Source organism: Actinokineospora diospyrosa, from assembly GCF_024171925.1.
Taxonomy (GTDB): domain Bacteria; phylum Actinomycetota; class Actinomycetes; order Mycobacteriales; family Pseudonocardiaceae; genus Actinokineospora; species Actinokineospora diospyrosa.
In genome coordinates, this window is record NZ_JAMTCO010000022.1 from 1 (window position 1) to 57,671 (window position 57,671).

Consider the following 57,671-nt stretch of genomic DNA (forward strand, 5'->3'; position numbering starts at 1 on the left):
TCTGTAGAACTGTAGGCCGAGGACCGCGGAGATGGTTGTCGCGAAGGTGTCGATGGGCCGCCGGTGGTCGGTGTGGAGGATGTGCCAGGTTGTGAGGTTGGCGATGGCGTGTTCGACGATGGCTCGTTTCTTGTTGTGGTGGTAATTGAAGTCCTTCTCCCAGTCGAGCAGGTCGCGGTGTTTGGGTTTCCTGATCGGTGTCAGCATCGCGGTACCGATGTAGCCTTTGTCGCCCATCCAGGCGGTCACATCGTATTCGTCCAGGATCCCCGATGTCCGCAGGCAGTACGAGTCGTGTCGGCTTCCCGAACCGGATCCGACACCCACGCCAAGCGGCCGGACAACGTGCAGGCGACCTGGAGGTTCATGCCGGTGGTGCGATGCTTGCCGGAGTAGAGCTCCTTCTCCCGCACACGCCATGACCAGCAAGGAACCAGCGTCCCGTCGACGATGTAGGTCGAACGGGCATCCAGATCGCCACTCGTGGGAACACACTCCGACAACACCGCGGCAAGCAACGGGGTGACCGCTGTTACAGCCCGGCTGATCGTCGACTGCGACACCCCGAACATCTCCGCGAGTTCCACCTAGGCCCGGTTGCGGCGCAGATAGATCAACGCGACACGCACCGAGCCGAACAAACCCAACTTCGACGGCCACGGACGCCTGACGGACAGCCGGGAATGGCGGATGATCGCACACAAGTCCACGATCTGATCGCGAGTCAGGCCGGTGGTAGAATACATACAGGCAGTCCGTCTGGTGAGGAATCTGGCGTGGTAACCGAATTCTCTCAAACGGACTGCCGCTTACTTGATCAGGGGTAGCACGAATTCAGCCACTCCAACTCCTGAATAACCCTCACAGCCTACCGAGAACCACCGACAAACCGGGACCAGCGATCAACACCCTGTGGACAACCGAACCCGTTGTGGACAAACGCCAACACCGTGTGCCCGCCAACGGCCGCCTCGCCCAGCAAGAGGGATGGTTGCCCGGCCCAAGCCTTCGCCTAGGACCGGGCAACCTGAGGGGTAGCTACAACCGAGCGCTTACCGGCCGATTCCTGTTAGCGCTCGTACTTCCATCTCTCGTGCCTTGGCGGCGTCGGCTTTCTCGCGGCTCAGTACCGTTCCCAGGTACCCGCACACGAACGAGATCGGGATCGAGATGATTCCCGGGTTGGACAAGGGGAACAGGTGGAAGTCCACTCCCGACACGATCGAGGTGGGTGCGCCGGACATCACGGGGGAGAAGAACACGAGGACTAGGCAGGAGCCGAGTCCGCTGTACATCGCCCACAGCGTTCCGTTGGTGTTGAACCGCTTCCAGAACAGGGAGTACAGCAAGGTCGACAAGTTCGCTGAGGCGGCGAAGGCGAAGGCCAGGGCGACCAGGAACGCGACGTTCTGGCCGTTGGCGAAGATGCCGCCTGCGATGGCCAGGATGCCGATGACCAGGGCGGTGAGGCGGGCTACCCGGACCTCGGACACCGGGTCGGCTTTGCCCTTGCGGAGGATGTTCGCGTAGACGTCGTGCGCGAAGGAGGCGGAGGCGGTGATGGTGAGGCCCGCGACGACGGCGAGGATGGTGGCGAAGGCGACCGCGGCGACGATTCCCATGAGGACGGTGCCGCCGATCTCGAAGGCCAGCAGGGGGGCCGCGGCGTTCTCGCGGCCGGTGGCGCTCAGGATGCGTTCGGAGCCGACCAGGGCCGAGGCGCCGTAGCCGATGATGAGGGTGGCGCCGTAGAACACGGTCATGATGCCCACGGTCCACACGACCGAGACGCGGGCCTGGCGGGCGTCGGGGACGGTGTAGAACCGCATCAGCACGTGCGGTAGGCCCGCCGCGCCGAGGATCAGGGCGACGGAGAGGGAGATGAAGTCCAGGGTGGTGATCGGGGTGCGGCCGTACTGCACGCCGGGGTCGAGGATCTTCTCGCCCTTGGTGTTGTTGGCCGCCGCCTGGTCGAGCAGGGCGGTGAGGCTGAAGCCGAACTTGCCGAGCAGGAACACCGTCATCAGGACCACGCACAGCAGCAGCACCACGGCCTTGATGATCTGCACCAGGGTGGTGCCCTTCATCCCGCCGACCAGCACGTAGAAGATCATGATCAGGCCGACCACGCTGATGATCAGCGCCTGGCCGCCCTTGGTGTGCACGTCCAGCAGCAGGGCGACGACAGCGCCCGCCCCGGCCATCTGGGCCAGCATGTAGAACAGCGAGATCACCAGGGTCGAGGTGGCCGCCGCGGCGCGGACCGGGCGCTGGCGCATCCGGAACGCCAGCACGTCGCCCATGGTGAAGCGGCCGGTGTTGCGGACGAGCTCGGCGATCAGCAGCAGGTTGACCAACCACGCCACCAGGTAGCCGATCGAGTACATGAACCCGTCGTAGCCGTGGATGGCGATCGCGCCCGCCACACCGAGGAACGACGCCGCGGAGAGGAAGTCGCCGGAGAGGGCGACGCCGTTCTGCACGCCGGTGAGCCCGCCGCCCGCCGCGTAGTAGTCGGCGGTGGAGCTGCCGCGCGAACCGACGCGGTAGACCAGGTAGAGCGTGATGACCACGAAAGCGCCGAACACCACCGAGTTGAGGACCGGGTCACCGACCTGCCCCTGCGCCAGGACGCTCATCGCCCGCCTCCCGCGGTTTCATGCCCTACAGCCTCGTGCGCCGCGGACTCCTGTCCCACCATGTCGTGCAGCCGGGCCACATCGGGATCGATGCGGCGGCGCGCCCACCGCGCGTAGACGGCCGTGATCAGGATCGTGGTGGCGAACTGCCCGAAGCCCAGCAGCAGGCCGACGCTGACCGACCCGACCACCCTGGTCGACATGAACTCGTGCGCGTAGGCGGCCAGCAGCACGTACGACAGGTACCAGAGCAGGAACAGCGCGGTGAGCGCGAAGACGAACCGGCGGAACCGCGACCGCAGGGCGGTGAACTCGGGGCTGCGGTGGATCGCGTCGAAGTCCGGCCCGCCCCCGCCCGCGGCGCCGACCGGGCGGTCGATGCCGCCGAAGGTCGCCGACTGGCGGGCCGCGCCGCCCGCGGCCGGCGGGGGTGGTGTCGGTGGTGTCGGGGTGGACACCGCCCGGCGTCCGGCGACCTCGGTCATGCTTTTCCTCCGAAATGTGGGGGCGGCGAAATGGTGGGGGCGGCGTCGATCCGGGGCGTGGAATCGCCTCGAGGGTCGGGCATCGGGTGTCGAGCGGCGTTTCCGCGGGCGGCGCCGGGTGATTTCACCGAATGCGCGAGCACCGCGCACCGGCTTGGCGGCGCCATGCTAGCCGGGAGTGGAACCGGCGTGCCAATGGTTGTCCACAGGGGCCGGGATCCGGCCGGGGTGCCGCTGTCGCAATCAGCCGCGGGTCACCGAACGATACCGGTTTCGCGTCGAGTCGGCCGGGTCAATCGGATCACACGTATCAGTGAATTGGTGCCTCTCTGCGTGGTGCCCTCACCTGGACGAACCAGGGCTCACCCGCCCGGCCGATGCTGATCCACAGTGGTCCCACCTGCGTAGTGCCTGGTCGGGGCTGTCCGGAGTGGGCGGTGGCGGAGTTCATCCGGGGAAATACCCGTTCGAGGCATCAAGGCCAATAATCCAACGCAAAGCGTGACCGAATCCCGCTGTGGATCTTTCCGGCCCCCGGTCGGGGCGCCGAGATCACCGGCCGTTCGGCAATTCCCGCAGGTCAGGTCCGCGCCGGGGAAGATCGCCGGATCGGGGTAGCATCGGCACTCAAGTTCTCGCCGAAGTCGCGCCGATGTCGGAAGGGTCATCGAGCGGCGCGGGGAATCGGCGCACCGCTGTTTCGCAGCGCACCGCGCTTTCGCGCGGGGCGGGCTGTGCCATCGGCACCGGTGTCACGGGCATTCGTCGTCGAAGGGAGATCGACGCGGTGAGGGTGTTACTCCTACAGCGGCAACGGGCAGGCACGGGGGCCCGCGAGTGAGCCGCGCCGTGTCGTCCGAAGACACCTCCGACACCTCCGGCAGCAGCACGGGCACCGGTGCCGGTGCTGATGCCCGTGCTGGTGCCGTTGCTGGTGCCTTTACAGAGGGTGGCGCCACCAGGCACAGCGGGTCAGCGACCGCCGGTGGGGAAGCCGGCCGGTCCGCGATGGCCACGCTGACCCGGTGGCGGGACTGGAACATCCCGGTCAAGCTCGCCGCCGTCATCCTGGTCCCGGTGCTGTTCGCGGTCGTGCTCGGCGTGCTGCGCATCAGCGGCCAGGTCGAGCGCGCCGAGTCCTACCAGCGGGTGGACAAGCTCGTCGCGGTCAACGACAGCCTGCGCAAGGCGCTCACCTGGCTGCAGCGCGAGCGCACCAAGGCGGCCGTGCTGCTCACCACCGGTTCCCGCGACATCGCCTCGGAACTGGGCGGCGAGCGGCAGAGCGCCGACTACGCGCGGGAAGAGATGTTCCGCGCGATCGGCAAGGCCACCTTCGACACGGAGGTCACCCGCGCGCGCTTGCGCGATGTGCGGTCCGCGTTCGACACGCTCACCGCCTTGCGCCGCCCGGTGGGCGCGGGCGCGGTGGACAGCGGGACCGCGCTCGGCGGCTACACCCAGGTCATCCGCGCGCTCTTGGACTTCGACCGCGCCACTACCGGCGAGGTCGCCGACCCGGGGTTGGCCAACACCGCCTCCGCCTTGCACGACTTGGAGGCGGCAAAGGAAGAGGTGTACTTCCAGCAGGGGCTGGTCGCGATCGGGATCGCCAGAGGTGGCCTCAACGCCGCCGACCTGGACAGCCTGCGCGCGTCCCAATCCCGGCTGGCCGAGCGCACCGCTGACTTCCGCTCCATCGCGACCCTGCGCCAACAGGCGGGCTACGACGCGCTGCACGACGCACCGGAAGTGCGCACCAGGACCGAGTTGTTGCGGTTGGCCGTCGGCGACGGCACCGACGGCAGCGCCTCGGTCAACGTGCCGCTGCCGATCACCTCGGTGGACTGGAACACCGCCTCCGAGCAGGTCTCCGAGCGGATCAGCGCGGTCAGCGCGCTGCTCGGCACCGAGATCAAGGACCGGTCCTCGGCGCTGCAGGACGAGGCGAGCGACGCGGCGGGCCTCGCCGCGGTCGTGCTGATCCTCGCCCTGGTCGCCGCGGCGGCGGTGATGATCGTGATCGGCAGGCAGCTGCTCGGCTCGCTCGCGCTGCTGCGCCGGGGCGCGCTGGAGGTCGCGACCAACCGGCTGCCCGCCGCGGTCGCCCGCATCCGCGACGGCCGCGACGTGGTGGAACCGGTGGTCGAACCGGTGGCCGTGCTGCCGGACGACGAGGTCGGGCAGGTGGCCAGGGCGTTCGACGCGGTGCACCAGCAGGCGCTGCGGCTGGCCACCGAGCAGGCCGGGCTGCGGGCCAACTACAGCAACGTGTTCGTCAACCTGTCGCGCCGCAGCCAGGGGCTGGTGCAGCGCCAGCTGCAGCTGCTGGAGCGGCTGGAGCGCGACGAGGAGGACGCCGACCAGCTGGCGACCCTGTTCCAGCTCGACCACCTCGCCACCCGGATGCGCCGCAACAACGAGAACCTCATGGTCCTCTCCGGCGCCGACCTGGCCCGGCGCGCGCAGCAACCCACCCAGCTCGGCGACCTGCTGCGCGCCTCGGTGTCGGAGATCGAGCAGTACCAGCGGGTCGTCATCGCCCCGCCCGCCGCGGTCCTGGTCGTCGGCTACGCGGTCGGCGACCTGGTCCGGCTCACCGCGGAACTGCTGGACAACGCGACCGCGTTCTCCGCACCCGCCACCCAGGTCACGATCACCAGCCACGTCACCGACACCGGCGCGGTCCGCATCGAGGTCGTCGACCGCGGCATCGGCCTGAGCGAGCAGGAACTGGCCGACGCCAACACCCGGCTCGCCGACAGCCGCACCGTGGACGCCTCCACCTCCCGCCGGATGGGGCTGTTCGTGGTCGGCAGGCTCGCCGCCCGGCTCAGCGTCGAGGTGCGACTGCGCCCCGGTACCCCTACCGGGATCCGCGCGGTCATCTCGGTACCCGCCGATCTCGTCGCTGGTGACCTCGGACAGGACACGCCCCGGGGAGCGCCCGCACAGCGCACTCCGATCAGTTCCAACGGTGGCGCCAACGGCACCAACGGAACTCACGGCGTCAACGGTGCCAACGGCTCGAACGGGCACAGCAACGGCCACGCCAACGGCTCCAACGGCTCCAACGGGTCGAACGGGTCCCACGGGCAACCCAGCGGGTTCACCGCCGGGTTGGCCCGCAGGCTGGCCAACGGCAAACCCAAGTGGGACCCGACGCACGCCCCCGGCGGCGACGGGGCCGAACTGCCCGAGGCGCTGCCGATCCCCTCGCCGACCCCCAACGGCGACGGGGTCCCGCTGCCGCGCCGCGCGCCGCGGGGCACGGCCCAGCCGGACGTCCCGGCCGAGGTCGAGCAGACCCAGGCGCTGTTCACCCCGACGCCGTTCCCGGAGCAGTTCGACCCGGCCGACCCCGGCGCGGGCGCGCCGGTCGAGCCGGACCCGGACCCGGGGGACAGCACCTGGTGGGACACCACCCTGGTGCACCAGAGCCCGCCCGCAGCGCCGCCGCCCCCGGCGGCCGCGCTGCACGAGACCACGCCGATCTTCGACGAGATGGTCTCCGCCTGGTTCCGCGCGGTCACCGACGACCCGAACTCCACCGCCGCCGACGCCACCCAGGTGCCGGACTGGGACTTCGCCGCCGACCGCGGCTTCCACACCGCCCGCGCGGTGACCGCGGCCGAGCCGGAGGACTTCACCAACTCCGGGCTGCCCCGGCGCACCCCGCGCCGCAACCTGGTGCCGGGTGGGGTCGAGCAGCCCGGCCGCCGCGCCGCCCGCCGCGGTCCCGGCCCCGGCCGCGACCCGGAGGACATGCGCGAGCGGCTGTCGAACTACCAGCGCGGTATCCACCGCGCCCGCGGCGCCCACCACGCGGGCCCCGCGCACGCCTCGCCGGAAGCCGAGGCACCGCAGGGACTCGACCTGCGCGGCGCCCGGTGGCGCTTCGCGCAGGACGCGGGCTGGGAGGCGGCCGAGGCCCTCACCCAGGCGGGCAGCGAACCCCAGCCCGAGGGTGGGCTGCCCAAGCGGACACCGCGCGAGCGGCTGCTGCCCGGCAGCCTCGGCGCCGACTCGCCCGCGGCGCAGCCCGCGCCGGTCGAGCGCGACGCCGACGCGCTGCGCTCGCGGTTGGGCAGCCTGCAGCGCGGGATCGGCAGGGGCCGCAGCAGCATCGCGCAGCGGCACCCGGAACAGCACGGGGACAGCGAGAAAGAAGGCGGGGATGCCTGAGCCAGGTCGCACGCAGTCAACCGAACCGATGCAGCCGCCGTCACCGACGGGAAATGGAGCACGATGACGTCCACGCAGTCCAAACCAAACCAGTTCGGGTGGTTGGTCAACGACTTCGCCGAGCGGGTGTCCGGCGTGGCGCACGCCGTGGTGGTGTCCGCCGACGGGCTGCTGCTCACCTCGTCGGCGCGCCTGCCGACCGACCGCGCCGACCAGCTCGCCGCGGTCGCCTCGGGTCTGGTCAGCCTCACCCAGGGCGCGGCGCGCTGCTTCGAGGCGGGCGCGGTCAAGGAGACCGTGGTCGAGATGGAGCGCGGGATCATGTTGCTGATGGCCATCAGCGACGGGTCGTGTTTAGCGATCCTCGCGGCCCCGACCTGCGACATCGGACAAGTGGCGTATGAGATGACGCTGCTGGTGGACCGGGTGGGCCAGATTCTGACCCCGGAACTGCGCGCGGCCCTGCAGGGGACCGCCGGGAGGATGGTGGGGCAGCCCGCATGAGCACAGCATGAGCGCGAACCTCAACCAGGGCGGCTCGGCCGAGCCGGAGCAGACCTTCGCCGACGTGATGGCGAACCTGGCGCTCGGCGGCGGCCGGGCGCGCAGGCGCCGCAAGTCCGATGTGGACGACCCGGCGCCGCCGGAGCGGTCCGCGGAACCGGACTGGCCCGACGGCGAGGTCGCCGAGCACGTCGACCCCGCCCCCGCCGTCGTCGAACCGGTCCGGTCGGTGGAGGTGTTCGGGTCCGATGAGGACGCCGCCGCCATCGTCCGGCCCTACGCGTGGACCAGGGGGCGCACCAAGTCCAACTTCGAACTGCGCGTGGAGACCATGGTGTCCACCAGCGAACGGGCCGGGGACGCCTCGGCCTTCGCCGAGTCCGAGCACCGCGCCATCGGCGCGCTCTGCCACGATCCGCGGTCGGTCGCCGAGGTGGCCACCCTGCTCGGGGTGCCGCTCGGGGTGGCCAAGGTGCTGCTGGGCGACATGGCCCAGCTGGGCCTGGTCGCCGTGCACAAGACCGCGACCGGCGGCGCCAACAAGGCGCACCTGGTGTTGATGGAAAGGGTGTTGAGTGGACTCCGCAGGCTATGACGACCCTGCACCGGGCGGCGGGCTGACCTCGGTCAAGATCGTGGTGGCTGGCGGGTTCGGCGCGGGCAAGACGACCTTCGTCGGCTCGGTCTCGGAGATCATGCCGCTGACCACGGAGGCGGTGATGACCAGCGCCAGCGCGGGCATCGACGACCTCGCCGCCACCCCGAACAAGTCCACCACCACCGTCGCCATGGACTTCGGCCGCGTCTCGCTCGACTCGGACCTGGTGCTGTACCTGTTCGGCACCCCGGGGCAGCAGCGGTTCTGGTTCATGTGGGACGACCTGGTGCGCGGGGCGATCGGGGCGGTGGTGCTCGCCGACACCCGCCGCCTGGCCGACTCGTTCTCCCCGATCGACTTCTTCGAGGAGCGCAACCTGCCCTACGTGATCGGCCTGAACTGCTTCGACGGTGTGCTCGGGCACAGCATCGACCAGGTCAGGGACGCGTTGGCGATCGGGCAGGAGGTGCCGATCGTCCCGTGCGACGCGCGGGACCGGCAGTCGGTGAAGAGCACGCTGATCACCATGGTCGAGTACGCGATGCGCCGGTGGGTGGCCCTGCACGGCGCGGGCGTCGGCTAGCCGGTGGGGGCGTGGGCGCTCACGCCCCCACCAGCAGCGACACCCCGAGCGCGGCCATCGTCGCGGCGATCACCGCGTCCAGCACCCGCCACGACGCCGCCCTGGCGAACACCGGCGTGAGCAGCCGGGCCCCGAACCCCAGGCCCGCGAACCAGCACACGCTCGCCACCGCCGCGCCGACCGCGAACTCCCAGCGGGCCGTGCCGTGGGCGGCGGCGATGGTGCCGAGCAGCACGACCGTGTCCAGGTAGACGTGCGGGTTGAGCCAGGTCAGGCCGAGGCAGGTCAGCACAGCCGCGCGCGTCGACCCGGCACCGTTGCCCACCGCGGATAGACCTGACGGTCGGAACGCGCGCTTGGCGGCTAGAAGGCTGTAGGCGAGGAGGAACAACCCGCCGATCACAGCGACCACCGTGAGTGTTGTCGGGTACGCGGCCACGAGCGTGCCCATCCCGCCCACGCCCAAGACGATCAGCACCAGGTCGGACACGGCACAGATGGCGACGACAGGTAGCACTGACTGCCGCAGGATGCCTTGCCGCAGCACGAAGGCGTTCTGCGCGCCAATAGCGATGATCAGTGACAGCCCGGTGCCGAACCCGGCGAGAACCGCGATCCCCATGCCCCGACCGTATGGCGTGCTCCAGCGTTGACACCAGCTAAAGATTCTCACGTACCTTTAGCGATCGTGATGGGTGATCTCCCGCTCGACCAGGTCCGCACGCTCCTCGCCGTGGTCGAGGAGGGGACCTTCGACGCCGCCGCTGCCGCGCTCAACGTGACACCGTCCGCGGTGAGCCAGCGGGTGAAGGCGCTGGAGCAGCGCACCGGGCGGGTGCTGCTGCTGCGCACGAAACCGGTCCGCCCCACCGAGTCCGGCACCCAGGTTGTCCGCTTCGCCCGGCAGCTGGCGCAGCTCGACCGGGACCTGCGGGCCGGGCTTGGCGAGCCGGGGGAGTCGGTCCGGCTGCCGATCGCGGTGAACGCCGACTCGCTGGCCACCTGGTTCCTGCCCGCGCTGGGCCGGGTGCCCGACGTCTGCTTCGAGCTGCACCGCGAGGACGAGTCGCACACCGCGGCGCTGCTGCGGGAGGGCCTGGTGATGGCGGCGGTCACCTCCTCGCCCGAACCGGTCCCCGGCTGCTCGGTGCGCCCGCTCGGGCTGATGCGGTACCTGCCGGTCGCCGCGCCCGGGTTCGCCGCGCGCTGGCTGGACGGGCCGCTGCGGCAGCGGATCGGGGCGGCGCCGGTGGTCGTGTTCGACCGGCGCGACGAGCTGCAGGACCACTTCGCCCGCGGGCTGACCAAGGCGCCCGCCAGCGCCCAGCGCCACCACGTGCCCTCGTCGGAGGCGTACCTGGAGGCGATCGTGGCCGGGCTGGGCTGGGGGTTGGCGCCGACGAGCCAGGCGCGGGCCCGGCTGGCCGCCGGTGAGCTGGTGTCGCTGGGTCAGCGGTGGGTGGACGTGCCGCTGTTCTGGCAGCAGTGGGCGCTGGAGTCACCGGCGCTGTCGGCGACCGCGCGGGCGGTGTTCGACGCGGCTAAGGACGGTCTCGTGCGACCCGGGCGTGCAGCGCGATCAGGCCGTGGATGAAGGCGTCCAGGGCGAGTTCGAAGCTGTCGGCGTCGATCTCGTCGGCGTGCTCGCGCAGCCGGTGCGCCTGGTCCAGGTGCGGGTAGCGGTCGACGTAGACCTGCACGTCGTCCTCGAAGCCGCGGGAGAAGGAACTCATCGCCGCGCCCAGGACCAGGTACTTGGTGGAGGCGCCGATCATGGTGGCGTGCCGGGGCGGCCAACCCGCGCCGACCAGGCCGCCGTGCACGGCGTCGGCCAGCAGCAGCGCGGTCGGCCTGCGCGCCGGGCCCGCGGCCAGCACCGGGGCCAGGTTCGGGTGCGCGGCGAGCGCGGCGCGGTAGGAGCGGGCCCAGCCGCGCAGCCCGGCGACCCAGCCGTCGGCGAACCCCGAGGTGTCCACAGTGGACATGACATCCTCGGCGATGTCCTGCAGCAGGTCGTCCTTGGTGCGGTAGTGCGAGTACAGCGACGGCGCCTGCACGCCGAGGTCGGTGGCCAACCTGCGCATGGACAGCCCGGCCAGCCCGTCGCGGTCGACCGCGGCCAGCGCGGCGGCGCGGATGCGCGGGCGGTCCAGCAGGGGGACGCGCGGACGTGGCATGGGCCCACCCTGGTTGCCTCGGTCGTGGTGTCGATCCTATCCTGAGCGAACCTAACACCGTTTGGTTTATGGACGGGAGACCGGCGTGGATCTGGCCCTCAGCGGTGAGCAGCAGGCCCTATGGGACCTGGCCAGGGCGTTCATCGATCGCGAGGTCGTGCCCAACGCCGCCGAGTGGGACCGGCGCGAGCAGGTCGACCGCGCCATCGTCGGCAAGCTCGGCGCCGTGGGCTTCCTCGGCCTGACCCTGCCCGAGGAGTACGGCGGCTCCGGCGGCGACCACCTGTCGTACTGCCTGATGATGGAGGAGCTCGGCCGGGGCGACTCGGCCATCCGCGGCATCGTCTCGGTCTCCCTCGGCCTGGTCGGCAAGTCGATCGCGGCCTACGGCACCCACGAGCAGAAGACGCGCTGGCTGCCCCGCATCTCCTCCGGCGAGTCGCTGGCCTGCTTCGGCCTCACCGAACCCGACACCGGCTCCGACGCGGCCAACCTCGCCACCAGGGCGGTCCGCGACGGCGACGACTACGTGATCACCGGCTCGAAGATGTTCATCACCAACGGCACCTGGGCCGACCTCGCCCTGGTCTTCGCCCGCACCGGCGGTCCCGGCCCGAAGGGGATCAGCGCGTTCCTCGTGCCCACCGCCACGCCCGGGTTCCAGCACCGGGAGATCAAGGGCAAGCTGGGGCTGCGCGGCCAGTCGACCGGCGAGCTGGTGCTCGACGCGGTCCGCGTGCCGGTCGACGCGCGGTTGGGTGACGAGGGCGCCGGTTTCAAGGTGGCGATGTCCGCTTTGGACAAGGGCCGGATGTCGGTCGCTGCCGGGTGCGTCGGTCTGGCCAACAGCGCGTTGCAAGCGAGCGTGAAGTACGCCAAGGAGCGGCTGCAGTTCGGCAAGCCCATCGCGAGCTACCAGTTGGTCCAGGAGATGTTGTCGGACATGGCTGTTAACACTGACGCCGCGAGGTTGTTGGTGTGGCGGGTGGCCGACCTGGTTGACCGGGGCCAGCCCTTCGGTACGGCCGCCTCTATGGCGAAGCTGTTCGCGAGCGAGAACGCCGTTAGTGCTGCCAACCTCGCTATCCAGGTCTTCGGCGGGTACGGCTACCTGGACGAATATCCGGTGGCGAAGATCCTGCGTGACTCCCGTGTCATGACCCTCTATGAGGGCACCAGCCAGGTCCAGAAGCTCCTCATCGGCCGGGCTCTTACGGGCATCAACGCCTTCGTCTAACCCACGGCAGTGTCGAGAGCGTTATAGCGCGCAGCGAGCCCTTCGTCACCACGACCACCCGGTCCGCATCGAGCCACCGCACCCCACCGATTCGCTGCGCCACAACAACCCGCCCAACCCACCGACCATCCGCGTCGAGCCGGATAAACGAGCCATGCCTACCCGCGACAACGAACCCGTCGTCGACGGGGATGACCTCATTGACAACGTCCTGACGGATTCCCGTCCCACGCGTGCAGCCGTCGGGTCCCCGGACGAGGAGGCCACCCGATACCTCGCGCAGCCACAGCCGTCCGCCGACGTACACCGGCGGCGTGTCCGCGAGATCCCGCTCCGCGTGCACGATCACCCGCGCGGTTCCGGTCGATGGCACGACCTCCGCCACGGACCGCGGCCCGCACCGGATGGCGAACCGATCGGCGTCGAGGGCGGTGATCCCGGCGAAGTACCCGTCCTGGGGGATCGGGCACGGCAGCGGCACGTCGCCCAGGTCGCGGCCGTCACCGAGGTCGATCAACTGCACGGACGGGCAGTTGGGCTTGCCGATCAGGAGACCGCTCGCACCCGCCGCGGGCCGCACGATCTTGGTGAGGTCGTCCCGGGCCCACCGGATGTCGCCGGTCGCGATGTCGACCGCGCGCAACGGGGTGTACTGACCGCCGACCAGCACCGTGGTCCCCACGACCACGAGGTGCCCGGTGCTCGAGTGGGTGTTCGCGCTCCACAGGTGCTCACCGGTGCGCACGTCCAGGCACCGCAGTTCGTCGTGGTTCTGCGGCTGGACCAGGCAGCGCCCGTCGCTCACCGTGACGTTCCTGGGGTACAGCACGTCGGGGATGTCCCAGCGCGTGGACCCGTCGTCAGATGAGACGCTGACCAGCCTCGTTCGCCGTTCGTGCACCACCAAGCCGTCAGGTCCGGCAGCGGCCCACGCGGTGTAGGTCCTCTGGTGCAGCGGTCGTTCCCAGTCCACCCGGTCACGGTATGTCGTCGGGTATGGGGGCTCCACCCGAATTAGGCGTCTCCGTCTAGCGCCTCGGGGGGTGCCACGGCAATGTGGCGAGGGTGATCGCGCGCAGCATCCCCTTGGCGGTGACCAGTACCCGGTTCGAGTCGAGGTGTCGGAGGGCGCCGAGACGTTGCGCTACAAAGGCGCGTTCGACTTCGTGGCCGTTGGGGTCCAAGCGGATCAGGGAGCCGTTCACTCCGGCGACGATGAAGCCGTTGTTTGTGGCGACGACGTTGTTGACGAGGTCTTGTCGCAGGCCGGTTCGGTGCGAAGCCCCGTCAGTGTCCAGGATCGTGAGGCCACCGGGGTGCTCGCGGAGCCAAAGTCGACGCTGACCAGCCGCGTTGTGCGTTCGTGGACCACCAGGACACCGTCGCCGTTGGCGATCCACTCGTCGTAGGGCCGCTCGTGCAGCGGTCTTGCCCAGTCCACCCGGTCACGGTATGTCGTCGGACGTGGGGGCTCCAGCCGAATTGCGCCGCCCGTAGCCTGCTCGTGTCGGGATGGTCGGAGGGAGACACATGGTCAGGGCTGCGGTGCTGCGCGCGCAGGGTGAGCCGTTGGTGGTCGCTGACATCGAGCTGCCCGAGCCTGGTCCTGGGCAGGTTCGCGTGCGCGTGGTGGCCGCGGGTGTGTGCCACTCGGACCTGTCGCTGGCCAACGGGACGCTTCGCCAGCCGGTGCCTGCCGTGCTTGGTCATGAAGGGGCCGGGGTTGTCGTCTCGGTCGGGCCGGGCGTGACCAGGGTGGTGCCGGGTGACCATGTGGTGCTCAACTGGGCACCGCCGTGTCGGGAGTGTTGGTTCTGCCTTGAGGGGGAGCCGTATCTGTGTGAGCGGGCCGCTGATGCTGCCGGGGTTCCGCACGCGCAGTTGCCCGATGGCACGCCGCTCTACCCGGGGCTCGGCACGGGGGCATTCGCCGAGGAGACCATCGTGGCCGAGCGCGCTGCGGTGAAGATCCCGGCAGACGTGCCGTTGGAGCAGGCGGCGGTATTGGGTTGCGCTGTTCTTACCGGCGCGGGAGCCGTCTTCAACACCGCACAGGTGAAGGCCGGGCAGTCCGTTGTCGTGGTGGGCCTTGGTGGCGTTGGGTTGTCGGTGCTGCAGGCGGCGCGAATCGCGGGTGCTGGTCCTATCGTCGCTGTGGACGTGCACCCCGAGAAGGAGGCTCTAGCGCGCGCACATGGGGCTACCGACTTCGTCTTGTCCGACGATGCCACCGCTAAGACGGTCCGGAAGCTGACCGGGGGGCGTGGTGCGGACGTCGCCTTCGAGTGTGCAGGCGTCCCAGCTTCCATCCGCACGGCGTGGGCATCCTCCCGGCGCGGCGGGCACGTCGTAGTGGTTGGAGTTGGCTCTGCCAAAGCGATCGTCGAGTTCAGCGCGCTAGAGCTCTACTTCTTCGGCCGCACGCTCACCGGCTGCCTCTTCGGTTCAACTGACCCGGATGTCGACATTCCCCGCTTGTTGGACTTGGTCGCCAGCGGTCAACTCGACGTGGCCGGGTTGGTGACGGCTGAGGTGGGCCTGGACGGCATCGAGACCGCCTTCGACGACATGCGCGCGGGCCGGGGCGGGCGCACCCTCGTCCGCCTCTGACCCGGTGATGGCGGGATCCGCGTGGGAGGAACTCGTCGAGGTCGCGGCCGGGGTAGTCGAGGTCACAACCGCCTGACCCGGGTTGTTGCCAGGGTCTGGCGGTAGCCTCCAGCCCGCAACTAGGCTCGACCCGTTCCGCCCAGTCCCCGCTGGCCCGATCGTCCCGGAGGTGCGCCGATGACCGGCTCGGTCGCCATGCACATGAGTGACGGGTTGCTCAACACGACGACATCGCTGCTGTTCGTCGGGGTCGCGGTGGTCGGGCTCGCGATCGCGGCGGCCCGCGCGCGCAACGACCTCGACGACCGGACCGCGCCGCTGGCGGGCCTCGTCGCCGCGTTCGTCTTCGCCACCCAGATGCTGAACTTCCCGGTGCTGCCCGGGGTCAGCGGCCACCTGCTCGGTGGCGCGTTGGCGGCGATCCTGGTCGGACCGTGGGTCGGGGCGCTGTGCGTGTCGATCGTGCTGGTCGTGCAGGCGCTGGTGTTCGCCGACGGCGGCGTCACCGCGCTGGGCGCCAACATCACCAACATGGCCCTGATCGGCACCGCCGCCGGGTTCGCGGTCGCGACCCTGCTCAAGCGGTTCGCCACCAGCAAGGTGGGGCTGGTTGTAGTCGCCTTCGTCGCCGCGCTGCTGAACACCGTGATCGCGTCGCTCGGGTTCGTCCTCGAGTTCGCCATCGGCGGGGACCCGGCGTTCAACCTCGGCGGGGTCACCGCGACGGTGGTGGGCGTGCACTGCCTCATCGGCATCGGCGAGGGCATCATCACCGCGCTCACCGTTGGCGCTGTCGCCGCTGTCCGGCCTGACTTGGTCTACCTGCTGCGCGGCACCAGCCGCCCCCTGGAAGTGCGTGAAGGGACCACGGCATGACAAGCACGAAGACCCGCAACCTGTCCTTCCTGCTTGGGTTCCTCCTCGCGGCGCTCGTCCTGGCGGGCGCTGTGTCCTACTTGGCCGATTCGAACCCGGACGGACTCGACCACGCCACCCTCAAGGGCTGCGAGGTAGTGGAGACCGCGGACGGCGAGCAGTTGCAGGGCAGCTGCATCGCGCAGAACGCCAAAGACCACCAGCTCGCGGGGAGCCCATTGGCGGACTACGCCGTCGGCGGCGGAGAGGGCACCACCGGGCTGGCGGGTGTCATCGGTGTCGTGCTGACCGTTGTCGTCGCCGGTGGGCTGTTCTGGGTACTGCGCAGGCGCCCGACCAAGTGAGCGCGGGGCACTCCCACCCGCTGTACCGGCCCGGTGACTCGTCGGTCCACCGCCTTCCGCCGCAGGTGAAGATGGTCGCGGCCGTCGCGGGGGCGTTGTGCGTGGTCGCGACACCCCGGGAGCGGTTCTGGGCCTTCGGGCTGTACCTGGTCCTTTTGGCCTGCGTGTGGGTCCTCGCCCGCATCCCGCCCGGATGGCTCGCTAAGCGCGCGCTGATCGAGCTGCCGTTCGTCGTGCTGGCGCTCGTGTTCCCGTTCGTCGCAGGTGGCCCTACCGTCGATGTCTTAGGCCTACAGCTTTCCGAGCACGGCCTACTGTCCGGCTGGAACATCCTGGTCAAAGGCACCCTGGGTGTTCTGATCTCACTCACCCTGGCCGCTACGACTATGCCGGGGGAGCTGATCATCGGTCTGCAGCGCCTAAAGGTGCCGACGATGGTCGTCACCATCGCCACCCTCATGCTGCGCTACCTGGACGTTATCGCCGCTGAGGCCCGCCGCATGCGGATCGCGCGTATCTGCCGCGGTCACGATCCCCGGTTCCTGTGGCAGGTAGGGGCAACAGCGCGCGGGATCGGCACCTTGTTCATCCGCAGCTACGAGCGCGGAGAGCGTGTCCACCTCGCCATGGTCTCGCGTGGGTGGAACGGCGCGATGCCCGACCAAGGACGAGCTGCCGGGAGCGCGACCTGGCTCGTAGGGCTCATCCCGACCGCCCTAGCCGCCGTCGTGCTAGGCATAGCCCTGTGACACCGCCCGCCCTCTTGGTCGAACGCCTCGCCTACGCCTACCCGGACGGCCACCAAGCCCTCTTCGGCGTGAACCTACGAGTCGAGCCAGGGGAGCGGGTCGCGGTCCTTGGCCCCAACGGCGCCGGTAAGACCACCTTGGTACTGCACCTCAATGGCGTGCTATCCGGGCAAGGCACAGTCGAGGTGGCGGGGCTGCCGGTCAATAAACAGAATGCGAAAGAAGTCCGCCGCCGGGTCGGCATCGTCTTTCAGGATCCAGACGACCAACTGTTCATGCCCACGGTTCGCGAAGACGTCGCCTTCGGTCCCGCGAATTTCGGGTTGCGCGGACCTGAACTCGAGGCCCGCGTCACCCGCGCGCTCGACGACGTGGGCATGGCCGAACACGCCGACCGCTCACCCATGCACCTGTCCGGCGGGCAGCGCCGCCGGGTCGCGCTGGCCACCGTGCTCGCCTGTGACCCGGACATCCTCGTGCTCGACGAACCCTCCGCCAACCTGGAGCCCAGGGCTCGTCGCGAACTCGCCGAGGTCCTGCTCGGTCTGGGCCGCACCACGCTGATGGTCACCCACGACCTGCCTTACGCGGCGCAGTTGTGCCCTAGAGCGGTCCTCATCGACGAGGGTGTGATCGTCGCCGACGGCCCCACCCGCGAACTGCTCGCCGACGACGCCCTGCTCGCCCGCCACCGGCTCGAACTTCCTTTCGGGTTCCGCCTCGACTAGTCTCGCGAACACAACCGCATATCGGGCCGCACGAGTGGGACCGGGAGAGCCCTCGATCTTGATCGAGGCACCGAAGGAGCAACTCCCCGTCAATCTCTCAGGTAAAGCTACCGTTCCCACCAGGCCACTCTGGAAAGCAGACGCGATCTCGGCGTCTCACCCACGGTGCAAGCCGCGTTCGCGGCGAAGCTCTCAGGTGCCATGACAGAGGGGGAGTTCCAGCGCCGGATCCGTCCACCCGGCGCGCTGCCCAGGAGCTCCCATGACCCTCGTCCACCGCACCCAATACAGCGAACAGCCCGCGGGTTGTCCACAACCACCACACTCATCCACAGCTCGACCGGTCGCGCTGCACCACGCGCGCCCGGCGTGCCACGCTGCGGACACCACTGTTCCCGGCGCGCCGAAGGAGACCCGACTTCCATGAGCACACCCTCCCCGCTGCACGCGGTGCATGAGGCCCTGGGTGCCTCGTTCACCGACTTCGCGGGCTGGTCGATGCCCCTGCGCTACGGCAGCGAGCTGGCTGAGCACAAGGCGGTCCGCACCGCGTCCGGCCTGTTCGACCTCAGCCACATGGGCGAGATCGAGCTGACCGGCCCCGAGGCGGCCCAGGCGCTGGACTTCGCGCTGGTCGGCAAGCTGTCGGCGGTCAAGCCGGGCAAGGCCCGCTACACGATGATCTGCGACGCCGAGGGCGGCGTCCTCGACGACCTGGTCGTCTACCGGCTGGCCGCGGACAAGTACATGGTCGTGGCCAACGCCTCCAACGCGGTCACCGTCGCCGCCGCCCTGCGCGAGCGCGCCGACGGGTTCGCCGTCGAGGTCAACGACCGCTCCGCCGACCTGGCGCTGATCGCCGTGCAGGGTCCGACGTCGACGGCGATCATCGGCTCGGTCACCGGCGCCGACCTCGACGCGCTGGCCTACTACGCCAGCGTCCCGGCCGCCATCGCGGGCATCGACATCCTGCTCGCCCGCACCGGCTACACCGGTGAGGACGGCTTCGAGGTCTATGTGGACGGTGCCGACGCCCCCCGGGTGTGGGAGGTCCTCACCGAGGCTGGCCAGGAGCACGGCCTGCTGCCCGCCGGGCTCGCCTGCCGCGACACGCTGCGGCTCGAGGCGGGCATGCCGCTCTACGGCAACGAGCTCAGCGCCTCGTTCACCCCCTTCGACGCCGGTCTCGGCCGGGTCGTCAAGTTCGACAAGCCCGGCGGCTTCGTCGGCAAGGAGGCGCTGGAGCGCCGCCGCGACGCCGACGTCGAGGCCAAGGTGCTGGTCGGCCTGGTCGGGTCCGGCAAGCGCGCCCCCCGACACGGGTACGCCGTGCTCGACGGGGACGGCGCCCAGGTCGGTACGGTCACCAGCGGCGCGCTCTCGCCGACGCTCGGCCACCCGATCGCGATGGCCTACGTGCCGGTCGCGGTCAGCGAGCCGGGTACCGCGCTCACCGTGGACATCCGCGGCACCAGCGCGCCGGTCGAGGTCGTCAAGCTGCCCTTCTACCAGCGTCAAGCCTGAACCCAGGAGATCGAGAACCCATGAGCAACCCGGAGAACCTCGGCTACACCACCGACCACGAGTGGGTCGACCTCGCCGATCCGGCCTCGGCCACGGTCGGCGTCACGAAGTACGCCGCCGACGCCCTCGGTGACGTGGTGTACGTGCAGCTGCCCGAGGTGGGCGCCACCCTGACCACGGGTGAGGCGTGCGGGGAGATCGAGTCGACCAAGTCCGTGTCCGACCTGTTCGCCCCCGCCGACGGCGTGGTGGTCGAGATCAACGAGGCCGTCGTGGACACCCCCGAGCTGGTCAACACCGACCCGTTCGGCGACGGCTGGCTCTTCCGCGTCCGCGTCGACGGCGACCCCGAGCTGCTCGACGCCGCCGCGTACGCCGAGCACACCAAGGAGGACTGAATGGCAGGCACACCCACGTTCGGGCAGTCGCTGGCCGAGGTGGACCCGGAGATCGCCGCCGCGGTCGCCGCCGAGCTGCACCGCCAGCAGTCGACGCTGGAGATGATCGCCTCGGAGAACTTCGCCCCGGTCGGGGTGCTCGAGGCGCAGGGCTCGGTGCTGACCAACAAGTACGCCGAGGGCTACCCCGGCCGCCGCTACTACGGCGGCTGCGAGCACGTCGACGTGGTCGAGCAGCTGGCCATCGACCGGGTCAAGGAGCTCTTCGGCGCCGAGCACGCCAACGTGCAGCCGCACTCGGGCGCCTCGGCCAACGCCGCGGCGATGTTCGCCGTGCTCAAGCCCGGTGACACCATCCTCGGGCTGGACCTGGCGCACGGCGGGCACCTGACGCACGGCATGAAGATCAATTTCTCCGGCAAGCTGTACAACGTGGTCGCCTACCACAGCGACCGCGACACCGGCCGGGTCGACATGGCCGAGGTCGAGCGGCTGGCCAAGGAGCACAGCCCGAAGCTGATCGTGGCTGGCTGGTCGGCCTACCCGCGCCACCTCGACTTCGCCGAGTTCCGCCGCATCGCCGACGCGGTCGGCGCGCTGCTCATGGTCGACATGGCGCACTTCGCGGGCCTGGTCGCCGCCGGGCTGCACCCGAACCCGGTGCCGCACGCGCAGCTGGTCACCACCACCACGCACAAGACCCTCGGCGGGCCGCGCGGCGGGGTGGTGCTGTGCACCAAGGAGCTGGCCAAGAAGGTCAACTCGGCGGTGTTCCCCGGCCAGCAGGGCGGTCCGCTCGAGCACGTGATCGCGGCCAAGGCGGTGGCGTTCAAGATCGCCGCTTCCGCCGAGTTCGCCGAGCGGCAGCGCCGGGTGCTCGAGGGCGCCCGGATCCTGGCCGACCGGCTCTCCGCGCCGGACGCCGCCGAGGCGGGCGTGAAGGTGCTCAGCGGTGGCACCGACGTGCACCTGGTGCTGGTCGACCTGGTCGACTCGCAGCTCGACGGCCAGCAGGCCGAGGACCGGCTGCACTCGATCGGGATCACGGTCAACCGCAACGCGGTCCCGTTCGACCCGCGGCCGCCGATGGTCACCTCCGGGCTGCGCATCGGCACCCCGGCGCTGGCCACCCGCGGCTTCGACGCCGAGGACTTCGCCGAGGTCGCCGACGTGATCGCGCTCGCGCTGCGGCCCGAGCTCGACGAGGCGGCCGGGGAGGCGCTGCGCGACCGCGTGGCCGCCCTGGTGCGCCGCCGCCCGCTCTACCCGGAGCTGGGCTAGGGATTGCCCGTTCCCGGTGCCGCGCCGAGACCCGGCGCGGCACCGGGGCCGAACGAGGAGGTTAGTGGTGGCGGTCAGCGTCTTCGACATGTTCAGCGTGGGCATCGGCCCGTCGAGCTCGCACACCGTCGGCCCGATGCGGGCCGCGGTGATGTTCGTCGAGGGCCTGCGCGACGCCGGGCGGCTGCCGGGGGTGGCCAGGGTGCGCGCCGAGCTGTTCGGCTCGCTGGGCGCCACCGGCCACGGCCACGGCAGCGACAAGGCGGTGCTGCTCGGCCTGGAGGGCGAGCGCCCGGAGGAGGTCGACACGGCCTCGGTGCCCACCCGGGTCGCCGCGATCCGCGAGTCCGGCCGCATCCGGCTGCTGGGCGGCCACGAGATCGCCTTCGCCGAGGACGACGACCTCGTCATGCACCGGCGCAAGTCGCTGCCGCTGCACCCCAACGGCATGACCTTCGCCGCCTGGGACGCCGAGGGCGGCGAACTGGCCGTGCGCACCTACTACTCCGTGGGCGGCGGCTTCGTCCTCGACGAGTCCGCGGCCGACGGCCCGGTGATCTCCGCCGACACCACGCCGGTGCCGTACCCGTTCCGCACCGCGGCCGACCTGCTGACCCACTGCGAGGTCACCGGCAAGTCCGTCGCCCAGGTCATGATGGCCAACGAGCTGGTCTGGCGCACCGAGGACGAGGTACGCGCCGGTCTGATGCACATCTGGCAGGTCATGCAGGACTGCGTCACCCGCGGCTGCGAGCAGGACGGCGTGCTGCCCGGCGGCCTCAAGGTCCCGCGCCGCGCCAAGGCCCTGCACGAGAAGCTGCTGTCCGAGAGCGGCGAGGGCGACCCCCTCTACGTCATGGACTGGGTGAGCCTGTTCGCGCTCGCGGTCAACGAGGAGAACGCCTCCGGCGGCCGCGTCGTCACCGCCCCCACCAACGGCGCCGCGGGCATCATCCCCGCCGTGCTGCACTACTACACCCGGTTCCTCTCCGTCGCCAACGACGACGGAGTGATCGAGTTCCTGCTCACCGCCGCCGCGATCGGCGTGGTGCTCAAGGAAACCGGCTCGATCTCCGGCGCCGAGGTCGGCTGCCAGGGCGAGGTCGGCTCGGCCTGCGCGATGGCCGCCGCGGGCCTCACCGCCGTGCTGGGCGGGACGGTCGCGCAGGTGGAGAACGCCGCCGAGATCGGCCTGGAACACCACCTGGGCCTGACCTGCGACCCGGTGGGCGGCCTGGTCCAGATCCCCTGCATCGAGCGCAACGCGGTCGGCTCGACCAAGGCCATCAACGCCTCCAGGATGGCCCTGCGTGGCGACGGCACGCACGTGGTGCACCTGGACAAAGTCATCAAAACGATGCGCGAAACCGGCGCGGACATGCACACGAAGTACAAGGAAACGGCGCGTGGTGGGTTGGCGCTGAACGTGATCGAGTGCTGACCGGGCGATATTGGGTCCACAGTGGATGAAGAGGTGTCTGCTCGGGCGTTCGCTGGAGTTGCTCCGCTGGGGGAGGCGGTCGGCTGAGTCTTGATGGCTGGCTGTGCTTGGTTGTCCACAACGGGTTCGGTTGTCCACAGGGTGTTGGTCGCTGGTCCCGGCTTGTCGGTGGTTCTCGGTAGGCTGTATATCGGGGGCTCTTGATTCAGTTGATCTTGTGGGGCTGGTTGTGCGTGGTTTGGTTGTGCACAACGGTTCTGGTTGTCCACAGGGCGTTGGTTGCTGCTCCCGTTGTGTCGGTGCTGCGCGGTAGGCTGTGTATTTGGGGGCTTTCGATCAGGTTGATCTTGGCGCATGCTGTGGTTGGGGGTGCGTCGCAAGGGATTCGGGCCTTCGCCTTCGGCTCCGGTGGACGGCCTCGTCGCCTGGCGGCGACCTCGGCGTCCGATCCGCGACAATGCGGAAAGCTCGATGGGGCGAACTTGTTTTGCGCGGGGCCCCTACAACACCCGACGCAGAACCGCAAAGCAGGGGCCCAAAAGCAGGCCCTGCCGCGTGGAAACGCTACGGGTGTTGTCCCCCCACGCAAAACAAGTCCGCCCCATCGAGCCGGCTTGGCACCAGCGACTCCGACTGTCCACGCGCTGGGAAGGTGGGCTGAGGCGGACCTGACGGGGCGCAGGCTGGCACCGACGGCCGAGTGTCCAGGTGCTGGGTTGGCAGGGCCGACGAGGGCGGGCTGGGATGGCACCGGATCTTCCGGGTGTCCGGGGCAGGTCGGGTGGGCTTGGGCGAACCTGACGGCAGTTGGGTTGGCACAGCGGGGTTCGAGTGTCCCGGGGGCTGGTCAGGTGGGCTGGGGTGGACCTGACGGGGGGCAGGTTGGCGTCGCCGGGGCCGAGGGTTCGGATGTTGGTTTGGCGCCAGTGGTTTCCTGCAGTTAGGAGTCTCCTGTGGACCGGCTTGAAGAAGGGCACCGTCCACAGGGGAGGGGGCAGCAGGCGAGGGGTCAGGAGGCTCGGCGGGGGGAGGAGGCGGCTGATACGGCTTTCTCCAGCTCCGAGCGGGTCATTTTGGAGCGGCCCTTGATGTCCAGTTCGCGGGCGAGCTTGTCCAGGTCGGCCTTGCTGAGGTTGTCCAGCTCCTCGTCGGGCTGGCGGCGCTTCTTGCGACCTTCGACGCTCTTGGTCAGGGCTTCGAAGAGGTCCACCACCTTGGTGGGGGTGCTGGGTTCCTCGCCCGCCACGACCTCGCGGCCCTGTTTCTTGTCTTCGATGAGCTGTTCGACCCGCTGGGTGTAGGTGTCGTGGTAGTCCTCGGGGTTCCACTGCTCGGTCATCGAGTCGACCAGGGTGATCGCCATGTCCAGTTCTTTGCCGCGCGCGGGGGTGATCTCCGGCAGGGACTTGAGTTCCTTGGCCGGGTCGCGCAGGTCTTCGGCGAACAGGAGGGTGGTCAGCACCAGCAGGTCGTCGTCGCTGGCTCGGACGGCCGTGAGGTATTCCTTGCCGCGCATGACGAAGGTGGCGATGCCCGCGCGGTTGGTCTTGCGCATGGCTTGCAGGAGCAGGCCGTAGGCCTTGGTGTACTCCTCCTTCGACGGCGCCAGCCAGTACGTCTTCTGGAAGTGGATCGGGTCGATCTCCTCCAGGTCGACGAACGAGGAGATGTCGAGGGTGCGGGAGCGGCCGGGGGCGATCTGGTCGAGCTCCTCCGGGTCGATGATCACGTACTCGCCCGCCCCGACCTCGGCGCCCTTGACGATGTCGGCGAAGGCGACCTCCTCGCCGGTGCGCTCGTTGACCCGCTTGTAGCGGATGCGGTCGGTCGTCCCCCGCTCGAACTGGCGGAAGCTGATCGTGTGGTCGTCGGTGGCCGAGTAGAGGTCGACCGGCACCGTCACCAGCCCGAAGTTGATCGCCCCGTGCCAAATCGGTCGCGCCACGTCAGCCTCCCGCCGTGTCCTTGGCCTCCAGTGTGGACCACGAACACCGGAAAAGTCCTGTTCAGCGCTCGTCGGTGACCAAGCCAGCACGCAGCGTTTCCAACGTGCGGGTCAGCAGCCGGGAGACGTGCATCTGCGAGACGCCGATCTTCTCCGCGATCTGGGTCTGGGTCATGTTCCGGAAGAACCGCAGCAGCAGGATCCGCCGCTCGCGCTCGGGCAGCCGCTCGATCAGCGGGCGCAGCGATTCGTGGTCCTCGATGCCCAGCAGCGCCGCGTCGTCCTCGCCGAGGGTGTCGGCGAGCGGGTCGGAGTCGGGGTCACCGGAGGACAGCGCCTCGTCGAGCGAGACCGACTGGTAGACCTGCCCGGCTTCCAAGCCCTCGTAGACCTCTTCGCGGCTCATCCCCAGGTGGGTGGCTATCTCGCTGGGCGTCGGCGCGCGGCCCAGGCGCTGGGAGAGTTCGTTGCCCGCCGCGGTGATGGTCAGGTGCAGTTCCTTGAGCCTGCGCGGCACCCGCACCGACCACGCGGTGTCGCGGAAGTAGCGGCGGACCTCGCCCATGATGGTGGGCACCGCGAAGGACAGGAAGTCGATGCCGCGGGTCGGGTCGAACCGGTCCACCGCGTGGATCAGGCCCACGGTGGCGACCTGGGTCAGGTCGTCGCGGGCCACGCCGCGGTGGGCGAAGCGCATCGCGATGTGCTCGGCGAGCGGCAGGTGCCCGGTGACCAGCTTGTCGCGCACCGCTTCGCGCCGGTCGTCACCGTCGGGCAACTCGCCGAGTTCGCTGAACAGCGGGGCCAGGTGGCTGTACTCGTGCGTGGAACCGGTGGGGGTCTCCGCGCTCACCCGACCTCCCGCGTCCCGACGGGGGCGGGCGACCCGGCCCGCTCGTCCGCGTGCGCGCTCGGTCTCCCACCCGATCCCGGTTTCACACCACCGACACTAACCGCGGTCGCCGCACGTGCCCGCCACCCGGACAGGGTGGTCCCCGCGCGGCCGACACCGAGCGTGTCGCGACCCCGCGAGCCCGGGTGGCCCGCACCCGTCCGTGGTGGTACCCGTCCTGGCCGCTCGGTGGTCTGTTCCCCCGCCGGGGTGCCCACGAGCACGCCGAGGCCGCTGTCGTTGCCGGTCATCGCCGCGAACTCCCCGTCATGTGCACCACGTACCCAGAAACGCCGGTGCGGACACCTGCGCGTTCGGGTGGCTGCCCGCACGCTAGGCGCGCGATCCGTCCGCGATCGGACCGAGCACGTCGTAGGGCGGTACCCAGCCGTGTTCGACCAGTACGCGGTGCAGGTCGCGCACCGCTTGCTCCACCTCGGCCCGCTCCTCGCCCGCCTCGGCCAACGCGCGCGCCGCGGCCAGCAACGCGGCGTCGAGCCCGGCAGGCTCGCCCGCCTCGTCGTCGGGGTCGTCGGCGCCGATGTTGCGGCGCAGGTAGCTGTCCATCGGCTCGACCGACGGCTCGGCGAACATCCCCACCACCAGGTGCGCCACCCGGTGCAACTTGGTGTTGTACTGCTGGGAAAGCCGCACCAGCGCGTCGAACGCCTCCTTCGGCGAGCACCGGCGCAGCACCACCAGCACGCCCATGGCCTGCTCGATGGTGGCCCTGGTGCGCAGCGCGCGCCGCAGACCGTCCAACTCGGACTGCAGTTGGGCCACCCGCGAGGTCGGGTCCTGGCTCACCGGCTGCCCCCGGCTCGCTCCTGCGGTCTTCGCACCGCGGTGCCCATGACGGTCTTCCTCCCGGTCCACGTCCACTCGGCCGACCCCCCGACGTCGGGGGGTCGACGCGTGGGCAGCGTTCGGCGGGGGGACGCGTCGCGGGCAGCGACCACCGCCGGTGACGGGCGGGGTCGGGCAGCACGCAGCCCCTCGCTCCACGCGAGTGCCGGGGGCGGCGACCGAACAGGTGACTGGCCGCCTGCTCGACGACTGTGCCTGGGTGTCGCCCCCCGGCGTGCTGCGGCTGCTTGCTCAACCGCTACCGGAGCACTCTAAAGATCACGCCGAAGCGGGCACAAGGCGGGTCGGGCTGTCGTCCGGCGGGCGGACACAGCCGCCCCTACGGTGGGTACGCGAGCCGCACGACAAGGTGACACGGAAAGGAGCCAGACATGCTGGCGGTGACAGAAGCGGCAGCGGACGCCATCAGCGCGTTGACCGCGCAGGACGGCATCCCGGACAGCGGTGGGCTGCGGTTCACCCTGGTGACCCCGGAGGTGGAGGGCACGCCGCTCGCGGTGGCGCTCGCCCCGGAGCCGACCGAGGGCGACCAGGTGGTGACCGCGGCGACCGGGGCACACGTGTTCCTGGAGCCCGGCGCGGCGGAACTGTTGTCCGACAAGGTGCTCGACGTGCAGGCCGACGCCGAGGGGCAGTTGAACTTCGCGGTGCTGCGCCAGGACGAGGGCGGACAGCCGGTCTGAGCACGACTGTGATCTGCGCTATCGGGTGATTGAAAGCACCTGACCCGGGTAGTCCCGAAAGGGGCGGATCGTACTCGGGAGGCAGGGATGGCACGAGGCAACCGGTTGACGATGCTCGCGGCGGCGCGGGCGCCACTGTGGCGCGGGCTGGACTACGGCCCGGCGGTGGTGGTGCTGAGCCCGTCGGCGACGCGTCCGACCGAATTGCCCGAGGCCTGGAGACCGCTGGAGCAGTCGTACCAGATCGCCTGGTGCGCGGTGCCGCCGCAGGCCGGTGGCGCAGGCTCGCTGGAGCGGGTCGAGGACGTGCTGGAAACCCTCGCCGACCGGGCCACCAGGACCCAGGTCGTGGCGCACACCGCGCTGACCGAAGTGGCCTGCCAGGTCGTGGCCGAGTTCCCGGAGATCGTGCGCGGGCTCGTGCTCGTCGGGCACAGCCGCGCGGTGGAGCCGACCGGGGTGCCGACCACCCGGATCGCCGTACTCGGTGAACCCGTCGGGCCGGGCTCGCTCGCCCGGCCCGACGTGGTCGCCGAGGTGGCCGAAGCGCTGGCCGCCCGCGAGCGGCACCTGCGGCCGTCGCGCCCGCTGGCCGCCCGCCCGCTGTCGGTCGTGGTCACCGGGGTCACCGGGGTGGACACCGTGGGTGGGATCGCCGTCGGGAGCTGAGCCCCGCGCTCGGCGGGTCCCGCGCGCGGGCGAATATCGTGGGACCCATGAGCACACACTTCGACGTCGTGGTCCTCGGCGCGGGGCCTGGCGGGTACGTCGCGGCGATCCGGGCGACCCAGCTCGGACTCAAGACGGCGATCATCGAGGAGCGCTACTGGGGCGGTGTCTGCCTCAACGTCGGCTGCATCCCCTCGAAGGCCCTCCTGCGCAACGCGGAGCTGGCGCACATCCTCCAGCACGAGACCAAGACGTTCGGCATCCGGGTCGACGGCTCGATCAGCCTCGACTACGGCGCCGCCTTCCAGCGCTCCCGCACCGTGGCCGAGGGCCGGGTCAAGGGCGTGCACTACCTGATGAAGAAGAACTCGATCACCCAGTACGCGGGTTGGGGCACCTTCCGCGACGCGGGCACCATCGACGTGGCGCTGACCGATGGCGGCACCGAGACGATCACCTTCGGCAACGCCATCATCGCCGCGGGCGCGACCACCAGGCTGCTGCCGGGCACCGCGCTCTCCGAGCGCGTGGTCACCTACGAGGAGCAGATCCTCTCGGACACGCTGCCGGAGAGCATCGTCATCGCAGGCGCGGGCGCCATCGGCGTCGAGTTCGCCTACGTGCTGCACAACTACGGCGTCAAGGTCACCATCGTCGAGTTCCTCGACCGGATGGTCCCGCTGGAGGACGAAGAGGTCTCCAAGGAACTGCTGCGCCGCTACAAGAAGCTCGGCATCGACGTGCGGGTGGGCACCAAGGTCGAGTCGATCGACGACTCGGGCGCCAAGGTGAAGGTCGAGGTGTCCAAGGGCGACACCCGCGACGTCATCGAGGCCGACAAGGTCCTGCAGGCCATCGGGTTCGCGCCGCGGGTGGAGGGCTACGGCCTGGAGAACACCGGCGTGAAGCTGACCGACCGCAAGGCCATCGAGATCGACGGCTTCTGCCGCACCTCGGTCGACAACATCTACGCCATCGGCGACGTCACCGCGAAGCTGATGCTCGCGCACGCCGCCGAGTCCATGGGCGTCATCGCCGCGGAGACCATCGCGGGCGCGGAGACCATGGAGCTCGACTACGTGATGATCCCGCGCGCGACCTACTGCCAGCCGCAGATCGCCAGCTTCGGCTACACCGAGGCGCAGGCGCGCGAGAGGGGCTACGACGTCCAGGTCGCGAAGTTCCCGTTCACCGCGAACGCCAAGGCGCACGGCCTGGGCGAGGCGGTCGGTTTCGTGAAGCTGATCAGCGACAAGACCCACGGCGAGCTGCTGGGCGGGCACCTGATCGGCCCCGAGGTCACCGAGCTGCTGCCGGAGCTGACCCTGGCGCAGCAGTGGGACCTGACCGTGCACGAGGTGGCGCGCAACGTGCACGCGCACCCGACCCTCGGCGAAGCGGTCAAGGAGGCCGTCCACGGCCTGGCCGGACACATGATCAACATGTGAGCGCGCCCCGGGTGGGTGGCCGCGGGTCACCCACCCGGGCGAACGTCCACTCTGGACCGCTGCGCGCGCGGCCCCCTGGGTACCCCGGTGGGGCTAGCCGTCGATCCGAGAGGTGGACCCCATGTTCGCACCGCGTCGCGTTCTCCTGCCCGTTGTCCTCGCCGGGGCTTGTCTGTGCTCGGCGTCGCCCGCGCAGGCGGCACCACAGCCCCGCCTCTCGGCCGCCTACAGCGTCTCGGCCTCGGCCGTGAACGCGACCAGGGCGTTGGTCTTCACCGTCTACAACTCCGACATCCTCACGACGGTCGGGTTCTCGTTCACGCTGAACCTGCCCGCGGGCATCACCCGCCCGGTCACCGCCCCGTCGAGCACCTGCACGGACACGACGGTCAGCGACACGCCGCCCGATCCCGGGGGAATCATCCCGCCCTTCCGGTCCGCGCAGGCCGACACCCTCTACATCGACGGGATCCTCTCCAACGTCGCGCTGTCCTGCACCATCACGATCCCGGTCACCGCCGCGGCGCAGGGCACTTACACGACGTGCCCCGGTGCCATCGTCGACCTGGTCGGTACGACCACACTGGACAGCTGCGCGCCGATCTACTTCGAGGAACCCTATGCGTACCGGGAGGACTGACCGCGCGGGCACGGGCGGGTGAAAACGACCACCTGTCCGGATGGGACGGCCGGTGTGGACGGCGGTGCGCGGGCGAGGGTGGGTACCACCGCCGGGAACGCCCCGTCGCCCTTCGAGAGGTGAGTTGGATGCCGAACCAGCGCCGTGTCCTGTCCGTCCTGCTCGGTGCGGCCACCGCGGCCGCGCTCGTCGCGACCGCCCAGCCAGCGCACGCGGCACCGCAGCCGGGGCTGAGCGCGGCATACAGCGCCAGGGCCGTCGCGGTCGGCAGCACCTGGTCGCTGGTGTTCACCATCACCAACGCCGACACCCCGACCACCGTCCCGTTCTCGTTCGGGGTGTCGCTGCCCGGCGGCGTGACCAGCCCGGGCGCGCCGACGACGACGTGCACCGCCACCGTCGGGGTGTCCGCGCCGGGCGAGTACGCCGTCGCCGGGGTGCTTGCCGCGGCGCAGCCCTCGTGCACCATCACCGTGCGGGTGACCTCGGCCACCGAGGCCAACTACGCGACCTGCGCCGACGACGTCAGCGACCTCGTCGGCCTCACGGCGCCGCCGCGCTGCGCCTCGATCTCCTTCGTCGCGGCGCAAGCGTCCTGACGGGACCGGGCTCAGCCCTCGGCGCGGTCGCGGACCTCGTAGGCGAGGTCGGCGTAGTCGGGGGCGGGCTCGGTCTCCTTGAGGGTGACCAGGTCCGCCGGGTCCACCCGGGCGGGCAGTTCGCCGAAGCGGGCGTGGCGCAGGAACGCGAACTCTTCTTCGGTGAACCGCTCGCTCATGCCGCCATTGTGCCGCTCAGTGGCCGCGGATGACTCCGTCCGCGTGCTCCGAACTCCGTTCGGCTCAGGCGCGCGATCGCAAACGCTAGTGCAGATGGCGGTGCGTTTTACCCGGATCGGATTCGGGTGAATCCGCACGGCCGTTCGGCTGGAACGTGCGCTGTACGGCTGCGCTTCCGGCATCCGGCGGACGATGATCCTCGTGGCCCAACCCCGGGCCTGATATCGAGGAGTTACACATGCGAAGTGTCTCCCTCCGCCGGACGACGCCCGCCGTGCTCGCCCTGGTGAGCCTCGCCGTGGTCGGGCTGGCCCAGCCCGCCGCCGCCGCGCCCCCGAACTACCGCGCCGACGCCCACGCCTCGGCGGCCGTCGTCGACACGGTGGTGACCGCCCCGGTGACCTTCGGGCGGGCCGACGTCAACTTCACCACCTCTCTGCCCGCCAACGACGCCGCCACCCTGCCCGGTGGCATCTCGGCGCCGGTGCTCGGCACCACCGGCGCGGTGGCCACCACCGCCGCCGCCCAGGACATCGGCAACACCCGGATCGCCACCGCCACGGCGGGCGTCTCCGGCGTCAGCCTGCTGGCGGGCCAGATCTCGGCCGACTACATCGGGTCGGCCGCGGGGGCGAGCATCACGCTCGGCGCACCGGTCGTCGTCACCGGCGGCACCACCACGGTGCAGAACCTGAAGATCGGCAGCCAGACCTTCAACGGCGCGCTCCCGCCCAACACCTCCGTCTCGATCGCGGGCGTGGCGGTCGTGCACCTCAACGAGCAGGTCCCGGTCGCGGGTGGCGACGGCATCAGGGTCACCCCGGTTCGCATCGAGGTGCTCGGCATCCTCGGCGCGCCGGTCGCCGAGGTGGGCATCGCGACCAGTCAGGCCACTGTGACCCCGTGACAACGGCGGCACGCGGTCACGCCTGCCTGCGGGAGGCGGTGACCCGCTGACACGGCACGGCCCCGCGAGCGCCTTTGCTCGCGGGGCCGTTGTCCGGGGGAAGCCGCTAGACCAGGGGGCGGTCGGTCGGCTCGATGGGGCGGGGCAGGACCGCGCGCCGGGTCAGGTAGGCGTCCACCCCGGCGGCGGCCGAGCGGCCCTCGGCGATGGCCCACACGATCAGCGACTGGCCGCGGCCCATGTCGCCCGCGGTGAACACGCCCTCGACCGAGGTCTGGAAGTCGCGCCCGCGCGCCACGTTGCCGCGGTCGTCGAGGTCGACGCCCAGGTCGGTCAGCAGGGCACCCTTCTCCGGGCCGACGAAGCCCATGGCCAGGGTGACCAGGTCGGCCGGGATCTCGCGCTCGGAACCCGCGACCGGGGTGAACCGGCCACCGACCAGTTCCACCTCGGCGAGCCGCAGCGCCCGGACGTTGCCGTCGGTGTCGCCGAGGAACTCCGTGGTGGAGACCGAGTACACGCGTTCGCCGCCCTCCTCGTGCGCCGAGGTCACCCGGTACAGCAGCGGGTAGGTCGGCCACGGGTTGGCCTCCGCCCGCGCCTGGGGCGGCTTGGGCATGATCTCCAACTGGGTCACCGACGCGGCGCCCTGGCGGTGCGCGGTGCCGACGCAGTCCGCGCCGGTGTCGCCGCCGCCGATGACCACCACGTGCTTGCCCGCGGCGTGGATGGGGGAGCGGTCCAGCTGCCCGGCGGCCACCTTGTTCGCGGGCGGCAGGTACTCCATCGCCTGGTGCACCCCGGCCAGCTCGCGCCCGGGGATCGGCAGGTCGCGCCACGCGGTGGCGCCACCGGCCAGCACGACCGCGTCGAACTCGGCGCGCAACCGCTCGGCGGTGATGTCGACACCCACGTCTACGCCGGTGCGGAACTCGGTGCCCTCCGCGCGCATCTGCTCCAGCCGCCGGTCGAGGCGGGCCTTCTCCATCTTGAACTCGGGGATGCCGTAGCGCAGCAACCCGCCGATGGCGTCCGCCCGCTCGAAGACCACCACGTCGTGCCCCGCGCGGCTGAGCTGCTGCGCCGCGGCGAGCCCGGCCGGGCCGGACCCGACCACCGCGACCCGCTTGCCGGTGCGGGTCGCGGGCACCTGCGGGGTGATCCACCCCTCGTCCCACGCGCGGTCGACGATCGACACCTCGACCCGCTTGATCGACACCGGGTCGTCGTTGATGCCGAGCACGCACGCCGACTCGCACGGCGCCGGGCACAGCGTGCCGGTGAACTCGGGGAAGTTGTTGGTCGCGTGCAGCCGCTCGGCCGCCCGCTGCCAGTCCTCCCGCCACACCAGGGTGTTCCACTCCGGGATCAGGTTCCCCAGCGGACAACCCTGGTGGCAGAACGGGATCCCGCAGTCCATGCAGCGCCCGGCCTGCTTCTGCCCTGCTTCTGCCCTGAACTCGGCTGTGTTGGACTCCTCATAAACCTCGCGCCAGTCCTTCAAGCGCAGGAAAACCGGCCGGTGCTGGGCGTTCTCGCGCCGGGTGGTCATAAAGCCCTTGGGGTCAGCCATGTGCGGCCTCCATGATCGCCTGGTCGATGTCGCGGCCCTCGGCCTCGGCGGCCGCGCGCGCGGCGAGCACCCGCTTGTAGTCGGTGGGCATCACCTTGGTGAACCGGCTGACCTCGTTGTCCCAGTCGGCCAGCAGCGCCCGGCCCACCGCGGAGTCGGTCTCGGTGACGTGCCGGGCGACGAACCCGCGCAGCTCGTCGCTGTCCTCGACGGTGAGCGGGTCGAGGTCGACCATCTCCGGGTTGACCCGCGCCGGGTTCAGGTCCAGCACGTAGGCGATCCCGCCGGACATGCCCGCCGCGAAGTTGCGGCCGGTCTGCCCGAGCACGACCACGCGGCCACCGGTCATGTACTCGCAGCCGTGGTCGCCGACGCCCTCGACGACGGCCAGCGCGCCGGAGTTGCGCACCGCGAACCGCTCGCCGACCTTGCCGCGCAGGAACACCTCGCCGGAGGTGGCCCCGTAGGCGATCACGTTGCCCGCGATCACGTGCTGCTCGGCGGCGAACTGCGCGTCCGGGTGCGGCCGCACCGTGATCCGGCCACCGGAGAGGCCCTTGCCGACGTAGTCGTTGCCGTCGCCGACCAGCCGCAGCGTCACACCGCGCGGCAGGAACGCGCCGAACGACTGGCCCGCGGTACCGGTGAAGGTCACGTCGATGGTGTCGTTCGGCAGGCCGTCACCGCCCCAGCGCTTGGTCACCTCGGAGCCGAGCATGGTGCCGACGGTCCGGTTGACGTTGCGCACGGGCAGTTCCAGCCGCACCTTGTCCCCCGAGGACAGCGCCCCCTCGGCGAGCTGGATCAGCGTGTTGTCCAGCGCCCGCGCCAGTCCGTGGTCCTGCGCGACGGCCTGGTGGCGCACCGCGCGCGGCTCGAGCGGCGGCACGAAGAAGATCGGCGTCAGGTCGAGCCCGGCCGCCTTCCAGTGGTCCACCGCGGCGCGGGTGTCGAGCAGCTCCGCGTGCCCGACGGCCTCCTGGATCGAGCGGAAACCCAGCGCCGCCAGGTATTCGCGCACCTCCTGGGCGATGAACTCGAAGAAGTTCACCACGTACTCGGCCTTGCCACTGAACCTGGCCCGCAGCAACGGGTTCTGCGTCGCGACGCCCACCGGGCAGGTGTCCAGGTGGCACACGCGCATCATCACGCAGCCCGACACGACCAGCGGCGCGGTCGCGAAACCGAACTCCTCAGCGCCCAGCAGCATCGCGACCATGACGTCGCGGCCGGTCTTGAGCTGCCCGTCGGTCTGCACCACGATCCGGTCGCGCAACCGGTTGGCCAGCAGCGTCTGCTGGGTCTCGGCCAGCCCGAGTTCCCACGGGCCACCGGCGTGCTTGATCGACGACAGCGGGGACGCGCCGGTGCCGCCGTCGTGCCCGGAGATCAGCACCACGTCCGCGTGCGCCTTGGAGACACCCGCGGCGACCGTGCCGACACCCACCTCGGACACCAGCTTCACGTGGATGCGGGCCGCCGGGTTGGCGTTCTTCAGGTCGTGGATGAGCTGGGCGAGGTCCTCGATGGAGTAGATGTCGTGGTGCGGCGGGGGAGAGATCAGCCCGACGCCCGGGGTGGAGTGCCGGGTCTTGGCGATCCACGGGTACACCTTCGTGCCCGGCAGTTGACCGCCCTCACCCGGCTTCGCGCCCTGCGCCATCTTGATCTGGATGTCGTCGGCGTTGACCAGGTACTCGCTGGTGACGCCGAACCGACCGGACGCCACCTGCTTGATCGCCGAGCGCCGGGCCGGGTCGTAGAGCCGGTCGGAGTCCTCGCCGCCCTCACCGGTGTTGGACTTGGCGCCCAACCGGTTCATCGCGATCGCCAGCGTCTCGTGCATCTCCTGGGAGATGGACCCGTAGGAGATGGCCCCGGTGCCGAACCGCTTGACGATCTCGCTGACCGGCTCGACCTCTTCGATCGGCACCGGCGGCCGCACGCCCTCCTTGAACGCGAACAGCCCGCGCAGCGTCTTGAGCGCCGCGGACTGGTCGTCGACCAGCCGGGTGTAGTCCTTGAAGACCTCGTAGCGCCCGGCCCGGGTGGAGTGCTGGAGCTTGAACACCGTCTCCGGGTTGAACAGGTGCGGCTCGCCCTCGCGCCGCCACTGGTAGTCCCCGCCCACGGCCAGCTCGCGGTGGTCGGCGTGCACCCCGTCGGCCGGGTAGGCCACCGCGTGCCGCTGCCGCACCTCCTCGGCCAGCACGTCGAACCCGATGCCGCCCAGGCGCGAGGTGGTGCCGGTGAAGCACGCGTCCACCACCTCGGCGCCCAACCCGAGCGCCTCGAAGATCTGCGCACCGTGGTAGGAGGCCACAGTGGACACACCCATCTTGGACATGGTCTTGCGCACGCCCTTGCCCAGCGCCTTGATCAGGTTGCGAGCAGCGGTGTGGGGGTCGATGGCAGTGCGGATGACGCCGCGCCTGGCCATGTCCTCCACGGTCGCCATCGCCAGGTACGGGTTCACCGCCGACGCGCCGTAGCCGATCAGCAGCGCCACGTGGTGCACCTCGCGCGCGTCACCGGACTCCACGACCAGGCTCACCTGGCTGCGCGTCTTCTCCCGCACCAGGTGCTGGTGCACCGCGCCGACCAGCAGCAGCGACGGGATCGGGGCGAGCTCGTCGTCCACGCCGCGGTCGGACAGGACCACGACCCTGGCGCCCGCGCGGATCTCCCGCGACACCTGGGCGCGGATCTCGTCGAGCTGCTCGCGCAGCGCGTCACCGCCGCCGTCGACGTCGAAGCGGCCGTGCACGGTGACCGACCGGAACTCCGGCAGGTCGCCGTCGTCGTCGGCGTGCGCGATCTTGGCCAGCTCGTCGTTGTCCAGCACCGGGAACGGCAGCGTGATCCGCCTGCACGACTCGGCCGTGCCCGCCAGCAGGTTCGGCTCCGCGCCGAGCTGGGTGCCCAGCGAGGTCACCAGCTCCTCGCGGATCGCGTCCAGCGGCGGGTTGGTCACCTGGGCGAAGAGCTGGCTGAAGTAGTCGAACAGCGGCCGCTGCGCGCGCGAGAGCGGGGCAAGCGGGGCGTCGTTGCCCATCGACCCGATCGGCTCGGCACCGGTGCGCGCCATCGGCTCCAGCAGGACGGTCAGCTCTTCCTCGGTGTAGCCGAACGCCTGCTGCCTGCGCACGAGCGAGGAGTGCGTGGGGACCTCGCGCGCCCGGGCGGGCAGCTGCGCCAGCGGCAGCAGGCCCTTGGCCGCCCACTCGCCGTACGGGTGCGCCGCGGCCAGCTCGCCCTTGATCTCCTCGTCGTCGACCACGCGGCCCGCGGCGGTGTCCACCAGGAACATCCGACCCGGCTCCAGGCGGCCCTTGCGCACGATCGTCGTCGGGTCGATGTCGAGCACGCCGACCTCGCTGGCCAGCACGACCAGGCCGTCCTCGGTCACCCAGTAGCGGGCCGGGCGCAGGCCGTTGCGGTCGAGCACGGCGCCGATCTGGGTGCCGTCGGTGAAGGCCACCAGCGCGGGCCCGTCCCACGGCTCCATCAGCGTCGAGTGGAACTCGTAGAACGCCCGGCGCGCCGGGTCCATCTCGGTGTGGTTCTCCCACGCCTCCGGGATCATCATCAGCACCGCGTGCGGCAGGCTGCGGCCACCCAGGTGCAGCAGTTCGAGCACCTCGTCGAAGGACGCCGAGTCGCTGGCACCGCGGGTGATGACCGGGAAGATCCGCTTGAGGTCACCGGGGATCAGGTCGCTGGCGAGCATCGACTCGCGCGCGTCCATCCAGTTCCGGTTGCCGCGCAGGGTGTTGATCTCGCCGTTGTGCGCGACGTAGCGGTACGGGTGCGCCAGCGGCCAGGACGGGAAGGTGTTGGTGGAGAACCGGGAGTGCACCAGGCCGATCGAGCTGGTCACCCGCTCGTCGGACAGGTCGGGGAAGAACGACTCGACCTGCGGCTCGGTGAGCATCCCCTTGTAGACGATCGTCCGCGAGGACAGCGAGGAGAAGTAGACGTCCACCGCGTGTTCGGCCCGCTTGCGGACGCAGAAGGCGAGGCGCTCCAGGGCAAGGCCGTCGATGCCGTCTGCCGCGGCGAGGAACAGCTGCTCGAAGTGCGGCATGACGGCCGCGGCGGAGGCACCCGCGTGCTCGCGGTTGACCGGGAGTTCGCGCCAGCCCAGCACGACAGCGCCCTCTTCGGCGGCGATCGCCTCGATGGTCGCGATGACCTCGGCGCGCGCGGTCCCCTCGGTCGGCAGGAACGCGGTACCCACCGCGTACGCGCCGGGGTCGGGCAGGGCGAACTCGGTGACAGCGCGGTAGAACGCGTCGGGCACCTGGATCAGGATCCCGGCCCCGTCGCCGGTGTCGGGCTCGGCGCCACGGGCGCCGCGGTGTTCGAGGTTGCGCAGGGCGACGAGTGCTTTGGCGACGATGCCATGGTCTCGGCGGCCCGCGAGGTCGGCCACGAAGGCGACCCCGCAAGCGTCGTGCTCGTACTGCTCGTCGTAGAGACCACCCTGCAGGCGGTCTTGGCGGGTCGACATGACTAGCGGCCCTCCCAGTGCTCTGGATGCGCGCACACGGGCGTGCTTCGCGGGCGGCTGGGCGGGCAGGGGCGCACGACACCAGCCGCGCGTTGGGCCCGGTGCCGCGCCTCGAAACGGTGCGGCGGTGAGTACAGCTTCGCCCGGGCTCGGGCGGTGGGCGCACCTCGTCGTGCGGGGGGTGTGACAGCGCTGGGCTGTCGCGGCGGTCCTGGTGCCGTCGGCGGTGACGGCGCGGTTACCGCGGGGAGTGGCAGCGCACCTCGTCGTGCGGCCGGTCGTGGCTTTCGGTCGATTCTCCGGTGCGGAGTCGGGCCGTCACCCACGCGTGGTGCTTTCCCGGGGTCATCCGGGGGTTCTCATGACAATAGTGTGAACTCGGCGTATCCGGGATAGGCCAAGCGGACCTCGTGGTGAACACCACGTGGTCTTGACCGGGCTTGGCCGTTCGACACGCGCGCTGAGCTGCGCGGATGCCTCGCGGGAGCATTCCCGGCCGTTGGTGCGTTAGTAGGGTAATCCAGTGAAATACCCGCCCCGTCGAGGAGTCCTCCAGTGCCCGTCCTGTTGATCGTCCTGCTGGCAGTGGCCGCCGAGATCACCGTGATGGTCTCGGTCGGCAGCCTCATCGGGGTGCTGCCGACCATTGGCCTGCTCATCGCCGCCACCGTGCTCGGTGGTGTGCTGCTCCGGAGGGAGGGCACCCGCACCCTCGCCGCGCTGCGCGAGGCCGTGTTCCTGCGCCGCACCCCGGAGCGCGAGGTCGTCGACGGCATGCTCATCGCGGGCGCGGGCGTGCTGGTGCTGCTGCCCGGGTTCATCAGCGACGTGCTGGCCCTGCTGTTGCTGCTGCCGCCGACCAGGGCCCTGCTGCGCAACCGGATCATCCGCCGCGCCGAGCGCTCCCGGTCGGTGATCGTGGTCGACTCGGTTGTGGTGGACCCGGAGCCGCCGACTGTGATCCAGGGCACTGTCGAGCGCTGAACCGCGCGGGGGATCGTGGGAGGTTTAGACCAATCCTTCACCCTATGAGGTGATCCCCTTGCCGGCTGGCGCGAGGTCGCGGCCGGCAACGGTCAGGATCGGGCCATGCGAACCCTACTGAGCGTGGCCGCCGCTCTGGTGATGACGGCCGCCGCCGTGGTCCCCGCCTCCGCCACCGGGCACGGTGTGTTCGAGACCTGGCGGGCAGGCGCCAAGGCGGTCACCTACGACACCCAGAAGGTCCCGGTCGGCGCCCGCGTCGCGGTCATGCCGATCGCGTCCGGGCGCAAGACCAGCGTGGTGCTGTGGGTGCACGGCCTGCTGCCCTACCGCCACTACGGCGCCCACGTGCACGTCAAGCCCTGCGGCCCCGCCCCGGCCGACGCGGGCCCCCACTTCCAGGACACCCCCGACCCCGTCGTCCCCTCCGTCGACCCCGCCTACGCCAACCCCCGCAACGAGATCTGGCTCGACTTCGCCACCGACGACAAGGGCTCGGCCATAGCCGTCGCCAACGTCCTCTGGCGCTTCGGCCCCCGCCCCGCCGCCGCAGTCGTCATCCACGACACCCACACCCACACCGGCCCCGGCGAAGCAGGCACCGCAGGCCCCCGCCTGGCCTGCGTCAACGCCCGCTTCCCCTAACCCCCTCCCGTTCGGGATGACGGTACGAGGGCCGGACACGCGGAACACGGCCGCCGCGTGTCCGGCCCTCGTGCATTCCCTTTGGTCGAGCCCCGGGTGGAGACGCTGAAGAACCTGGCACTCCCAGCCCTTTCGGCCCGGGCTGCTTGAGCAATCGCTGGACTGCGGGAAGCTGCGGTGCCAGTTTCCCGTTGGGTCCGGGCCCGGCCAACCTGGTCGACCATTCGGCTGTAGGAAGTAGCTGGCGCCACCCCAGCCTCCGTCAGGTCCGCCCCAACCCACCTGCTCACACCCCGGACACTCGGAACGGCCGGTGCCATCCCAGCCCGCTCTCGGCTGCCCTGCCAACCCAGCGCCTGGACAGTCGGACCCTGCGGTGCCAACCTGCCCCCCGTCAGGTCCGCCCCAGCCCACCGTCCCAGCCCCGCGCAGTCGGAGTCGCTGGTGCCAAGCCGGCTCGATGGGGCGGACTTGTTTTGCGTGGGGGGACAACACCCGTAGCGTTTCCGCGCGGCAGGGCCTGCTTTTGGGCCCCTGCTTTGCGGTTCTGCCACGGGTGTTGTAGGGGCCCCGCGCAAAACAAGTTCGCCCCATCGAGCTCTTCGCATTGTCGCGGATCTCCGCCGATGTTGCCGCCAGGCGACGAGGCGTCCAACGGAGCCGAAGGCGGAGGCCCGAATCCCTTGCCCCGCACCCCCAACCACGGCCTACGCCAAGATCAACCTGATCGAAAGCCCCCAAATACACAGCTTACCGAGACGCACCGACAAACCGGGAGCGCCGAACAACGCCCTGTGGACAACAGAAGACGTTGTGGACAAACAACTACCCCCGCCGCGTGCCCAACAAGATCATCTGCACCAAGAGCCCCCGATATACAGCCTACCGAGGGAGACCGACAAACCGGGAGCAGCAAGCAAAGGCTGTGGACAGCAGAAGACGTTGTGGACAACCGCAAGCAGCGCGTAACCCACAAGCAGCACGCAACCCGCACGCAGCACGCATCTCACACGCAGCGCGCATCCCACGCGTGGCGATCAACCCACCCCGCAAGCGCCAGCAAAACCTCAATCCGCCAGCACCCTCAATCCGCCAGCAAACCTCAATCCGGCAACAGATCCTGCAACCACCCAGGCCCGATGTAATCCGCTCCCACCGCAGTACACCGCGACCGCAACTCCCGATCCGCGGTCACCACCAAGCACCCGGGGTTTCCTCGGGCGACTTCCACGATCTTGTCGTCCCCGTTGTGCTGAGCGGAAACGACCTCCACCCCCGGTACCGGTTTCGTTCGCCGCGCCTGGCCCTCGACCACCAGCACGATCTCCGGGTATCCGACGTCGAACGGCTCGAGCCCTGGGAATCCTTCGGCCGCGGCCAACCGATCCCGCAGTCGCGCAGCCGCTCCGGCGCGGTCGCGCCACCAGCCGTCCGGGCGGGAGCCCATTACGTTCGCGCAGTCGACGACCAGGACGCGGGGTTGTAGGCATTCCCGCAGCCGCTCCCAGTTCGCCGCGAAGGGGCCGAACAGCGGGAGGTCGGTGACCTCGTCCACCGGTACCCACGCCACCCCGGCGGTCTCCACCGACGCGGGCTCCACCGCGAACCGCGACTCCGCCGACGCGATCACCGTCTCGTAGGTCCAGCCGCCGTGGTCTTCGATGATCACGCCGAACGGGGAGACCAGTGCGGGGTCGAGCGTGCTCTCCTCGCCCGCCTCCCGCAGTGCCGCCGTGATCGTGTCCTCGTCGCTGTCGCGCGCGCCGCCGAACATCCCCCAGGTGCCGCTGCCGCTGATGCCGCCGCCGCGCTCCTGCAGCAGCACATGGCCCTCGGCGACCGGCAACAAGCCCGCCGCGCCGTAGTGGCCCCAGTGTTCGTGTCCGAGTCCGCACAGGACCATCCGGTCCCCGTCGCCCCTGGTCATGTGGCTCCTTCCTGTCGCGGGCACCCTATGGGAGGCCGCCCGCGATCGGCGGTCGACGCACCGGGGCCGATCGGGCTACAGCTCGCCGACCTCGGTGATGTGCACGACGGCGGTGCCCGCCTCGTCGGAGGCGGCGAGGTCGATCTCGGCGGTGAAGCCCCAGTCGTGGTCGCCTGCGGGGTCCTCGAAGATCTGGCGGATCAGCCAGCGCTCCGGTTCCTGCTCGATGATCAGCAGGGCCGGGCCCCTGGCGTCCGGGCCGACGCCGATCTGGCTGTGCAGGTCGAAGTACGGGTCCAGGGCGTCGGCCCAGGCGTCGGCGTCCCAGCCGCTGTCGGCGTCCAGGGCGCCGAGGGCGGTGTAGTCGCGGCGGGCGGCCAGTTGGACGCGCTGGAACAGGGCGTTGCGCACCAGCACCCGGAACGCGCGCGGGTTCGTGGTGACCGCGGGCGGTGCCTTGTCGACCGGGGCCTCGTCGCCGTCGGTGGGGTTGGTGAGCTTCTCCCACTCGTCGATCAGGCTGGAGTCGACCTGGCGGACGACCTCGCCGAGCCACTCGATGAGGTCGGCGACCTCCTCGGTCTTGGCCTCGTCGGGCACCGTCTGGCGGACCGCGCGGAAGGCGTCGGCGAGGTAGCGCAGCACCAGGCCCTCCGAGCGGGCCAGCGCGTAGAACGACACGTACTCGGTGAAGGTCATCGCCCGCTCGTACATGTCCCGCACGACCGACTTCGGCGACAGCTGGTGGTCGCCGACCCACGGGTGCCCGCGCCGGTAGGTCTCGAACATCGGGCCGAGCAGCTCCGCGAGCGGCTTCGGGTGGGTGACCGCCTCCAGCAGCTCCATCCGCTGGTCGTACTCGATGCCCTCGGCCTTCATCGCCTGCACGGCCTCGCCGCGCGCCTTGTGCGCCTGCGCGGAGAGCACCTGCCTCGGGTCGTCCAATGTGGACTCCACAATGGACAGCACGTCCAGCGGGTAGGACGGCGACTCCCGGTCGAGCAGCTCGACCGCGGCCAGCGCGAAGGGCGACAGCGGCTGGTTGAGCGCGAAGTCGAACTGCAGGTCCACCGTCAGCCGCACCCGGCGGCCCTGCTCGTCGGGCTCGTCGAGCTTCTCCACCACGCCGGATTCCAGCAGACCGCGGTAGATCGCGATCGCCCGGCGGATGTGGCGGCGCTGCGCGGGCCGGTCCTCGTGGTTGTCCTCCAGCAGGTGGCGCATCGCGGCGAACGCGTCACCGGGGCGGCCGATCACGTTGAGCAGCATCGAGTGGCTGACCTGGAAGCTGGAGGTCAGCGGCTCCGGCTCGGCGTCGCGCAGCCGCTCGAAGGTCGGCTGCCCCCAGGACACCATCCCCTCCGGCGGCTTCTTGCGCACGAACTTGCGCCGCTTCTTCGGGTCGTCGCCCAGCTTCGCCAGCGACTTCTCGTTCTCGATCACGTGCTCGGGCGCCTGCACCAGCACCGTGCCCAGCGTGTCGTAGCCCGCTCGCCCCGCCCGGCCCGCGATCTGGTGGAACTCGCGCGCCTTGAGGATGCGGGTGCGCACCCCGTCGTACTTCGACAGCGCGGTGAACACGACCGTGCGGATCGGCACGTTGATCCCGACGCCCAGGGTGTCGGTGCCGCACACGATCTTCATCAGGCCCGCCTGGGCCAGCCGCTCCACCAGCCGCCGGTACTTGGGCAGCATGCCGGCGTGGTGCACGCCGATGCCGTGGCGCACCAGCCGCGACAGCGTCTTGCCGAACCCGGAGGAGAACCGGAAGTCGCCGATCAGCGCGGCGATGCGGTCCTTCTCCTCGCGGGTGCACACGTTGATGCTCATCAGCGCCTGCGCCCGCTCCAGCGCCGCGGCCTGGGTGAAGTGCACGACGTACACCGGCGCCTGGTTGGTGCTGAGCAGCTCCTCCAGCGCCTCGGTCAGCGGCGTCATGCCGAAGGTGTAGAGCAGCGGGACCGGCCGCTGCGCCGAGGTCACCACCGCGGTGTCGCGGCCGGTGCGCCTGGTCAGGTCGTCCTTGAACCGGGCGACATCACCGAGGGTCGCCGACATCAGCACGAACTGCGCCTTCGGCAGCTCGATCAGCGGGATCTGCCACGCCCAGCCCCGGTCCGGCTCGGCGTAGAAGTGGAACTCATCCATCACGACCTGGCCCACATCGGCCTCGGCGCCGTCGCGCAGCGCGATGTTGGCCAGGATCTCCGCGGTGCAGCAGATGATCGGCGCGCCGCCGTTGACGCTGGAGTCGCCGGTCATCATGCCGACGTTCTCCGCGCCGAAGGTGTCGCACAGCGCGAAGAACTTCTCCGACACCAGCGCCTTGATCGGCGCGGTGTAGAACGTGCGCCGCCCGTGCGCCATGGCGGTGAAGTGCGCGCCCGTCGCCACCAGGCTCTTGCCCGACCCGGTCGGGGTGCTGAGGATGACGTTGGCGCCGGACACGATCTCCATCAACGCCTCCTCCTGGGCCGGGTACAGGGCCAGGCCCTGATCGGCCGCCCAGGAGGCGAACGCGTCGAACAGGGTGTCCGGGTCGGGGGAGGCGGGCAGCCGCGCGGTGAGCGTCATGGTGTGTCGATCGTGCCAGTTCGCCCCGGTGGGGGTGCGGTGCGGGGGAGTGCCCGCCCGGGCCGGGTGCGGTGTGGAGCGCGCCGCGACACCCACACCGGCAGGGGACGGTGCGGGTGTCGCGGCGCGGGGGTGGGCGAGCCGCCGCGCGACGCTTGCGCGTCGCAGGGGGTGCGCGGCGGCTCGCCGGTGGTCAGGGGTGGCGCCGCGGCCCCGGTCGCCCGCCGAGCCGGGGACGGCTCCGGGCGGGGACGAGGGGGCTGGTGCCGGGTGGGATCAGAACCGGTGTCCGTAGAGGACGCTGCGGACCGCGCCCACCACGGAGGTGAACAGCGGGAGGCTGGGGTGCTCGACGTCCGGGGCGGTCGCCCAGAACACGACCGAGCGGTCGGTGTGCGCGGTCGGGAGCAGCACGCGGGCGCGCACCGGCTCGACACCGGGCGGCAACGGCCTGCGGTGGTGCTCGTCGGGGATGGGCTGGGTGAGGAAGGTCCACTCGGTCCGCTTGCCGGGCACCGCGAGCACCGGGCCCGCCAGCATCCGCAGGCGCAGCCACCACTGCACCTCGGCACCGAGCCCGGCCCGCATGCGCAGGCCGCCGACCTGTTCCGAGCCCAGGTCGAGGTAGGCGTTCAACGCGTCCCCGTCCACCGGCCAACCCAGTTTCGTCCGGTAGTCCGGCACGTCGAACGCGGGCGCCGTGTCGACGCCCCCTTCCAACGCGCGCAGGTCGGACAGTTCCGCCGCGGTCATGGCGAGCCACCTTTCGCCGTCGGCGTCCGGAGTGCCCGTTTCCTGGCCTGGTTGCCCGGCCGTCGACTGTCGTTCATCAATATGGGTGACCGAATCCGGCGACACTCATCCCAACCAGGCATAACCCCGGGGTGATACCGGCCACACGGCAAGTGTCTATTCGCAGGTCAGGGCCCAAGTGGCGACGAAGTCACCGGCTAGCGCGGGAAATGGGAACGTTCGGCCCTAGACGCGCTCGTGCGCGCTCAGGACCTTTCGGAGCAACCCGTGCGGGTGCCCGTGCCTGCGCCACTCCCTCGGGTAGCCCAGCGACACCTCCTGGAACCGCACCCCGTCGTAGTGCGTGATCCGCGGGATGTGCAGGTGGCCGTAGACCATCACCGCGGTGGGGAAGCGGGTGTGCCAGTCCGCGGTCAGCTCGGTGCCGCACCACTGGGCGAACTCGGGGTAGCGCAGCACCCGGGTGGGCTCGCGCACCAGCGGGTAGTGGTTGATCAGCACGAACGGCGTGGCCGGGTCGGCGGCAGCGGTCAACCGGGCCTCGGTCTCGGCGACCCTGGCGCGGCACCAGTCGTCGCGGCTGGGGTACGGGTCCGGGTGCAGGTAGTACTCGTCGGTGCAGACGACACCGCTGGCGTGCGCGATCTTCAGCGCCGCCGCCTTGTCGTCCGCGCCCTCCGGTCGGAACGTGTAGTCGTAGCCGAGGAACAGCGGCGCGACCCGCACCGGGCCGTCCTCGCCCGCCCACAGCGGGTACTCGTCCTCCGGGGTGAGCACCCCGATCTCGCGGCACATGGCCACGAACGCCTCGTACCGCTCGACACCGCGGGCCTGCACGGCGTCGGCGGGCATCGTCCACAGCTCGTGGTTGCCCGGCGTCCACACCACCTTGGCGAAGCGGCCCGCCAGCAGTTCCAGCGCCCACCGCACGTCGGCGACCTGCTCGGCCACGTCGCCAGCGACGATCAGCCAGTCGTCGGCGGACTCGGGGTGCAGTTCGCGCACGATCTCGCGGTTCTCCGCGTACGAGATGTGCAGGTCGCTGATCGCCAGGAGGGTGCCCACGCGGTCGATCTTCCCACCAACCCGGCCCGGGGTGGGGGAGATGAGCGTCTCCGGGCTCAGCCCTGGCGCAGCTTGCGCACGGTGATGTGCACCGGTGGCCGGACACCCTCACCGAGGCCGGTCTCCACCGAGTCGGCCAGCGTGCGCAGCACGTGCCAGCCGAAGGTGTCGGTCGCGGGGGCGGTGCCCGCGTGCGAGCGGGTGCTCGCGCTGAACCGCACCCCGGCAGGCTCGCGGCTGAACCGGCAGTCCAGCTCCGCGCCCGGCGCGGCGAGCACGATCAGCTGCGAACAGGCCTCGTCCACCGCCAACCGCAGGTCGTCGATCTCGTCGACGGTGAAGTCCGCGCCCATCGCCACCGCCGCGGCGACCGCGCGCACGATCGGCAGGTTCGCCAGGTCCGCGCGCAACCGCAGTTCGACATCGGCCACCTGGTCTGCGGTGGGGTCGCTCACCTGCTGCTCCTCGGGGTCACCTGCCGCGACGCCGCCGGTGCGGCGCCGCCGGTGGGGGCCCGGCTTCCCGCTCGGGCTGGGACGGCTCGATCCGACGGAGCAGAACCTACTAGGCTGGTCGCCGAGGCGGTTGAGCAGCCAGCCGCCCTGCTGTCGTGTCCAACCCCGGAAGGGCTGCCATGAGTACGTCGGACCTGCTGACCGCCGAGTTCGCCGACCGCGACGACGCCGTGCTGCTGCACGTCCGCGGCGAGATCGACATGGGCACCGCGCCGGTGCTGCGCGACCACCTGGAGGCCGCGGTCACCCGGGGCGCGGGCGACACGCCCGTGCTGCTCGACCTGACCAGGGTCGGCTTCCTCGCCTCCGCAGGCCTCGCCCTACTGGTCGAGTACCACACCCGCTGCCGCGACGCGGCCCGCCCTCTACGAATCCTCACCGACGGCGGCGCCGTGCTGCGCGCCATCCAGGTCAGCTCGCTGGACAACGTGCTCGAGGTCCACGGCTCGGTCGAGGACGCGCTCGCGGACAAGTGATCCAGCCGCGCTCGCGGACAAGTGATCCAGTCGCGCTCGCGGACAAGTGATCCAGTCGCGCTCGCGGGCTACGACACGGTCTTACTGGCGGACACATGTGGGTCGCGCGTGTAGTCGAGTTGGCGGGTAAACCGTGCGGTCGGCCTGGGGGAGGCTGATCAAGCGGCGGTCGCGGGTGGTGGTCCGGGCGCTAGGGATCGCGGTTCAGCTGGGGTGTCGGTAAAGCAGGACCGCGACGTCGTCGTCGTGGCCGCCGGTGGGGAGGAGTTCGACCAGCAGTTTGTCGGCGATGTCGCTGGGTGCCAGGTCCCGGGCGATCCGCAGTGCCTGCTCGGCCCGCGCCATCCCGTCGTCCAGGGTCTCCCCGCGTCGTTCGACCAGGCCGTCGGTGTAGAGGAGCACGGTGCTGCCCGGTTCCAGCCGGGTCCGCGCCTGCCTGCGCGGTGTCGGGCTCGGCACCGCCAAGGGCACCGAGGTGCCCTGGTCCAGCACCGTCGCACGGCCGCCGGTGTCCATGATGATCGCGGGCGGGTGGCCCGCGCTGCTGTAGACCAGTTCGCCGCCGCGGTCGTCGATGACCGCGCAGAACAGGGTCGTGCAGATCGCGCCGGGTAGCAGTTCGGCGAAGTCGTCCAGCGCGGTCAACATGTCCGCGGGGCCGATCGCGCGCAGCAGCAGGGCGCGGCAGGCGCTGCGCAGCTGACCCATCACCGACGCCGCGGCCAGGCCGCGGCCCACGCAGTCGCCCACCACCACGGCGACCCGGTGCTCGTCGAGGGTCACCACGTCGTACCAGTCGCCGCCGACCTCCAGCGGGCTGACCGCGGGTTCGTAGCGGACGGCGAACCCGTCGGGCAGGTTCGTCGGGCCCAGGATGGAGCGCTGCAGGGTCTCGGCGACGGTGCGCAGCGCGTCGTAGGAGCGGGCCCGGCTCAACGCCACGCCGAGCTGCCCGCACAGCGCGCCGAACAGGTAGCGGTCCACCTCCGGCAGCGGCCGCGGCCCGGGGAAGGCCAGCCACACCGCGGTCGGCGGCGCGGAGGTGTCCAGCGGCCCCGCGATCCCGGTGGCTGCCCCGTGCTCGTCGGTGACGACCTGCGCCAACCTGCTGGCACGGGCGCGTTCCAGCGCGGAGCGCACCGGCTCGGGCAGCGCGGCCCAGGTCGTGGACCGCTCGTCGCCGAGCACCTCGGGCGCGTCGGTGCCCAACGGGTCCCGCGGCCAGCCGACGACCACCGCGGGACCGGCCTGCCAGGCCGACCCCAGCAGGCGGCCCGCCACGTCGAGCACCTGCCCCACCCCGGTCGCGTCGGCCAGCGCGGTGGCGAGCCCGGCCTGCGCCTGGTCGCGTTCCGCGGCGCGCACGTCCTCGGTGACCTCGCGGACCGTGCCCACGTAGACCCGCCCGTCGCCCGCGGGGCCGGGCACCCGGTTCATCGCCAGCGCGATCCAGATCTCGGTGCCGTCGGGGCGGCGCGCGGGCTGCACGTAGCGGCCGCCGTCGCCTGCCAGCGTCTCCGCCAGCAGCCGGTCCCGGGTGGCGCGCGCCCCCGGGTCGGTCGACCACCACGGGTACGGCGGCCGGTAGGGCAGTCCCTCGGCGCCCCAGCCGAGGATGGTCCCGCACGCGGCGTTCATCTCGAGCACCGTGCCGTCCGCGTCGACGGTGAAGAACCCGTCGTCGAGGGCGTCGACCAGCGCCGCCCGCCACGCCGCCTGCTGGGTGCGCGCCATGGCCAATTCCAGCGTCGAGCGGACCCGGGCGAGCAGTTCCGGTGAGGAGAACGGTTTGACCAGGTAGTCGTCGGCACCCGCGGTGAGGCCCTCGATCGCGGCCTCCTCGCCTGCGCGCGCGGAGAGCAGGATGACCGGGATCTGCTCGGTCGCCGGGTCACCGCGCAGCGCGGCGAGCAGCCCGAACCCGTCCAGGCCGGGCATCGCGACATCGCTGAGCACCAGGTCCGGCCGCCGCTCGCGGACCGCGGCGAGGGCCTGTTCGCCGTTGGCCGCCACGACGACGGCCCAGTGCGCGCCGAGCAGCCGGGCCAGGAACCCGCGCAGGTCGGCGTTGTCCTCCACCACCAGCACGGTCGCCCCCGCGGTTCGACCCGCTGGCACGCGCCCGGTGGGGTCGGGGTCGATCTCGGCGCGGTCGGTCCAGCCGTACGCCTCGTCGAGATAGGTGTCTTCGAGGTAAGAATCCACAGTGGACTCGGGGGCGGGGTGGTCGTCGCCGGGGGTACCCGTGCCGTGGGGGAGGGTGACGGTGAAGGTCGTGCCCGCGCCGGGGGTGCTGCGCACGGTGATCGCGCCGTCGTGCAGGGTGACCAGTTGCCGCACCAGGGCCAAGCCGATGCCGGTGCCCTCCTGGCTGCGCCCGCCCGCGCCGCGCACGCGGTGGAACCGGCGGAACACCAGTGGTAATTGGTCGGCGGGGATGCCGAGGCCGGTGTCGGACACCGAGATCTCGACCCGCCCGTCCGGCGCCGGGCAGACCGCCACGGTGATCTGGCCGGACAAGGTGAACTTCACCGCGTTCGACAGCAGGTTGAGCAGGATCCGCTGCCACATCTCGCGGTCCAGGTGGACCTCGCTGGCCAGCGGCGGGCAATCCAGCCGCAGGCGCAGACCGGCGCGCCGCACCGCGGGCTCGAAGGAGCGCGCGATCGCCGTGGTGAACGCGCTCAGGTCGGTGCCGACCCGTTCCGCGCGCAACGCGCCGCTCTCGATGCGGGTGAAGTCCAGGATGTTGTCGACCATCCGGCGCAACCGGGCGGCGTTGCGGCGGATCAGTTCCAGCCGGTCGCGCTGCCGGGGTCGCGGCGGGTCGTCCACATCGGCCAGCGCGTCCTCGGCGGGTCCGGCGATCAGCGTCAGCGGGGTGCGCAACTCGTGGCTGATGTTGGCGAACAGCTCGGTCCGCGCCCGGTCCAGCTCCGCGAGCGCCTCGGCCCGCAGCCGCTCCTGCTCCTGGGCCACCGCGCTGGCGAGCACCGCGGACGTGGTCGCCGCCACCAGGTCCAGGAAGTCCCGGTAGGCGCCGTTGACCTCCAGCATCGGGTTGACCCGCACCACCATCACCCCGGCGGCGGAACTGGCCGACAGCAGCGGAAGCGTCAGCACCCCCGGCTCCAGCCAAGCGGCGGCACCGGTGTCGGCGACCGCACGCAGCGCCGGGTCCCCGCCGTCGTGGCCCAGCATCCGGATCGACACCTCGGGCAGGTCGTCGCGGTTGCCCGCCAGCACCCGCGCCGCCACCTCGCCGATCCGCTCGACCTCGGTCAGCCCCGCCAGCGCCGTACCCAGCTCGCCCAACGTGCGCATCCGGCGCTCGCCGAGCACCCGCCCGGTCGTCTCGGTCACCAGGCACAGCACGCCGCCGACCGCCCCGGAGTCCAGCACCACCGGGTCGTAGGACAGGTCGAAGTAGGTCTGCTCGAGGAACCCGCGCCGGGCGATGGGGAACGGGTGGTCCTTGGCCCAGAACGACTCCCCGGTGCGCACCACCCGCTCCAGCAGCGGGTCGAGCACCTCCCACAGCTCGCCCCAGTTCTCCCGCGCCGGTCTGCCCAGCGCGCGCGGGTGCTTGTCGCCGATGGTCGGGGCGTAGGCGTCGTTGTAGAGCGCGACCCGCCGCGGACCCCAGAAGGTCACCATCTGCTGGCTGGAGGACAACATGGTGCGCACCACCGCGCGCAGCTGCGGGTCCCACCCCGACCGCGGTCCCAGTGGCGTCGTGGCCCAGTCCACCGCGGTCATCAGCTCGCGCAGCCCACCCGCCCGCTCGACCACTTCCCCGCCCCTCCTGCTCCGTGTCGGTCCACGACAGTAGCCGCAGACCGGCGGGTGCGCCGATGGCGAAGTCGGGCGTTAAGCCGGGCGACCCCGGCACGCGTAGATTGATGACCACCAGACTGACCCACCGGGTCGACCGCGGTGCCGGACGACGGCGCAGGCGTGTGGTGACGAACGTGGGAAGGGGCCCGACGGTGGATGGCGTTACGGGCCTGGGGGCGGACCCCGTGGCCATCGGCGCCGCGCACACCGCCCTGCTCTACCGCGGCGCCGTGGAGTACTTGGCCGCCGTGCTGCCGTTCGTGCGCGCGGGGGTGGCCGCCGGGGACGCGGTGATCGTCGCCGCACCCGCAGCGAACCTGGCGATGCTGCGCGAGGAGTCCGCCGCCGAAGGCTTCGCCGCCGACGTCCGCTGGTTGGACATGGCCGAGGTCGGGGGCAACCCGGGTCGGATCGTGCCCGCCGTGCTGCACCCGGTGCTCGACCGGGCCGCCCGCGTGGTCACCGAGGTCGTCTGGCCCAAGCGGCCCTGGGCGCAGTACGCGTCCTGCGTGCGGCACGAGGCACTGGCCAACCGGCTGCTCGACGGCCGCGAGTTGCGCCTGCTGTGCCCCTACGACGCGGCCGCCCTCGACGACTCCGTGCTCGCCGACGCGCTGGCCACCCACCCCGGCGTCCTCGACCGCGGCGGCTACCGGGCCAGCACCGACTACGCCCCCGAGGCCGCGCTCGCGAGCCACGGCGCGCCCTTGATCGAGCCGGTGCGGGCGGAGAGCCTGCTGGTCGGCATCGGCGAGTTGGGCGCGGCCAGGGCGCTGGTGTCCGCCCGGGCCCGCGCGCACGGCCTGGCCGAGCAACGGGTCGGTGACGCGGCGCTGGTGGTCACCGAACTGGTCACCAACAGCATCGAGCACGGCGGCGGCGAAGCCACCCTGAGCGTGTGGTCCGCAGACGGGGAGCTGGTGTTCCAGGTCCGCGACGGCGGCAAGCTCGCCGACCCCCTCGCAGGCCTGCGCCCGGCCCCCATCGACCAGGCCCACGGTCGGGGGTTGTTGCTGGTGCAGACCCTCGCCGACCTGGTCACCATTCACTCGGCGGGGGACGGAACCGTCGTCCGCGCACATTTCACCCGGTCTTCGGGCGCTTGATCCCGGGGCGGACCGGGTAAGTCCTCGGCAGGACAGCCCGAACCGCGACCAGGAGGGCAGTGGAGATGACCGAGCATCCCCGCGGCGTGGCCCGCAGGCTCGTCGCCGTGACCCGCGGCGGCGAACTGGACCCGAGCACCCGTTCCGGCGCGCTGGACGTGCTCGCCGGTGACGACCACCGCGACCGCCTCGCCGCGGTGCTGCGCGAACTGGTGATCGCCACCGCCGACATGATGTTGTGCCGCGCCGAGTCGACCGGCCCGGACAAGGCGTTCGTGCTCGACCTGCGCGACGACAGCGGCGGCCCGGTGGACGTGGACACCCTGGACCCGCCGGTGCGCGCGCTGGTGCGGGCCCTGCTGGCGCAGCTCAACAGCAGCCCGCAGGACCTGGACCTGCAACTGGACCTCGCCATGCACGACGACCCCCGGTTCGACCCGGTGGACATCCTGGTGCTGGCCCTGCTGTGGACGGTCGGCTCCATCGAGTGGTGCGAACAGCACGACGCCCCGACCCCCGGCTGGTTGGCATGAGCGGTGTGGTCACCCTGGCCCAGGAATTGGCCGAGATGACCAGGCTGGTGGCGGGCGACGACATCGCCTCCGCCCTGGACCGCTTCACCTCCCGGGCCAAGAGCACCGTCCCCGGCTGCGCCCACGCCGCCCTCACCGTCCGAACCCACCGCGGCGACCTGGAAACCATAGGCGCGCACCCCCTGGATCTCCTCCAACCGGGCCCCGTCACCGAAACCCTCACCCACCACGAACCCCGCCGCTTGGACGACGCCGCCGCAGACAAGCGCTGGCCAACCTTCTCCAGTCAACTCCTACTGGCGAACATGCGCGGCTGCCTCTCATTGCCCGTGCCAACGGCCGAACGCGGTCAGGCGGCCCTCAGCTTGTTCACCCGCGAAGCCAACACCTTCGACGACCTGTCGTTCGACCTGGTGATGCTGCTGACGCTGAACGCGGGCGTGGTCTTCGACAACGTAAGCCTGTACGACGACAGTTCCCGCTTGGTCGAGCAACTCCGAACGGCGCTGTCCGCGCGGACGACGATCGGGCAAGCGCAAGGGTTGTTGATGCACCACTTCGGCTACGGCGTGGACGCGGCGTTCGAGGCGTTGACGGGGGCTTCGCAGGTGAGCAACCGGAAGCTACGGGACGTTGCTGCTGCGTTGGTGCGCGCGCATGAGGGGAACGGGTTCGAGGACGCGGTACGGGCGTTTCGGTTGTCTGCGCCGGATTTGGTGTGAGGGCGCTGTTGCCGAGCCTTGAGTGACCACGGTTGTGTTTGTCCACAACGTGTCTTGTTGTCCACAGGCTGCTGGTCGATGCTCCCGTTCTGTCGGTGCTGATCGGTAGGCTGTGTATCGGGGGCTCTTGTGGCGGATGATCTTGTTGGGCGCGTTCTGCGCTAGTTGTTTGTCCACAACGTCTTCTGTTGTCCACAGGGCGCTGTTCGCTGCTCCCGTTGTGTCGGTGGTGCGCGGTAAGCTGTGTATTTGGGGGCTTTCGATCAGGTTGATCTTGAGGTAGGCCGTGGTTGGGAGTGCGTCGCAAGGGATTCGGTGCCTTCGGGTCGGCTCGCCTGCGGCATCGCGACCCGGTTCGGACGCCTCGTTGCCTGGCGGCAACCTCGGGCCCGATCCGCGATTTCGAGCTTTGCTCGATGGGGTGGACCTGTTTTGTGCGGGGCCCCTACGACACCCGTGGCAGGACCGCAAAGCAGGGGCCGAAAAGACTGGCCCTGCCGCGTGGAAACGCTACGGGTGTCGTCCCCCCACACAAAACAGGTCCACCCCATCGAGCAGTTGGCACCAGCGAGTCCGACTGTCCAGGTGCTGGGTTGGCAGGGCAGCCGAGAGCGGGCTGGTTTGGTACCGCCGGGTCCGACTGTCCACGGGCTGAGCAGGTGGGCTGGGGCGGACCTGACGGCAGGCGGGATGGCACCGCCGGGTCCGAGTGTCCAGGGGCTGGCCGGGCGGACCTGACGGAAGTGGAGATGGCACCGCAGGTTCATACAGTCGGGTGGCTGGCTAGGTGGGCGTCCCTACGACTTCAGGAAGGCGAGTAGGTCGGCGTTGAACTCTTGTTCGTGGGCGCCGTATAGGCCGTGGGGGGCGCCTGGGTAGACCTTCAGTGTGGCGTTGGGGATCAGTGCGGCGGTGCGGTGGGCGGAGACGGTGATGGGGACGATTTGGTCGTCGTCGCCGTGGGCTATGAGGGTGGGGATGGTGATGGTCTTGAGGTCTTCGGTGAAGTCGGTTTCGGAGAACTGCTTTACGCACTCGTATGCCTGGTGCAAACCGGCCTGCAGGCTCCACAGCCAGAACGCGCGTCGGACGCCCTCGGACTCAACAGCACCTGGGCGGTTGAAGCCGTAGAAGGGCGCGCTCAAGTCCCAATAGAACTGTGATCGGTCGTTCTCCACCCCAGCCCGAATCCCGTCGAACACCTCTATAGGCACCCCGGGCACCATCTGCGGCGGGACCGCGCCGAGCAAGAGCACCTTGGCGACCCGGTCGGTGCCGTGGCGGCCCAGGTAGCGGGCTACCTCGCCGCCGCCGGTGGAGTGGCCTACTAGGACTGCGTCGCGGAGGTCGAGGGACTCGATCAATTGGGCGAGGTCGTCCGCGTAGGTGTTCATGTCGTTGCCGTGCCAGGTTTGGGTGGAGCGGCCGTGGCCTCGGCGGTCGTGGGCGATGGCGCGGTATCCGTTGTTGGCGACCAGGCGGGTCTGCCTGTCCCAGGCGTCGGCGTTGAGGGGCCAGCCGTGGCTGAAGACGACTGGTTGGCCGCTGCCGAGGTCCTTGTAGAACAGGTCGGTGCCATCGGTGGTGGTGAAGACGCTCATGACTCGGCTCCCGGGGTGAACCGGCGGACGAACTCGAGCGCGGTGTCGGCGACCTCGCGCCAGCCGCTGTCGATGATCAGCGAGTGGCCGCGGTTGGGGATCTCGACGATCTCGGTGATGCCGGAGTTGTGGCGCTGGCGCTTGTACTCGGCGTTGGCCATCGCCCAGGGCACCGTGTTGTCCTTCTCGCCGGAGATGATCAGCAGCGGCCCGCGGTCCGGGTTCTCGTTGTCGACCTTGGCCTCGGTCCACGGGTTGAGGTTCGCCGTGGCCGCCTGGAACAGCGGCGCGCCGGGCGCGGGCACCGCGTAGGTCTCGAACAGGTGCTTCGCCTCGTCCTCGGCGACGGCGTTGGCGAAGGCGAAGCGGAACTGGTCGAAGGTCAGCGGGACCGCGCGGTGCCGGTTGGCCGGGTTGCTCAGCACCGGCGCGGACGCCCGCAGCGCCGAGATCGGCAGCGGCAGCACACCGCGGAACGGGGCCGGGTCGATGGCCACCGAGGTGACCGACAGGCCGCGGCCCGCCAGGATCTGGGTGATCAGGCCGCCGAAGGAGTGGCCGATGATCACGGGCTTGCGCTCCAGCCGCTCGACGAGCGCGCCCACGTGGTCGGCGATCTGACCGACCGTCTTGTTGGCGAACACCTCCGGGTTGGCGTTGGCCTCGGCGACGGTCTCCGGGTCGTCGGGCCACGACGCGGTCACCGCGGCGTACCCGGCTGCCTCGAACACCTCCGCCCACCGGTCCCAACTGCTGGGCAGCAGCCACAGGCCGTGGACGAAGACGACGGGGGTGCGGCCGGTGGCGTTGGCCCGCTCGACCTGCTCGGTGTCGTGTGCGTTGGTCATGGCCAAAGCCTGGCCAAGAGTGAGGGGTCCTCGCATCAGTCACACGACTCTATCGCCCTCATCGTGTGACCTACAGCCGCGCCAACGCGTCGCGTAAGGCGGAGCGCGACGTGATTCCCAGTTTGGGGAATACACGGTAGAGGTGTGCGCTGACGGTGCGCGGCGAGAGGAACAGGCGTTCGCCGATCTCCTTGTTACTTAAGCCCGAAGCCGCGAGTTTGGCCACTTCCAGTTGCTGCGCTGTTAGCGCTGCCGTATCGGGTTCAGTGTTGACGGCCAAGCCAGTGGCCCGTAGTTCCTGCTCAGCCCTCCGTTGCCAGGTAGTGGCACCGACACGGCGGAACAAGTCCACGGCACGACGTAGCTCGGGCCGGGCTTCGCCGGGACGGTGTCTACGGCGGTGGAGCTCACCGAGCGCCAGTCGAACGCGGGCATGGTCGAAGGGCCACTGTTCCACGAGCGGTAGGGCTAACGCGGCGCGGAACAGGCCGACGGCGTTGTCGTCATCCGGCGTGCTCAATGCCTTGGCGGCAAACACATGTAGGCGGACGCGAGGTGACCGCTCGGCGAGCCCTGCGCACTCGGCAGCCTCAACACAAGCCAATGCCTCCTGAACCCGACGGGTCCGGATCGCAGACTCCACTAGGTCGAGGAGGAGCCAAGGGGAGTAGTCACCGTTCTTAGCGATCCCGGCCAAGGTGACGTAAGCGGTCTCATAGTCGCCATCAGCTAAGGAGGCAGCGGCACTGTTGCGAGCGGAGAGGGCTAGATGCAGAGCACTGCCGCGTGGTTCTGCCCAGCGTTCGACGGTGTGGCTGTATTCACGAGCAGTGTCGACGTCGCCTCTACTAGCTGCCAGCCAGCCCAGCGTGCACCGCAAGTCGTTCGCGATCAGCTCCAGGTCATGCCGCACGCACAGATCAAGGCCAGCCTCAGCTGCGGTCTCGGCGGCTTCCCACGAACCGGCGAGGAAGTGGTCATGCGCGGCGAGCCAGTACCCGGCTGCGGCATGCGTAACGGCGCCGGTACCGCTTTCCCGGTCGATCAGCTCCCGCACCCGTGCGCGGTGCTCATGTAAGCAGTCCAGCCAGGCCGCGAGCATGCACAGTTCGACCACTCGCCCCGGTGAAACAGAGGCAGGCAGGAGGTCGAACGCCTCACGCAGCCGCCTATAGGCGTTGTCAACAGTGCCGGAGAGCACGCCATAGACAAGCCTGGTGTGCTCAGACGCGTTGGTAAGGCCAGCCTTCAGCCTTACCCAATCGTCAGGCTCTTGGGCATAGGTGGCTACAACCATCCACACGTGTAAGACGCGGTCGGTTAGCGGAGTGTGCTCTAGCAGGCGCCGTGCGGCGGAGAGGTCACCGTCGCGCAGCAGGACGATCCTGGCGCGCGTGACCAGGCCGTGTGCGGGATCGTCGAGCCGGTCGCGGGCCTCGTCGAGCAGTTTCTGCGCCAAGTGCAGCTGCCCGGACTCACCCGCCAGCTCGGCGCCCCGGTGCAGCCTGCGCGCCGCGTCAGCCGGGTCCGGGCTCAACGCGGCCGCCCGGCGCAGGGCGGGGACGGCCAGGCCGCTGCCGCCGCGCAGGCTCGCCGCGAGCGCGGTTCGCTCGATCTCGGCGGCGACATCCTCGTCAGCCTCGACGGCGGCCTCGGCCAGGTGCCAAACGCGCCGCTGCGGGGTGTCCCGGTACAGCTCGGCGAGCTCGGCGTTGGCCGCGCGCAGCTCGTCCGGCGCCGCCGAGTCGATGATCGCCGAGCGCACCAGCGGGTGGCGGAACCGCAGGCCGGAAGGGGTGGAGTCGCGGGTGACCAGGCCGAGTCGCTCCAGCTCGGCCAACAGCGGCGGGGACAGCGAGGTCGGGTGCGCGCGGTTCTCCAGCCGGTCGCCGTCGAGCGCGGTGAGCAGCAACGTCCGCCGCACGTCGGTGTCCAACTCGCGCACCCGACCGGCGTAGGTCGCCTCCAGCTTCGTCCTGGTCGACGCCCCGGCCGGAAGCAGCTCAAGCCCGGTAGCGGCATCTGTGCCGAGGACGGTCGGCAGCTCTACCAGAGCTAGCGGGTTCCCGGCCGCGTAGCGAAGGACACGATCCCGGGCACGCTCAGGTAGGCCGGGGTGCAGTTGCGCGAGAAACGCGGCAGCGGCGGCATCGTCCAGGGGGTCGACCTCGTGCATGTGGATGCCCGGCGTAACCCGCTCGCTACTCAGCAGTGGTCTTCGCGCGAAGATGGCTCTTAAGTCATAAGGGCCTAGTCGCAGCAGCAGGAACATCATGACTTCACGGGTCGGCCGGTCCACCCAGTGGGCATCCTCTACCGCGACCAAGACAGGGCCATCCTTCGCGACCTCTGCCAACACCGCTAGAGACGCCACCGAGACGGCTAGCCGATCCGGCACGGGACCTGCTTCAAAGCCAAGAACCCGGCGCAGCACTTCACGGTGATACGGCTCTACGCGGTCGAAATACGACAGAACCGGCGCGAACAGTTGGTGCAACCCGGCGAAAGCGAGCTGGGCCTCGCTCTCGTACCCCGACCCGCCCAGCACCCGCATCCCGCGTTCGACCGCGTACTCGATCCCGGCCCTGAGCAGTACCGTCTTGCCGACCCCTGGGTCGCCGTGGAGCACCAGGTTCGGCTCCACGGCCGGATCGCGGTCGATGGTGCGCCGCAGCGCCGCCAACTCCGCCGCACGGCCGATCACGGTCACGCGCCCACTCTGCCCTACGTACGGGCTACTGAACGATATTCACGTAAGTGCGGTCATCTGACCGATTCCCAGCCGTCCCCGGAGTTCCACGCTGTGGACC

Annotated in this window: 51 protein-coding genes and 2 riboswitches; of the genes, 27 read left to right on the plus strand and 24 right to left on the minus strand. The window is 70.5% G+C overall.

Annotated elements, in window-relative coordinates:
• The 4 genes from LV75_RS33380 to LV75_RS33395 form a co-directional block, all read right to left on the minus strand.
• A partial coding sequence (locus LV75_RS33380; RefSeq protein ID WP_253891511.1) for a transposase family protein occupies positions 1-327 on the minus strand: 327 nt, incomplete at its 3' end.
• Positions 246-587 (minus strand): transposase, encoded by a 342-nt coding sequence (locus tag LV75_RS35735; protein ID WP_253891615.1) that lies wholly within the window; start codon positions 585-587, stop codon positions 246-248. The genes LV75_RS35735 and LV75_RS33380, both read right to left, overlap by 82 nt.
• 465 nt (positions 588-1,052) lie before the next feature.
• A complete protein-coding gene (locus LV75_RS33390) occupies positions 1,053-2,639 on the minus strand; it encodes a monocarboxylic acid transporter (RefSeq protein WP_253891513.1) in 1,587 nt (528 codons plus the stop codon).
• A complete protein-coding gene (locus LV75_RS33395; RefSeq protein ID WP_253891514.1) occupies positions 2,636-3,124 on the minus strand; it encodes a DUF485 domain-containing protein in 489 nt (162 codons plus the stop codon). The genes LV75_RS33390 and LV75_RS33395 overlap by 4 nt, the downstream gene beginning before the upstream one ends.
• Before the next feature lie 849 nt (positions 3,125-3,973).
• Between LV75_RS33395 and LV75_RS35280 the strand changes: the two genes are divergently transcribed.
• The 4 genes from LV75_RS35280 to LV75_RS33415 all read left to right on the plus strand — a co-directional run bounded on the left by LV75_RS35280 (position 3,974) and on the right by LV75_RS33415 (position 8,994).
• Positions 3,974-7,309, plus strand: coding sequence for a sensor histidine kinase (locus LV75_RS35280; RefSeq protein ID WP_308211084.1), 3,336 nt, complete (start codon positions 3,974-3,976; stop codon positions 7,307-7,309).
• 63 nt (positions 7,310-7,372) lie between these two features.
• Complete coding sequence (locus tag LV75_RS33405; protein WP_204455182.1) at positions 7,373-7,813, plus strand: roadblock/LC7 domain-containing protein; 441 nt, start codon at positions 7,373-7,375, stop codon at positions 7,811-7,813.
• A 7-nt stretch (positions 7,814-7,820) separates the two neighbouring features.
• A complete protein-coding gene (locus LV75_RS33410; RefSeq protein WP_253891516.1) occupies positions 7,821-8,408 on the plus strand; it encodes a DUF742 domain-containing protein in 588 nt (195 codons plus the stop codon).
• On the plus strand, positions 8,389-8,994 hold the full coding sequence (locus LV75_RS33415; protein WP_253891518.1) for a GTP-binding protein: 606 nt from the start codon (positions 8,389-8,391) through the stop codon (positions 8,992-8,994). The genes LV75_RS33410 and LV75_RS33415 overlap by 20 nt, the downstream gene beginning before the upstream one ends.
• Before the next feature lie 19 nt (positions 8,995-9,013).
• Here LV75_RS33415 and LV75_RS33420 read toward each other — a convergent pair whose 3' ends face one another.
• Complete coding sequence (locus tag LV75_RS33420; protein WP_253891520.1) at positions 9,014-9,616, minus strand: LysE/ArgO family amino acid transporter; 603 nt, start codon at positions 9,614-9,616, stop codon at positions 9,014-9,016.
• 69 nt (positions 9,617-9,685) lie between these two features.
• Between LV75_RS33420 and LV75_RS33425 the strand changes: the two genes are divergently transcribed.
• On the plus strand, positions 9,686-10,588 hold the full coding sequence (locus tag LV75_RS33425; protein ID WP_253891522.1) for a LysR family transcriptional regulator ArgP: 903 nt from the start codon (positions 9,686-9,688) through the stop codon (positions 10,586-10,588).
• Here the strand turns inward: LV75_RS33425 and LV75_RS33430 are convergent.
• Positions 10,536-11,171: a TetR/AcrR family transcriptional regulator gene (locus LV75_RS33430; RefSeq protein ID WP_253891524.1), complete on the minus strand. Its 636-nt coding sequence runs from the start codon at positions 11,169-11,171 to the stop codon at positions 10,536-10,538. The genes LV75_RS33425 and LV75_RS33430 overlap by 53 nt on opposite strands.
• An 85-nt stretch (positions 11,172-11,256) precedes the next feature.
• On the opposite strand from LV75_RS33430, the gene LV75_RS33435 reads away from it, so the two are divergent.
• Complete coding sequence (locus LV75_RS33435) at positions 11,257-12,408, plus strand: acyl-CoA dehydrogenase family protein (protein ID WP_253891526.1); 1,152 nt, start codon at positions 11,257-11,259, stop codon at positions 12,406-12,408.
• On the opposite strand, the gene LV75_RS33440 is transcribed toward LV75_RS33435, so the two are convergent.
• The 3 genes from LV75_RS33440 to LV75_RS33450 are packed head-to-tail and all read right to left on the minus strand — an operon-like array spanning position 12,392 to position 13,849.
• Entirely contained in the window at positions 12,392-13,381 is a 990-nt protein-coding gene (locus tag LV75_RS33440) for an outer membrane protein assembly factor BamB family protein (protein ID WP_253891528.1), read from the minus strand. The two genes, LV75_RS33435 and LV75_RS33440, sit on opposite strands and share 17 nt — an antisense overlap.
• Positions 13,382-13,436: 55 nt before the next feature.
• On the minus strand, positions 13,437-13,613 hold the full coding sequence (locus LV75_RS33445) for a hypothetical protein (protein WP_253891530.1): 177 nt from the start codon (positions 13,611-13,613) through the stop codon (positions 13,437-13,439).
• Complete coding sequence (locus LV75_RS33450; RefSeq protein WP_253891532.1) at positions 13,610-13,849, minus strand: hypothetical protein; 240 nt, start codon at positions 13,847-13,849, stop codon at positions 13,610-13,612. The genes LV75_RS33445 and LV75_RS33450 overlap by 4 nt, the downstream gene beginning before the upstream one ends.
• Positions 13,850-13,938: 89 nt before the next feature.
• Between LV75_RS33450 and LV75_RS33455 the strand changes: the two genes are divergently transcribed.
• The 9 genes from LV75_RS33455 (at position 13,939) to LV75_RS33495 (ending at position 22,359) form a co-directional block, all read left to right on the plus strand.
• On the plus strand, positions 13,939-15,018 hold the full coding sequence (locus LV75_RS33455; RefSeq protein WP_253891534.1) for a zinc-binding dehydrogenase: 1,080 nt from the start codon (positions 13,939-13,941) through the stop codon (positions 15,016-15,018).
• Between the two features lie 177 nt (positions 15,019-15,195).
• Positions 15,196-15,894 (plus strand): energy-coupling factor ABC transporter permease, encoded by a 699-nt coding sequence (locus LV75_RS33460; RefSeq protein ID WP_253891536.1) that lies wholly within the window; start codon positions 15,196-15,198, stop codon positions 15,892-15,894.
• On the plus strand, positions 15,891-16,238 hold the full coding sequence (locus tag LV75_RS33465; RefSeq protein ID WP_253891538.1) for a PDGLE domain-containing protein: 348 nt from the start codon (positions 15,891-15,893) through the stop codon (positions 16,236-16,238). The genes LV75_RS33460 and LV75_RS33465 overlap by 4 nt, the downstream gene beginning before the upstream one ends.
• Positions 16,235-16,987, plus strand: coding sequence for a cobalt ECF transporter T component CbiQ (cbiQ, locus tag LV75_RS33470; RefSeq protein WP_253891540.1), 753 nt, complete (start codon positions 16,235-16,237; stop codon positions 16,985-16,987). Before LV75_RS33465 ends, cbiQ begins: the two co-directional genes overlap by 4 nt.
• Positions 16,984-17,715, plus strand: a complete 732-nt coding sequence (locus tag LV75_RS33475; protein ID WP_253891542.1) for an energy-coupling factor ABC transporter ATP-binding protein — start codon at positions 16,984-16,986, stop codon at positions 17,713-17,715. Before cbiQ ends, LV75_RS33475 begins: the two co-directional genes overlap by 4 nt.
• Positions 17,716-17,746: 31 nt before the next feature.
• A riboswitch (glycine riboswitch) is annotated at positions 17,747-17,838 on the plus strand.
• Positions 17,839-17,933: riboswitch (glycine riboswitch) on the plus strand.
• 205 nt (positions 17,934-18,138) lie between these two features.
• Positions 18,139-19,239 (plus strand): glycine cleavage system aminomethyltransferase GcvT, encoded by a 1,101-nt coding sequence (gene gcvT / locus LV75_RS33480; RefSeq protein WP_253891544.1) that lies wholly within the window; start codon positions 18,139-18,141, stop codon positions 19,237-19,239.
• Positions 19,240-19,259: 20 nt separating this feature from the next.
• Positions 19,260-19,637: a glycine cleavage system protein GcvH gene (gene gcvH / locus LV75_RS33485; protein ID WP_253891546.1), complete on the plus strand. Its 378-nt coding sequence runs from the start codon at positions 19,260-19,262 to the stop codon at positions 19,635-19,637.
• On the plus strand, positions 19,638-20,918 hold the full coding sequence (glyA, locus tag LV75_RS33490; protein ID WP_253891548.1) for a serine hydroxymethyltransferase: 1,281 nt from the start codon (positions 19,638-19,640) through the stop codon (positions 20,916-20,918).
• 67 nt (positions 20,919-20,985) lie between these two features.
• Positions 20,986-22,359 (plus strand): L-serine ammonia-lyase, encoded by a 1,374-nt coding sequence (locus LV75_RS33495; protein ID WP_253891550.1) that lies wholly within the window; start codon positions 20,986-20,988, stop codon positions 22,357-22,359.
• Positions 22,360-23,368: 1,009 nt separating this feature from the next.
• Here the strand turns inward: LV75_RS33495 and ku are convergent.
• From ku to LV75_RS33510, 3 genes are all read right to left on the minus strand, one after another.
• Positions 23,369-24,304, minus strand: coding sequence for a non-homologous end joining protein Ku (gene ku, locus LV75_RS33500; protein WP_253891552.1), 936 nt, complete (start codon positions 24,302-24,304; stop codon positions 23,369-23,371).
• 61 nt (positions 24,305-24,365) lie between these two features.
• Positions 24,366-25,157 carry a SigB/SigF/SigG family RNA polymerase sigma factor gene (locus tag LV75_RS33505; protein WP_253891553.1) on the minus strand — a complete coding sequence of 264 codons (792 nt, stop codon included), beginning with the start codon at positions 25,155-25,157 and terminating at the stop codon, positions 24,366-24,368.
• 372 nt (positions 25,158-25,529) lie between these two features.
• A complete protein-coding gene (locus LV75_RS33510) occupies positions 25,530-26,003 on the minus strand; it encodes an ANTAR domain-containing protein (protein ID WP_253891555.1) in 474 nt (157 codons plus the stop codon).
• Between the two features lie 431 nt (positions 26,004-26,434).
• Between LV75_RS33510 and LV75_RS33515 the strand changes: the two genes are divergently transcribed.
• The 5 genes from LV75_RS33515 (at position 26,435) to LV75_RS33535 (ending at position 30,102) form a co-directional block, all read left to right on the plus strand.
• A complete protein-coding gene (locus LV75_RS33515; protein WP_253891556.1) occupies positions 26,435-26,746 on the plus strand; it encodes an iron-sulfur cluster biosynthesis protein in 312 nt (103 codons plus the stop codon).
• Positions 26,747-26,833: 87 nt separating this feature from the next.
• A complete protein-coding gene (locus LV75_RS33520) occupies positions 26,834-27,415 on the plus strand; it encodes a hypothetical protein (RefSeq protein WP_253891558.1) in 582 nt (193 codons plus the stop codon).
• A 47-nt stretch (positions 27,416-27,462) separates the two neighbouring features.
• Positions 27,463-28,863, plus strand: a complete 1,401-nt coding sequence (gene lpdA / locus LV75_RS33525) for a dihydrolipoyl dehydrogenase (protein ID WP_253891560.1) — start codon at positions 27,463-27,465, stop codon at positions 28,861-28,863.
• A gap of 121 nt (positions 28,864-28,984) precedes the next feature.
• Positions 28,985-29,503 carry a DUF7933 domain-containing protein gene (locus LV75_RS33530; RefSeq protein ID WP_253891562.1) on the plus strand — a complete coding sequence of 173 codons (519 nt, stop codon included), beginning with the start codon at positions 28,985-28,987 and terminating at the stop codon, positions 29,501-29,503.
• A 128-nt stretch (positions 29,504-29,631) separates the two neighbouring features.
• Complete coding sequence (locus LV75_RS33535) at positions 29,632-30,102, plus strand: DUF7933 domain-containing protein (RefSeq protein WP_253891563.1); 471 nt, start codon at positions 29,632-29,634, stop codon at positions 30,100-30,102.
• Positions 30,103-30,113: 11 nt separating this feature from the next.
• Here the strand turns inward: LV75_RS33535 and LV75_RS33540 are convergent, their stop codons facing one another.
• Positions 30,114-30,281: a hypothetical protein gene (locus tag LV75_RS33540; protein ID WP_253891564.1), complete on the minus strand. Its 168-nt coding sequence runs from the start codon at positions 30,279-30,281 to the stop codon at positions 30,114-30,116.
• Between the two features lie 239 nt (positions 30,282-30,520).
• Between LV75_RS33540 and LV75_RS33545 the strand changes: the two genes are divergently transcribed.
• Entirely contained in the window at positions 30,521-31,189 is a 669-nt protein-coding gene (locus tag LV75_RS33545; protein WP_253891565.1) for a choice-of-anchor P family protein, read from the plus strand.
• 106 nt (positions 31,190-31,295) lie between these two features.
• Here LV75_RS33545 and LV75_RS33550 read toward each other — a convergent pair whose 3' ends face one another.
• Entirely contained in the window at positions 31,296-32,762 is a 1,467-nt protein-coding gene (locus LV75_RS33550) for a glutamate synthase subunit beta (RefSeq protein ID WP_253891566.1), read from the minus strand.
• Positions 32,755-37,275 (minus strand): glutamate synthase large subunit, encoded by a 4,521-nt coding sequence (gene gltB, locus LV75_RS33555; RefSeq protein ID WP_253891567.1) that lies wholly within the window; start codon positions 37,273-37,275, stop codon positions 32,755-32,757. The genes LV75_RS33550 and gltB overlap by 8 nt, the downstream gene beginning before the upstream one ends.
• Positions 37,276-37,830: 555 nt before the next feature.
• Here gltB and LV75_RS33560 point away from each other — a divergent pair.
• Both LV75_RS33560 and LV75_RS33565 read left to right on the plus strand, forming a co-directional pair.
• Positions 37,831-38,259, plus strand: a complete 429-nt coding sequence (locus tag LV75_RS33560) for an FxsA family protein (protein ID WP_253891568.1) — start codon at positions 37,831-37,833, stop codon at positions 38,257-38,259.
• A gap of 105 nt (positions 38,260-38,364) precedes the next feature.
• Positions 38,365-38,904, plus strand: coding sequence for a superoxide dismutase family protein (locus LV75_RS33565; protein ID WP_253891569.1), 540 nt, complete (start codon positions 38,365-38,367; stop codon positions 38,902-38,904).
• A 1,102-nt stretch (positions 38,905-40,006) separates the two neighbouring features.
• Here the strand turns inward: LV75_RS33565 and LV75_RS33570 are convergent.
• From LV75_RS33570 to LV75_RS33590, 5 genes are all read right to left on the minus strand, one after another.
• On the minus strand, positions 40,007-40,831 hold the full coding sequence (locus LV75_RS33570) for an NUDIX hydrolase (RefSeq protein WP_253891570.1): 825 nt from the start codon (positions 40,829-40,831) through the stop codon (positions 40,007-40,009).
• Between the two features lie 75 nt (positions 40,832-40,906).
• Positions 40,907-43,405, minus strand: a complete 2,499-nt coding sequence (locus tag LV75_RS33575) for a DEAD/DEAH box helicase (RefSeq protein WP_253891571.1) — start codon at positions 43,403-43,405, stop codon at positions 40,907-40,909.
• Positions 43,406-43,681: 276 nt separating this feature from the next.
• Complete coding sequence (locus LV75_RS33580; protein ID WP_253891572.1) at positions 43,682-44,158, minus strand: hypothetical protein; 477 nt, start codon at positions 44,156-44,158, stop codon at positions 43,682-43,684.
• A 225-nt stretch (positions 44,159-44,383) separates the two neighbouring features.
• Positions 44,384-45,232: a metallophosphoesterase family protein gene (locus tag LV75_RS33585; protein ID WP_372504296.1), complete on the minus strand. Its 849-nt coding sequence runs from the start codon at positions 45,230-45,232 to the stop codon at positions 44,384-44,386.
• Positions 45,233-45,279: 47 nt separating this feature from the next.
• Entirely contained in the window at positions 45,280-45,678 is a 399-nt protein-coding gene (locus LV75_RS33590) for an ATP-binding protein (RefSeq protein ID WP_253891574.1), read from the minus strand.
• Between the two features lie 179 nt (positions 45,679-45,857).
• On the opposite strand from LV75_RS33590, the gene LV75_RS33595 reads away from it, so the two are divergent.
• Positions 45,858-46,214 (plus strand): STAS domain-containing protein, encoded by a 357-nt coding sequence (locus tag LV75_RS33595; RefSeq protein WP_253891575.1) that lies wholly within the window; start codon positions 45,858-45,860, stop codon positions 46,212-46,214.
• Between the two features lie 204 nt (positions 46,215-46,418).
• Here LV75_RS33595 and LV75_RS35285 read toward each other — a convergent pair whose 3' ends face one another.
• A complete protein-coding gene (locus tag LV75_RS35285; RefSeq protein ID WP_308211085.1) occupies positions 46,419-50,006 on the minus strand; it encodes a SpoIIE family protein phosphatase in 3,588 nt (1,195 codons plus the stop codon).
• A gap of 197 nt (positions 50,007-50,203) precedes the next feature.
• On the opposite strand from LV75_RS35285, the gene LV75_RS33615 reads away from it, so the two are divergent.
• The 3 genes from LV75_RS33615 (at position 50,204) to LV75_RS33625 (ending at position 52,412) form a co-directional block, all read left to right on the plus strand.
• Complete coding sequence (locus LV75_RS33615) at positions 50,204-51,157, plus strand: anti-sigma factor RsbA family regulatory protein (RefSeq protein ID WP_253891576.1); 954 nt, start codon at positions 50,204-50,206, stop codon at positions 51,155-51,157.
• Between the two features lie 65 nt (positions 51,158-51,222).
• A complete protein-coding gene (locus LV75_RS33620; RefSeq protein WP_253891577.1) occupies positions 51,223-51,690 on the plus strand; it encodes a hypothetical protein in 468 nt (155 codons plus the stop codon).
• Positions 51,687-52,412, plus strand: a complete 726-nt coding sequence (locus tag LV75_RS33625; protein ID WP_253891578.1) for a GAF and ANTAR domain-containing protein — start codon at positions 51,687-51,689, stop codon at positions 52,410-52,412. The genes LV75_RS33620 and LV75_RS33625 overlap by 4 nt, the downstream gene beginning before the upstream one ends.
• 797 nt (positions 52,413-53,209) lie before the next feature.
• Here LV75_RS33625 and LV75_RS33630 read toward each other — a convergent pair.
• The 3 genes from LV75_RS33630 to LV75_RS35740 all read right to left on the minus strand — a co-directional run bounded on the left by LV75_RS33630 (position 53,210) and on the right by LV75_RS35740 (position 57,571).
• Positions 53,210-54,013: an alpha/beta fold hydrolase gene (locus tag LV75_RS33630; protein WP_253891579.1), complete on the minus strand. Its 804-nt coding sequence runs from the start codon at positions 54,011-54,013 to the stop codon at positions 53,210-53,212.
• A complete protein-coding gene (locus LV75_RS33635; protein ID WP_253891580.1) occupies positions 54,010-54,861 on the minus strand; it encodes an alpha/beta hydrolase in 852 nt (283 codons plus the stop codon). The genes LV75_RS33630 and LV75_RS33635 overlap by 4 nt, the downstream gene beginning before the upstream one ends.
• A 70-nt stretch (positions 54,862-54,931) precedes the next feature.
• Entirely contained in the window at positions 54,932-57,571 is a 2,640-nt protein-coding gene (locus LV75_RS35740) for an AAA family ATPase (RefSeq protein ID WP_253891581.1), read from the minus strand.
• Between the last annotated feature and the right edge of the window lie 100 nt (positions 57,572-57,671).

Excerpts from the sequence above, each read along its gene's own strand:
- LV75_RS33390 (WP_253891513.1), bottom strand. The coding sequence starts at position 2,639 with ATGAGCGTCCTGGCGCAGGGGCAGGTCGGTGACCCGGTCCTCAACTCG.
- LV75_RS33395 (WP_253891514.1), bottom strand. The coding sequence starts at position 3,124 with ATGACCGAGGTCGCCGGACGCCGGGCGGTGTCCACCCCGACACCACCG.
- LV75_RS33405 (WP_204455182.1), top strand. The coding sequence starts at position 7,373 with ATGACGTCCACGCAGTCCAAACCAAACCAGTTCGGGTGGTTGGTCAAC.
- LV75_RS33410 (WP_253891516.1), top strand. The coding sequence starts at position 7,821 with ATGAGCGCGAACCTCAACCAGGGCGGCTCGGCCGAGCCGGAGCAGACC.
- LV75_RS33420 (WP_253891520.1), bottom strand. The coding sequence starts at position 9,616 with ATGGGGATCGCGGTTCTCGCCGGGTTCGGCACCGGGCTGTCACTGATC.
- LV75_RS33425 (WP_253891522.1), top strand. The coding sequence starts at position 9,686 with ATGGGTGATCTCCCGCTCGACCAGGTCCGCACGCTCCTCGCCGTGGTC.
- LV75_RS33430 (WP_253891524.1), bottom strand. The coding sequence starts at position 11,171 with ATGCCACGTCCGCGCGTCCCCCTGCTGGACCGCCCGCGCATCCGCGCC.
- LV75_RS33455 (WP_253891534.1), top strand. The coding sequence starts at position 13,939 with ATGGTCAGGGCTGCGGTGCTGCGCGCGCAGGGTGAGCCGTTGGTGGTC.
- LV75_RS33460 (WP_253891536.1), top strand. The coding sequence starts at position 15,196 with ATGACCGGCTCGGTCGCCATGCACATGAGTGACGGGTTGCTCAACACG.
- LV75_RS33465 (WP_253891538.1), top strand. The coding sequence starts at position 15,891 with ATGACAAGCACGAAGACCCGCAACCTGTCCTTCCTGCTTGGGTTCCTC.
- gcvT (WP_253891544.1), top strand. The coding sequence starts at position 18,139 with ATGAGCACACCCTCCCCGCTGCACGCGGTGCATGAGGCCCTGGGTGCC.
- gcvH (WP_253891546.1), top strand. The coding sequence starts at position 19,260 with ATGAGCAACCCGGAGAACCTCGGCTACACCACCGACCACGAGTGGGTC.
- glyA (WP_253891548.1), top strand. The coding sequence starts at position 19,638 with ATGGCAGGCACACCCACGTTCGGGCAGTCGCTGGCCGAGGTGGACCCG.
- LV75_RS33515 (WP_253891556.1), top strand. The coding sequence starts at position 26,435 with ATGCTGGCGGTGACAGAAGCGGCAGCGGACGCCATCAGCGCGTTGACC.
- LV75_RS33520 (WP_253891558.1), top strand. The coding sequence starts at position 26,834 with ATGGCACGAGGCAACCGGTTGACGATGCTCGCGGCGGCGCGGGCGCCA.
- lpdA (WP_253891560.1), top strand. The coding sequence starts at position 27,463 with ATGAGCACACACTTCGACGTCGTGGTCCTCGGCGCGGGGCCTGGCGGG.
- LV75_RS33530 (WP_253891562.1), top strand. The coding sequence starts at position 28,985 with ATGTTCGCACCGCGTCGCGTTCTCCTGCCCGTTGTCCTCGCCGGGGCT.
- LV75_RS33535 (WP_253891563.1), top strand. The coding sequence starts at position 29,632 with ATGCCGAACCAGCGCCGTGTCCTGTCCGTCCTGCTCGGTGCGGCCACC.
- LV75_RS33540 (WP_253891564.1), bottom strand. The coding sequence starts at position 30,281 with ATGAGCGAGCGGTTCACCGAAGAAGAGTTCGCGTTCCTGCGCCACGCC.
- LV75_RS33545 (WP_253891565.1), top strand. The coding sequence starts at position 30,521 with ATGCGAAGTGTCTCCCTCCGCCGGACGACGCCCGCCGTGCTCGCCCTG.
- LV75_RS33550 (WP_253891566.1), bottom strand. The coding sequence starts at position 32,762 with ATGGCTGACCCCAAGGGCTTTATGACCACCCGGCGCGAGAACGCCCAG.
- gltB (WP_253891567.1), bottom strand. The coding sequence starts at position 37,275 with ATGTCGACCCGCCAAGACCGCCTGCAGGGTGGTCTCTACGACGAGCAG.
- LV75_RS33565 (WP_253891569.1), top strand. The coding sequence starts at position 38,365 with ATGCGAACCCTACTGAGCGTGGCCGCCGCTCTGGTGATGACGGCCGCC.
- LV75_RS33570 (WP_253891570.1), bottom strand. The coding sequence starts at position 40,831 with ATGACCAGGGGCGACGGGGACCGGATGGTCCTGTGCGGACTCGGACAC.
- LV75_RS33575 (WP_253891571.1), bottom strand. The coding sequence starts at position 43,405 with ATGACGCTCACCGCGCGGCTGCCCGCCTCCCCCGACCCGGACACCCTG.
- LV75_RS33580 (WP_253891572.1), bottom strand. The coding sequence starts at position 44,158 with ATGACCGCGGCGGAACTGTCCGACCTGCGCGCGTTGGAAGGGGGCGTC.
- LV75_RS33595 (WP_253891575.1), top strand. The coding sequence starts at position 45,858 with ATGAGTACGTCGGACCTGCTGACCGCCGAGTTCGCCGACCGCGACGAC.
- LV75_RS33620 (WP_253891577.1), top strand. The coding sequence starts at position 51,223 with ATGACCGAGCATCCCCGCGGCGTGGCCCGCAGGCTCGTCGCCGTGACC.
- LV75_RS33625 (WP_253891578.1), top strand. The coding sequence starts at position 51,687 with ATGAGCGGTGTGGTCACCCTGGCCCAGGAATTGGCCGAGATGACCAGG.
- LV75_RS33630 (WP_253891579.1), bottom strand. The coding sequence starts at position 54,013 with ATGAGCGTCTTCACCACCACCGATGGCACCGACCTGTTCTACAAGGAC.
- LV75_RS33635 (WP_253891580.1), bottom strand. The coding sequence starts at position 54,861 with ATGACCAACGCACACGACACCGAGCAGGTCGAGCGGGCCAACGCCACC.